This is a genomic window from Photorhabdus bodei (genome assembly GCF_003287735.1).
Classification (GTDB): Bacteria; Pseudomonadota; Gammaproteobacteria; order Enterobacterales; family Enterobacteriaceae; genus Photorhabdus; species Photorhabdus kayaii.
Genome location: NZ_NSCM01000020.1, coordinates 1 through 57,671, shown reverse-complemented (window position 1 = coordinate 57,671; position 57,671 = coordinate 1). Strand labels below are relative to the sequence as shown.

General features: G+C 39.9%; 58 protein-coding genes and 1 pseudogene (1 of these 59 running past the window's edge). 26 read left to right on the top strand and 33 right to left on the bottom strand.

Features of this window, described 5'->3' with window-relative positions; all coding sequences use genetic code 11:
- The 3 genes from pstS to ompR all read right to left on the bottom strand — a co-directional run.
- Nucleotides 1-180: the 5' portion of a phosphate ABC transporter substrate-binding protein PstS gene (gene pstS / locus CKY02_RS12940; RefSeq protein ID WP_112895593.1), read on the bottom strand. The gene continues 861 nt to the left of window position 1, outside the view; 180 of the gene's 1,041 nt are visible here — the first part of the coding sequence; the start codon lies at nt 178-180; the stop codon falls past the left edge of the window.
- Nucleotides 181-395: 215 nt separating this feature from the next.
- Entirely contained in the window at nt 396-1,727 is a 1,332-nt protein-coding gene (gene envZ / locus CKY02_RS12935) for a two-component system sensor histidine kinase EnvZ (RefSeq protein WP_112895592.1), read from the bottom strand.
- Nucleotides 1,724-2,443 carry an osmolarity response regulator transcription factor OmpR gene (gene ompR, locus CKY02_RS12930; RefSeq protein WP_011144612.1) on the bottom strand — a complete coding sequence of 240 codons (720 nt, stop codon included), beginning with the start codon at nt 2,441-2,443 and terminating at the stop codon, nt 1,724-1,726. The genes envZ and ompR overlap by 4 nt, the downstream gene beginning before the upstream one ends.
- Before the next feature lie 830 nt (nt 2,444-3,273).
- On the opposite strand from ompR, the gene CKY02_RS25205 reads away from it, so the two are divergent.
- A complete protein-coding gene (locus tag CKY02_RS25205) occupies nt 3,274-3,768 on the top strand; it encodes a transposase (protein ID WP_193493134.1) in 495 nt (164 codons plus the stop codon).
- Nucleotides 3,769-3,870: 102 nt separating this feature from the next.
- Nucleotides 3,871-4,344: a transcription elongation factor GreB gene (gene greB / locus CKY02_RS12920; RefSeq protein ID WP_112895590.1), complete on the top strand. Its 474-nt coding sequence runs from the start codon at nt 3,871-3,873 to the stop codon at nt 4,342-4,344.
- Nucleotides 4,345-4,393: 49 nt separating this feature from the next.
- On the opposite strand, the gene CKY02_RS26300 is transcribed toward greB, so the two are convergent.
- A complete protein-coding gene (locus CKY02_RS26300; RefSeq protein ID WP_275658218.1) occupies nt 4,394-4,519 on the bottom strand; it encodes a hypothetical protein in 126 nt (41 codons plus the stop codon).
- 29 nt (nt 4,520-4,548) lie between these two features.
- Between CKY02_RS26300 and CKY02_RS12915 the strand changes: the two genes are divergently transcribed.
- The 7 genes and pseudogenes from CKY02_RS12915 to CKY02_RS12890 all read left to right on the top strand — a co-directional run bounded on the left by CKY02_RS12915 (nt 4,549) and on the right by CKY02_RS12890 (nt 11,111).
- Entirely contained in the window at nt 4,549-4,785 is a 237-nt protein-coding gene (locus CKY02_RS12915) for a type II toxin-antitoxin system CcdA family antitoxin (protein WP_088374722.1), read from the top strand.
- A 2-nt stretch (nt 4,786-4,787) separates the two neighbouring features.
- A pseudogene (locus CKY02_RS12910) lies at nt 4,788-4,928 on the top strand (CcdB family protein); the annotation flags it as partial.
- Between the two features lie 616 nt (nt 4,929-5,544).
- On the top strand, nt 5,545-7,869 hold the full coding sequence (locus tag CKY02_RS12905; protein WP_112895589.1) for a Tex family protein: 2,325 nt from the start codon (nt 5,545-5,547) through the stop codon (nt 7,867-7,869).
- A gap of 219 nt (nt 7,870-8,088) precedes the next feature.
- Nucleotides 8,089-8,286 (top strand): hypothetical protein, encoded by a 198-nt coding sequence (locus CKY02_RS24620; RefSeq protein ID WP_162120524.1) that lies wholly within the window; start codon nt 8,089-8,091, stop codon nt 8,284-8,286.
- Nucleotides 8,264-8,497 carry a ferrous iron transporter A gene (gene feoA / locus CKY02_RS12900; RefSeq protein ID WP_112879608.1) on the top strand — a complete coding sequence of 78 codons (234 nt, stop codon included), beginning with the start codon at nt 8,264-8,266 and terminating at the stop codon, nt 8,495-8,497. Before CKY02_RS24620 ends, feoA begins: the two co-directional genes overlap by 23 nt.
- A 52-nt stretch (nt 8,498-8,549) precedes the next feature.
- Entirely contained in the window at nt 8,550-10,862 is a 2,313-nt protein-coding gene (gene feoB / locus CKY02_RS12895) for a Fe(2+) transporter permease subunit FeoB (protein ID WP_112895588.1), read from the top strand.
- Between the two features lie 9 nt (nt 10,863-10,871).
- Complete coding sequence (locus CKY02_RS12890; protein WP_112895587.1) at nt 10,872-11,111, top strand: FeoC-like transcriptional regulator; 240 nt, start codon at nt 10,872-10,874, stop codon at nt 11,109-11,111.
- A gap of 209 nt (nt 11,112-11,320) precedes the next feature.
- Here the strand turns inward: CKY02_RS12890 and CKY02_RS12885 are convergent, their stop codons facing one another.
- From CKY02_RS12885 to bioH, 5 genes are all read right to left on the bottom strand, one after another.
- Nucleotides 11,321-12,304 (bottom strand): putative type VI secretion system effector, encoded by a 984-nt coding sequence (locus CKY02_RS12885; RefSeq protein ID WP_112895586.1) that lies wholly within the window; start codon nt 12,302-12,304, stop codon nt 11,321-11,323.
- Nucleotides 12,301-13,059 (bottom strand): hypothetical protein, encoded by a 759-nt coding sequence (locus CKY02_RS12880; RefSeq protein ID WP_112895585.1) that lies wholly within the window; start codon nt 13,057-13,059, stop codon nt 12,301-12,303. Before CKY02_RS12880 ends, CKY02_RS12885 begins: the two co-directional genes overlap by 4 nt.
- Nucleotides 13,060-13,138: 79 nt before the next feature.
- Nucleotides 13,139-13,441, bottom strand: a complete 303-nt coding sequence (locus tag CKY02_RS12875) for a helix-turn-helix domain-containing protein (protein WP_112895584.1) — start codon at nt 13,439-13,441, stop codon at nt 13,139-13,141.
- Nucleotides 13,434-13,766 (bottom strand): type II toxin-antitoxin system RelE/ParE family toxin, encoded by a 333-nt coding sequence (locus CKY02_RS12870; RefSeq protein WP_112895583.1) that lies wholly within the window; start codon nt 13,764-13,766, stop codon nt 13,434-13,436. The genes CKY02_RS12875 and CKY02_RS12870 overlap by 8 nt, the downstream gene beginning before the upstream one ends.
- Nucleotides 13,767-14,044: 278 nt before the next feature.
- A complete protein-coding gene (bioH, locus tag CKY02_RS12865; protein WP_112895582.1) occupies nt 14,045-14,821 on the bottom strand; it encodes a pimeloyl-ACP methyl ester esterase BioH in 777 nt (258 codons plus the stop codon).
- Nucleotides 14,822-14,860: 39 nt separating this feature from the next.
- Between bioH and gntX the strand changes: the two genes are divergently transcribed.
- The 6 genes from gntX (at nt 14,861) to glpD (ending at nt 20,032) form a co-directional block, all read left to right on the top strand.
- Nucleotides 14,861-15,544 carry a DNA utilization protein GntX gene (gene gntX, locus CKY02_RS12860; protein WP_112895581.1) on the top strand — a complete coding sequence of 228 codons (684 nt, stop codon included), beginning with the start codon at nt 14,861-14,863 and terminating at the stop codon, nt 15,542-15,544.
- Between the two features lie 59 nt (nt 15,545-15,603).
- On the top strand, nt 15,604-16,179 hold the full coding sequence (gene nfuA, locus CKY02_RS12855) for a Fe-S biogenesis protein NfuA (protein ID WP_112878442.1): 576 nt from the start codon (nt 15,604-15,606) through the stop codon (nt 16,177-16,179).
- A gap of 141 nt (nt 16,180-16,320) precedes the next feature.
- Entirely contained in the window at nt 16,321-16,656 is a 336-nt protein-coding gene (gene glpE / locus CKY02_RS12850) for a thiosulfate sulfurtransferase GlpE (protein WP_112878443.1), read from the top strand.
- 8 nt (nt 16,657-16,664) lie between these two features.
- Nucleotides 16,665-17,513, top strand: coding sequence for a rhomboid family intramembrane serine protease GlpG (gene glpG / locus CKY02_RS12845; RefSeq protein ID WP_112878444.1), 849 nt, complete (start codon nt 16,665-16,667; stop codon nt 17,511-17,513).
- 17 nt (nt 17,514-17,530) lie between these two features.
- The gene (locus CKY02_RS12840) at nt 17,531-18,289 is read left to right on the top strand and encodes a DeoR/GlpR family transcriptional regulator (protein ID WP_112895580.1); all 759 of its coding nucleotides are present in this window, start codon (nt 17,531-17,533) and stop codon (nt 18,287-18,289) included.
- A 240-nt stretch (nt 18,290-18,529) separates the two neighbouring features.
- On the top strand, nt 18,530-20,032 hold the full coding sequence (glpD, locus tag CKY02_RS12835; protein WP_112895579.1) for a glycerol-3-phosphate dehydrogenase: 1,503 nt from the start codon (nt 18,530-18,532) through the stop codon (nt 20,030-20,032).
- Nucleotides 20,033-20,313: 281 nt separating this feature from the next.
- Here glpD and CKY02_RS24615 read toward each other — a convergent pair whose 3' ends face one another.
- Nucleotides 20,314-20,460 (bottom strand): hypothetical protein, encoded by a 147-nt coding sequence (locus CKY02_RS24615; RefSeq protein ID WP_162120519.1) that lies wholly within the window; start codon nt 20,458-20,460, stop codon nt 20,314-20,316.
- Between the two features lie 131 nt (nt 20,461-20,591).
- Here CKY02_RS24615 and CKY02_RS12830 point away from each other — a divergent pair, with 131 nt between their 5' ends.
- Complete coding sequence (locus tag CKY02_RS12830) at nt 20,592-21,071, top strand: Hcp family type VI secretion system effector (RefSeq protein ID WP_112895578.1); 480 nt, start codon at nt 20,592-20,594, stop codon at nt 21,069-21,071.
- Between the two features lie 243 nt (nt 21,072-21,314).
- Here CKY02_RS12830 and CKY02_RS12820 read toward each other — a convergent pair whose 3' ends face one another.
- Nucleotides 21,315-22,010: a hypothetical protein gene (locus CKY02_RS12820; protein WP_112895576.1), complete on the bottom strand. Its 696-nt coding sequence runs from the start codon at nt 22,008-22,010 to the stop codon at nt 21,315-21,317.
- Between the two features lie 618 nt (nt 22,011-22,628).
- Nucleotides 22,629-22,859 carry a hypothetical protein gene (locus tag CKY02_RS12815; protein WP_146747434.1) on the bottom strand — a complete coding sequence of 77 codons (231 nt, stop codon included), beginning with the start codon at nt 22,857-22,859 and terminating at the stop codon, nt 22,629-22,631.
- Between the two features lie 381 nt (nt 22,860-23,240).
- On the opposite strand from CKY02_RS12815, the gene CKY02_RS12810 reads away from it, so the two are divergent.
- A complete protein-coding gene (locus CKY02_RS12810) occupies nt 23,241-24,116 on the top strand; it encodes a hypothetical protein (RefSeq protein WP_228903098.1) in 876 nt (291 codons plus the stop codon).
- 4 nt (nt 24,117-24,120) lie between these two features.
- Entirely contained in the window at nt 24,121-24,759 is a 639-nt protein-coding gene (locus tag CKY02_RS12805; RefSeq protein ID WP_112895574.1) for a LysE family translocator, read from the top strand.
- Here the strand turns inward: CKY02_RS12805 and CKY02_RS24610 are convergent.
- On the bottom strand, nt 24,756-24,920 hold the full coding sequence (locus CKY02_RS24610) for a hypothetical protein (RefSeq protein WP_167405306.1): 165 nt from the start codon (nt 24,918-24,920) through the stop codon (nt 24,756-24,758). The two genes, CKY02_RS12805 and CKY02_RS24610, sit on opposite strands and share 4 nt — an antisense overlap.
- Nucleotides 24,921-24,963: 43 nt before the next feature.
- Here CKY02_RS24610 and CKY02_RS12800 point away from each other — a divergent pair, with 43 nt between their 5' ends.
- A complete protein-coding gene (locus tag CKY02_RS12800; RefSeq protein WP_112895573.1) occupies nt 24,964-26,637 on the top strand; it encodes a TauD/TfdA family dioxygenase in 1,674 nt (557 codons plus the stop codon).
- Between the two features lie 265 nt (nt 26,638-26,902).
- On the opposite strand, the gene CKY02_RS25745 is transcribed toward CKY02_RS12800, so the two are convergent.
- Nucleotides 26,903-27,754, bottom strand: coding sequence for a hypothetical protein (locus CKY02_RS25745; RefSeq protein WP_240002048.1), 852 nt, complete (start codon nt 27,752-27,754; stop codon nt 26,903-26,905).
- 101 nt (nt 27,755-27,855) lie between these two features.
- Between CKY02_RS25745 and CKY02_RS12790 the strand changes: the two genes are divergently transcribed.
- From CKY02_RS12790 to CKY02_RS24605, 3 genes are read left to right on the top strand one after another with little or no spacing between them, the layout of a single operon-like run.
- Complete coding sequence (locus CKY02_RS12790) at nt 27,856-28,128, top strand: type II toxin-antitoxin system TacA family antitoxin (protein WP_036815115.1); 273 nt, start codon at nt 27,856-27,858, stop codon at nt 28,126-28,128.
- Nucleotides 28,119-28,607 carry a GNAT family N-acetyltransferase gene (locus tag CKY02_RS12785; RefSeq protein WP_036815118.1) on the top strand — a complete coding sequence of 163 codons (489 nt, stop codon included), beginning with the start codon at nt 28,119-28,121 and terminating at the stop codon, nt 28,605-28,607. Before CKY02_RS12790 ends, CKY02_RS12785 begins: the two co-directional genes overlap by 10 nt.
- Nucleotides 28,604-28,816, top strand: a complete 213-nt coding sequence (locus CKY02_RS24605) for a hypothetical protein (RefSeq protein ID WP_162120518.1) — start codon at nt 28,604-28,606, stop codon at nt 28,814-28,816. Before CKY02_RS12785 ends, CKY02_RS24605 begins: the two co-directional genes overlap by 4 nt.
- On the opposite strand, the gene CKY02_RS12780 is transcribed toward CKY02_RS24605, so the two are convergent.
- Genes CKY02_RS12780 through CKY02_RS12755 form a run of 6 tightly spaced genes read right to left on the bottom strand, consistent with a single transcriptional unit; the run spans nt 28,813 to nt 35,177 of the window.
- Nucleotides 28,813-29,442 (bottom strand): bifunctional 4-hydroxy-2-oxoglutarate aldolase/2-dehydro-3-deoxy-phosphogluconate aldolase, encoded by a 630-nt coding sequence (locus CKY02_RS12780; protein WP_105399259.1) that lies wholly within the window; start codon nt 29,440-29,442, stop codon nt 28,813-28,815. The two genes, CKY02_RS24605 and CKY02_RS12780, sit on opposite strands and share 4 nt — an antisense overlap.
- Before the next feature lie 16 nt (nt 29,443-29,458).
- Nucleotides 29,459-30,403, bottom strand: a complete 945-nt coding sequence (locus CKY02_RS12775; RefSeq protein WP_112895572.1) for a sugar kinase — start codon at nt 30,401-30,403, stop codon at nt 29,459-29,461.
- A complete protein-coding gene (gene uxaC, locus CKY02_RS12770) occupies nt 30,400-31,824 on the bottom strand; it encodes a glucuronate isomerase (RefSeq protein WP_112895571.1) in 1,425 nt (474 codons plus the stop codon). The genes CKY02_RS12775 and uxaC overlap by 4 nt, the downstream gene beginning before the upstream one ends.
- The gene (locus CKY02_RS12765) at nt 31,821-33,302 is read right to left on the bottom strand and encodes a fructuronate reductase (RefSeq protein WP_112895570.1); all 1,482 of its coding nucleotides are present in this window, start codon (nt 33,300-33,302) and stop codon (nt 31,821-31,823) included. The genes uxaC and CKY02_RS12765 overlap by 4 nt, the downstream gene beginning before the upstream one ends.
- Before the next feature lie 39 nt (nt 33,303-33,341).
- Nucleotides 33,342-34,643 carry a TRAP transporter large permease gene (locus tag CKY02_RS12760; protein ID WP_112895569.1) on the bottom strand — a complete coding sequence of 434 codons (1,302 nt, stop codon included), beginning with the start codon at nt 34,641-34,643 and terminating at the stop codon, nt 33,342-33,344.
- Between the two features lie 27 nt (nt 34,644-34,670).
- Nucleotides 34,671-35,177 carry a TRAP transporter small permease gene (locus CKY02_RS12755; protein WP_112895568.1) on the bottom strand — a complete coding sequence of 169 codons (507 nt, stop codon included), beginning with the start codon at nt 35,175-35,177 and terminating at the stop codon, nt 34,671-34,673.
- Nucleotides 35,178-35,473: 296 nt separating this feature from the next.
- Between CKY02_RS12755 and CKY02_RS12750 the strand changes: the two genes are divergently transcribed.
- From CKY02_RS12750 to uxuA, 3 genes are all read left to right on the top strand, one after another.
- Entirely contained in the window at nt 35,474-36,454 is a 981-nt protein-coding gene (locus CKY02_RS12750) for a TRAP transporter substrate-binding protein (RefSeq protein ID WP_112895567.1), read from the top strand.
- Between the two features lie 117 nt (nt 36,455-36,571).
- Complete coding sequence (locus tag CKY02_RS12745) at nt 36,572-37,333, top strand: FCD domain-containing protein (protein ID WP_112895566.1); 762 nt, start codon at nt 36,572-36,574, stop codon at nt 37,331-37,333.
- An 84-nt stretch (nt 37,334-37,417) separates the two neighbouring features.
- The gene (uxuA, locus tag CKY02_RS12740; protein ID WP_112895565.1) at nt 37,418-38,605 is read left to right on the top strand and encodes a mannonate dehydratase; all 1,188 of its coding nucleotides are present in this window, start codon (nt 37,418-37,420) and stop codon (nt 38,603-38,605) included.
- A gap of 217 nt (nt 38,606-38,822) precedes the next feature.
- On the opposite strand, the gene CKY02_RS24600 is transcribed toward uxuA, so the two are convergent.
- From CKY02_RS24600 to CKY02_RS12690, 11 genes are all read right to left on the bottom strand, one after another.
- Complete coding sequence (locus CKY02_RS24600) at nt 38,823-38,996, bottom strand: hypothetical protein (protein WP_162120513.1); 174 nt, start codon at nt 38,994-38,996, stop codon at nt 38,823-38,825.
- Nucleotides 38,993-40,492, bottom strand: a complete 1,500-nt coding sequence (locus CKY02_RS12735; RefSeq protein ID WP_112895564.1) for an anti-phage dCTP deaminase — start codon at nt 40,490-40,492, stop codon at nt 38,993-38,995. The genes CKY02_RS24600 and CKY02_RS12735 overlap by 4 nt, the downstream gene beginning before the upstream one ends.
- A gap of 781 nt (nt 40,493-41,273) precedes the next feature.
- Nucleotides 41,274-42,863 (bottom strand): serine hydrolase domain-containing protein, encoded by a 1,590-nt coding sequence (locus tag CKY02_RS12730; protein ID WP_112895563.1) that lies wholly within the window; start codon nt 42,861-42,863, stop codon nt 41,274-41,276.
- Nucleotides 42,864-43,040: 177 nt separating this feature from the next.
- The gene (locus CKY02_RS12725; RefSeq protein WP_167405305.1) at nt 43,041-44,633 is read right to left on the bottom strand and encodes a serine hydrolase domain-containing protein; all 1,593 of its coding nucleotides are present in this window, start codon (nt 44,631-44,633) and stop codon (nt 43,041-43,043) included.
- A gap of 301 nt (nt 44,634-44,934) precedes the next feature.
- Nucleotides 44,935-46,527, bottom strand: a complete 1,593-nt coding sequence (locus CKY02_RS12720) for a serine hydrolase domain-containing protein (RefSeq protein WP_112895561.1) — start codon at nt 46,525-46,527, stop codon at nt 44,935-44,937.
- Between the two features lie 370 nt (nt 46,528-46,897).
- A complete protein-coding gene (locus CKY02_RS12715) occupies nt 46,898-48,487 on the bottom strand; it encodes a serine hydrolase domain-containing protein (RefSeq protein ID WP_112895560.1) in 1,590 nt (529 codons plus the stop codon).
- 160 nt (nt 48,488-48,647) lie between these two features.
- Entirely contained in the window at nt 48,648-50,240 is a 1,593-nt protein-coding gene (locus CKY02_RS12710; RefSeq protein ID WP_112895559.1) for a serine hydrolase domain-containing protein, read from the bottom strand.
- A gap of 387 nt (nt 50,241-50,627) precedes the next feature.
- On the bottom strand, nt 50,628-50,786 hold the full coding sequence (locus CKY02_RS12705) for a hypothetical protein (protein ID WP_193493132.1): 159 nt from the start codon (nt 50,784-50,786) through the stop codon (nt 50,628-50,630).
- Between the two features lie 8 nt (nt 50,787-50,794).
- A complete protein-coding gene (locus CKY02_RS12700; protein WP_112878469.1) occupies nt 50,795-51,895 on the bottom strand; it encodes an amidinotransferase in 1,101 nt (366 codons plus the stop codon).
- Between the two features lie 653 nt (nt 51,896-52,548).
- Complete coding sequence (locus CKY02_RS12695; protein WP_112895558.1) at nt 52,549-52,854, bottom strand: Cro/Cl family transcriptional regulator; 306 nt, start codon at nt 52,852-52,854, stop codon at nt 52,549-52,551.
- A gap of 928 nt (nt 52,855-53,782) precedes the next feature.
- Nucleotides 53,783-54,721, bottom strand: a complete 939-nt coding sequence (locus CKY02_RS12690; RefSeq protein ID WP_112895557.1) for an alpha/beta hydrolase family protein — start codon at nt 54,719-54,721, stop codon at nt 53,783-53,785.
- A gap of 153 nt (nt 54,722-54,874) precedes the next feature.
- Here CKY02_RS12690 and CKY02_RS12685 point away from each other — a divergent pair, with 153 nt between their 5' ends.
- A complete protein-coding gene (locus CKY02_RS12685) occupies nt 54,875-55,774 on the top strand; it encodes a DNA-3-methyladenine glycosylase family protein (protein ID WP_112895556.1) in 900 nt (299 codons plus the stop codon).
- Nucleotides 55,775-55,885: 111 nt separating this feature from the next.
- On the opposite strand, the gene CKY02_RS12680 is transcribed toward CKY02_RS12685, so the two are convergent.
- Nucleotides 55,886-56,470, bottom strand: a complete 585-nt coding sequence (locus CKY02_RS12680) for a hypothetical protein (protein ID WP_112895555.1) — start codon at nt 56,468-56,470, stop codon at nt 55,886-55,888.
- Nucleotides 56,451-57,551, bottom strand: a complete 1,101-nt coding sequence (locus CKY02_RS12675; protein WP_112895554.1) for a DUF6973 domain-containing protein — start codon at nt 57,549-57,551, stop codon at nt 56,451-56,453. The genes CKY02_RS12680 and CKY02_RS12675 overlap by 20 nt, the downstream gene beginning before the upstream one ends.
- Nucleotides 57,552-57,671: the final 120 nt, after the last annotated feature.

Genomic DNA, 57,671 nt, shown 5'->3' with positions numbered 1-57,671 from the left:
GCCTTGATAATTGACTTTATTACCTGTCTCTTTTTGATAAGAATCCGCCCACTTGGCATACACCGGTGCGGGAAATGTCGCACCTGCCCCGGTTAAGCTAGTGGCAGCAAATACAGACAGAGTTATCAAAGAAAACGTCGCTGCCATTATGCCGGCTATGGTGGTACGCATCAGTTTCATAATCCCTCCTAATGGGATATTGAGAATCAACAAGGAAATATATTCATCAAATCAAAAAAGGTGCAGGAGGGAAAATAGGTCAATTTAATTACAGCAAAATGTCTTAATTATGACATTTTTATGACAGCGTAATGGAAACTTAACCTGAGACTGACATAAAACTGTCATCTCCACACACCATTAAAATCAAATATTAGGAGATGATTATCAAGCCGTTAAAAATTATCTTCCACGACAGGAATACAGACACGGATAGATAATCCCCCTCTGAGGCTGGTGCCCATTTCAATTTTCCCGTCATGAGCATCAATAATTCGCTGAACAATCGCCAGACCTAACCCTGTTCCACTACTACTGCGTGCTCTTTCACCGCGAACGAATGGCTGAAATAACCGTGGCAAATCTTCCTGTTTGATGCCAGCGCCATTATCTTCTACCTGAAACCAAGCAAATTTATTTGTCTGACCACTACTCACTTTAATCCAGCCGTTACCATAGCGATTGGCATTAACCAACATATTAGCCAATGCCCGTTTAATAGAAATCGGATTGGCGTTAACAGTTATTGGGTTAAGAGACAGATGGTTTTCAATATCCTGCTCATAGCCATTTTCCGCGGAAATCACCTCTTTGAGAATAGAATTCAGCTCGCAGAATTCCATTGGCATTTCCTGCCCAGTACGGAGATAGTCAATGAATTGCTCAATAATGGCGTTACACTCTTCAATATCTTTATTGATAGATTCAGACAGATAAGCATCTTCCTTGCTCATCATTTCTGTTGCTAGTCGGATACGTGTCAGCGGCGTACGCAAATCATGGCTTACTCCGGCAATTAATATCGTACGGTCACTTTCCAATAACTTTATCCCGGAGGACATTTGGTTAAATGAGCGAATGGCTGCACGAACTTCCAGAGAACCCGCTTCCCGCACCGCTGGCATCATAATACCTTTACCTGTTTGCCTGGCGGCATACTCCATTTCCAGTAAAGGCCGGTTCTGAAAACGGATATAAAGCCAGATACAACCAAATATCAGTAATAGAATTGCCAGTGTATAGCGGAAAATAGGAGAGAATTGATTTTGTTCGATCTCAGTCAGAGGAACCCTGACCCAAATATCGGGGGCCAGATAAGAATTAAGCCAAAGTATAGGGCTATCTGTGTTTATCTCCAGACGAAGATCAGCCTTGCCACCAAGGTACTCGCCCATCTTCTCACTCAGGAAATCATAACGTTTGGCCCAACGTAAACCTTGTATCTCCGCGTCAGATTCAGAATAGAGCGTAATACCCAGCTCCTGATAAATCTCCCGGCGAACTACCGGCGATATCACCAGAAAAGAGCCATCCTCTAGCTTCAACTTTTCAGCCATTAGGGTACGAACTTCATACGCTAATACCTTATTGAACTGCTGCAAACTTGGCATGATAACGAAATTCACAACAACCAAGTAGCTGGTTACCAGACTGATAAACAGCATAGCCATAATCAGGAATAAAGTATGGGTAAACGTGCTGCGAGGGGAGAATCGCAATAATTTCATACACGAATTCCGTCTGGCACAAAGACATAGCCCAGACCCCAAATAGTCTGGATATAACGAGGATGTGTAGGATCTTCTTCAATCACACGGCGCAGACGTGAAACCAAGACATCAATCGATCGCTTCATCGTACTATATTCCCGGCCACGAGCTAAATTCATCAGTTTATTACGGGACAATGGCACGCCAGGATAAGAAACCAGTACTTTCAATACGGCAAATTCTCCACTGGTTAATTGAATATGTTCATCTCCCTGAAACATTTCCCGCGTACTCAAATTGAGGCTAAACTTACCAAAATTAATAATCGCATCATCCTCAGCCGGTAGGCCCAATAACTTATTCGCCTGACGACGTAATACCGCCCGGATACGCGCTAATAGCTCACGGGGATTAAATGGCTTCGGAATATAATCATCAGCGCCAATTTCCAGCCCAACAATACGATCTACCTCTTCTCCTCTCGCCGTCACCATAATAATCGGTACCGGATTACTTTGGTTTCTCAGCCTTTGGCAAACAGAAAGCCCATCCTCTCCTGGTAACATTAAATCCAATACGATTAAGCTAACAGATTCCCGTGTCAGTAAGCGGTCCATCTGCTCCGCATTAGCAGCACTACGTACCTGAAAACCTTGTTCTGTCAGATAACGCTCTAATAACGTTCGTAAACGCATGTCATCATCCACCACAAGGATCTTGTTATCTACTTGCATTATCAAACTCCAAAAAACACTACATGCTTTGATAAATTTATCATTTTGAAAGAGATTAACCCAAAGATAGAAACCAGATATCTGTATTTTGAGACTATTCCTAATAGGACTTATTTCCACGGTTATTAATTCGAATGATTAATTTAGTGGTTTATTACTGACAATGAGAACGCAGTAATTCACTGTCAACTATCGAATTTCTACCGTTATTTTGCCACCCACCAACCCACCAATTAGCGCCCTGGTTACCGGCAAATCGATATAAATCTATTTATTAGCTGAATTAAATTCATCAGGCAGACTAAACGAAAAATGCCCTTTGCTGCATATTATCTGCTTACCTCCGCCACGGTTTTTCCTTACTAACGAGGATCTGGATCGATAATGTTCAGTTCACCAACGTTTGAACAAAAAACTATTCGACGGTCGACTTTTCGTCACCTTTTCTTACTATAGTAAACAATTTCGCTTGTTTTTTCTTCACTTAAACCTTAACCGCCTGTTTCATCACCAGCAAGATTCACAGCATACATACTATTCAGTACACAGAACCATAAATTATATGATGAACATTATAAATATTAGAGCCAAATATCATAATGAGTAGACAGGTAAAGCAATCTTGTTACCGAAAATGCTAACTCGAAACCGTCTGTTAACCATTTATCCGATGCGCCGTAAAACCCCGTCTTTCAGAGGATGTCGCAAAAGTTAACCCTTATCAGCTAAGCTCTGGGTTAATATTCCAAACGAGACCCTCTATGACTAAATTCCTACGGCAACTGGCACCTTCCGTTCATACCGGGCGTTAGTTTGTCACCGCTCAGCACCTGCCTGTACTGAAGGGAACCCTTTCCCTCCATGACTACCTGAAACACGTCGGGGAACACACGGCATTTATTGTCTCCGATATTCTTGATGAGCAGGATTGGGCACCTTTCGAACGCGAAAAGAGCCGTGGGCATCGGGTTTACACTGGAGCAAATTGTGCCGATTGCCCGAAAAAAGAAAAATGTACGCAGGCGAAAAAGGGCAGAAAAATTAAACGTTACCCGGAAGATGAAGCGCGGGATAAACTGTGTTCACGTATGACCAAACCGGAGTCAAAGCGGATATTGAGTCAACGAAAAGTCATGGTAGAACCGGTATTTTCTGCCTTACGGGGTATCCAGGGACTGGAGCGTTTTCGGCGCAGAGGTTTATCGGCAGTCAGAATGGAATTTACCTTGCACGCTATAGCGTATAACTTATCAAGGGCAGTTGCCCTGATATTATGGGTTATTTTTAGCCTGTCATGGGTTGCCAGTCCTAATAACAGGCAATAAATCTCTGTGGGTTTATTGTTGTCAATGCTGGCCTTTTGCGACACCCTCTTTAGGGAGGGGAGAATGTCAAGAGGTTAACTACGGTATCTACATCAAAATAAAATGAAAACTAAACTGATAACCCGCGAAGGCTACAACAAATTAAAGGAAGAACTGGATTATCTCTGGCGTGAAGAGCGCCCAGAAGTGACTAAAAAAGTGACTTGGGCAGCAAGCCTCGGTGACCGGAGTGAAAACGCAGATTATCAATATAACAAGAAGAGGCTACGGGAGATTGATCGCAGAGTCCGATATCTAACCAAAAGCTTAGAGGAATTGCGGTGTGTTGATTATTCCCCTCAACAAGATGGACGAGTGTTCTTCGGTGCATGGGTAGAGATCGAAAATGATCAAGGTGAGATTAAACGCTTCCGTATTGTCGGGTACGACGAAATTTTTGGTCGCAAAGACTACATATCCATCGATTCTCCAATGGCCCGGGCTTTATTGAAAAAAGAAGTTGGAGATAGTGCAATCGTTCATACACCAACAGGAAAAGTGTTGTGGTACGTGAATGAAATCGAATATATAAAATAGTTTGTATACTCTTTCGACACGACGTCGTTAGCGCTATACCCTATGGATTTCAAGATGCATCGCGACGGCAAGGGAGTGAATCCCCGGGAGCATAGGTAACGATGTGACCGGGGTGAGTGAGTGCAGCCAACAAAGAGGCAACTTGAAGGATAACGGGTATATATACGTGTAGCATACACGCACACTCAACGCTGGAGATAAATCATGACAGCAAGACAACGCAACACACAGAGCGTCACAATGACTGTAGAACGAAGCTTACTGAGTCGGGCACGTGAAGCAGGTATTAACTTTAGTGCCACACTGACCGCCGCCTTGGATGCCGAATTACGCAATTACGAAGCGCTGAAATGGCGGGAAGATAATAGGGAAGCGTTGGAGGCGTTAAACCGTTTCCATGATGAACATGGTTGTTTTAGTGATGAACACAGGACATTTTAACAATGCAATTCACCGTTTACCGTAATACTGGGAAAAACGTTGTTTATCCCCTATTGCTGGACGTCACGAGTGACATTATCGGGCAGTTAAACCGCAGAATTGTGATCCCACTGTTGCCAGACTGCACTTATCGACGGCAGAGATCCAATTAGCATTGAAGAGACTAGAGGAATTAGACGGAATGAATAATCAGAATCCCCACTATTTCAGAGCACTTAGTTTAATTCATGACGCCATCAAAAACGCGAGAGCAAATGATTCAACTCACATGCCATGCCGCGATGGGTAAAATCGATTATGTCAGCTGAACAGGTAAGAACTCGAATTTATTCGTTAGCCCATTAAAAAATTTAAAATGGGTAGATTCACATAATTAAGTGCAACATTGTTAATCTGGAAGTAAACATGTTCGTATTCCATTAAATAAATTCTTTAGGTAATCCCTCCATTTTTAACGAAAATCAAAAGTAGATTTGTAATTCATTAGTTACCTACTTCTGGAATAATGCGATGAAACTCAAGTTTTTCCTATTCTAGCTATCCTTTTAGTTTAATTCTGATATTCAGAAACAGCTCATAGCAAATCCGGTAACACACTTATGGTTCCAACGACAACTTATCACATTTGAGTTCAATCGCGGTTGCTATAGCGTAACTCGTCAAAATAAGATTAGACGTAAACTGGAAATTATTTCTCTCAGAACGTATAAAGGGGGTTTTATGAATATTTGAAGCCTATCCACCAGAAGAAAACGCAGCATGAATGAATCTCTGAGCCAAATTATTGCAAATGAGCTACAAGCGCGGCCACAACAGGTACTTTCTGCGATTAGCCTGCTTGATGAAGGGAATACTGTCCCTTTTATCGCACGCTATCGTAAAGAAGTTACCGGAGGTCTGGATGACACCCAACTCCGTCAACTTGAAACCCGCCTTAGTTATCTGCGCGAACTGTCGGACCGCCGCCAGACCATTCTTAAATCCATTGACGAGCAAGGTAAACTAACCCCAGAACTGGCAGAAGCCATTAATGGAACTCTCAGCAAAACAGAGCTGGAAGATCTCTATCTGCCATACAAACCGAAACGCCGTACTCGTGGACAAATCGCTATTGAAGCGGGTCTTGAACCACTAGCGGACACCTTGTGGCAAGATCCACAGCAAGAACCAGAACAGGTTGCCGCTACCTTTGTTGATATCGATAAAGGTGTGGCTGATACCAAAGCGGCTCTGGATGGCGCGCGTTATATCCTAATGGAACGTTTTGCCGAAGATGCCGCGTTATTGGCGAAAGTACGTGACTATCTATGGAAGAATGCCCATTTGGTCGCTAAAGTCGTTGCAGGAAAAGAGGAGGAAGGCGCTAAATTCCGCGACTATTTTGATCATCATGAACCTATCGCACAAGTCCCTTCTCACCGCGCATTAGCTATGTTCCGTGGTCGTAATGAAGGAATACTGCAACTTTCGCTAAATGCTGATCCCCAGTTTGATGAACCACCAAAAGAGAGCTATTGCGAACAGATTATTACGCAGCATCTTAATCTGCGCCTGAATAATGCACCGGCAGATAGCTGGCGTAAAGCCGTAGTGAACTGGACCTGGCGCGTTAAGGTATTGCTGCATCTTGAAACTGAATTGATGAGTACCTTGCGAGAGAAAGCGGAAGATGAAGCCATCAAAGTATTCGCCCGCAACCTGCAAGATCTATTGATGGCCGCGCCAGCGGGTATGCGCGCAACAATGGGGCTCGATCCCGGTCTGCGTACCGGTGTCAAAGTAGCTGTTATCGATGCAACCGGCAAACTGATTGCCACAGACACGATCTATCCACACACCGGGCAAGCGGCTAAAGCTGCTGCAAGCGTGGCGGCATTGTGTCTCAAACATCAAGTGGAACTGGTCGCCATCGGTAACGGAACGGCTTCCCGTGAAACAGAACGTTTCTTCGCGGATGTGCAAAAGCAGTTCTCAGAGATAAAAGCCCAAAAAGTGATTGTCAGTGAGGCAGGGGCATCGGTTTATTCTGCCTCTGAGTTGGCGGCACTGGAATTTCCTGATCTGGACGTTTCACTACGTGGAGCAGTCTCTATCGCCCGTCGCTTGCAAGATCCACTGGCTGAATTAGTGAAAATCGATCCGAAATCCATCGGTGTCGGTCAGTATCAACATGATGTCAGCCAGAGTCAGCTTGCCAAAAAATTGGATGCCGTCGTTGAGGATTGCGTAAACGCCGTCGGCGTGGATCTCAATACCGCTTCTGTTCCACTGCTAACCAGAGTTGCCGGGTTGACCCGCATGATAGCCCAAAATATCATCAACTGGCGTGATGAGAACGGCCGTTTCAATAACCGTGCACAATTACTGAAAGTCAATCGTCTTGGGCCAAAGGCTTTTGAGCAATGTGCTGGATTCCTGCGGATTAATCACGGTGATAACCCGCTGGATGCATCGACCGTTCATCCAGAAGCTTATCCGGTAGTGGAAAAAATTCTGGCGGCCACTGAGCAGAAACTCCAAGAATTGATGGGTAACCCTGCCTCATTACGTGGATTGCAACCTCAGGATTTCACCACCGAGCGATTTGGTGTTCCAACCGTTACCGATATTTTGAAAGAGCTGGAAAAACCTGGCCGCGATCCACGACCCGAGTTTAAAACCGCGACTTTCACGGAAGGCGTGGAAACCATGAATGATCTGCATCCGGGAATGGTGCTGGAAGGTGCGGTCACTAACGTGACTAACTTTGGCGCATTTGTCGATATCGGCGTTCATCAAGATGGTTTAGTTCATATCTCTTCGCTGTCCAATCGCTTTGTAGAAGATCCTCACACCGTGGTAAAAGCGGGTGATATCGTTAAAGTAAAAGTGCTGGAAGTTGATCTGAACCGCAAGCGCATTGCTCTGACCATGCGTCTTGATGAGCAACCGGGAGAAACTCCCTCACGCCGCAATAACAGTGCACAAGCTGACCGCCGTCCTGAACGTAATGACAGGAACCGTAACACTTCCCGTTCTTCTACCTCAGCCGGAAACAGTGCTATGAGTGATGCGCTAGCTGCCGCATTTGGAAAAAAACGTTAAGATTCCCATCACGGTAAGATGCACTGCTTCGGCAGTGCACGTTTCATTGTTCCTGCCAGAAAGAATCCAAACTCACAGATTCATATCAACTCTGAGTGACTAAGTGATTAAATTAACACCAAAAATGAAAATAGGATTAACATTGAAATTAATGTTGGTTATTATTCTCATTTGCAATTATTATGAATTGGATGCAAATCATACTTCATAATAATGAGTATGACTAATTTTCGATATTATACCCTACGGATTTCAAGATGCATCGCGACGGCAAGGGAGCGAATCCCCGGGAGCATAGATAACGATGTGACCGGGGTGAGTGAGTGCAGCCAACAAAGAGGCCACTTGAAAGATAACGGGTATATCTTACTTACCACATATCCCGGAAGGTTATATGCAACTTCTTCCAGACCATAGTTACAAGATCATTGGTTTTTCTCCGAAGATCAGCCCGGCTTACCGACAGAAATTGCTGTCATTAGGTATGCTGCCCGGTTCTTCATTTCATGTTGTCCGCTTAGCGCCTTTAGGTGATCCGATACAAATTGAGACTCGCAGAGTCAGCCTGATTCTGAGAAAAAAAGACTTGGAATTTCTCACATTAGACAGCGTTCAATGCAACGCATAATCCGTTGCAAGCAACGAAACGGTTACTCTTAATTTAATCTGGCACCAAAAACATGAAAGCACTGACCATTGGCCTAATTGGCAACCCCAATGCCGGCAAAACAACATTATTTAACCAACTTACTGGCGCTCGACAACGTGTAGGCAACTGGGCTGGCGTTACAGTAGAACGAAAAGTTGGCCGTTTTACCACCGCGGAACACAAAATTGAGTTAGTTGACCTGCCGGGAACCTACTCTCTAACCACGATTTCTGAACAAACATCACTGGATGAGCAGATAGCCTGCCACTATATCCTGAGCGGTGATGCTGACATGCTGATTAACGTCGTAGATGCTTCTAACCTTGAACGAAATCTCTATCTGACGTTACAACTGTTGGAATTAGGTATTCCATGCATCGTTGCGCTTAATATGCTGGATATCGCTGACAGTCAGCATATCCAAATTAATATTGCCGAACTGGAGCAACGCCTCGGCTGTCCAGTCATTCCAATGGTTTCAACCCGAGCAACGGGACTAAATGAGCTGAAACGGGCAATTGACCGCCATAAGCAGAATTCCGGGCAGTCACTGATTCACTACCCTGATTGCCTGTTGCAAGAAATTGAGACGTTATCTGGTGCAATGTCAGACAATTTTCATGCTCAACAACGCCGCTGGCTAGCGCTTCAGATGCTTGAAGGGGATATTTACAGCCTGGAACGTTCCGGTCTTGCTACCTCAATGCTGATTGAATCCAAGGAACGCTTGCAACAACAGCAACATGAAGAGCCCGAACTGGTGATTGCCGATGCGCGCTATCAAAGCATCAATACATTGTGCATGGCCGTGATTGATACCCAAAAAGCCATGCCAAATAAGCTCACCCAAGCAATTGACAGAATTATCCTTAATCGTTGGTTAGGTGTACCTATTTTCCTGGCGGTTATGTATTTAATGTTCGTGCTGGCAATTAATATCGGTGGTGCGCTACAACCTATCTTTGACAGTGGTTCTGTCGCAGTTTTCATTCATGGGGTTCAATGGCTTGGGCATACCTTAAGTTTTCCAGAATGGCTGACGGTTTTCCTCGCGCAAGGCATCGGTGGCGGTATCAACACCGTTTTGCCGCTGGTACCACAAATCGGCATGATGTATTTATTCCTCTCTTTCCTTGAGGACTCTGGCTACATGGCCCGGGCTGCATTTGTCATGGATCGTCTGATGCAAGTTTTGGGGCTACCGGGTAAATCGTTTGTCCCGCTGATCGTTGGCTTCGGTTGCAACGTCCCATCCATTATGGGGGCGAGAACGCTAGATGCGCCGCGTGAACGCTTGATCACGATTATGATGGCCCCCTTTATGTCTTGCGGTGCACGATTAGCCATCTTTGCCGTATTTGCCGCCGCATTCTTTGGCAAAAACGGGGCAACCATTGTTTTTTCCCTTTATATATTGGGCATTGTCGTCGCTATTCTGACTGGCCTGATGTTGAAATACACCATTATGCGTGGCGAAGCTTCACCGTTTGTTATGGAACTCCCGGTTTACCATATTCCACATCTAAAAACTTTGCTTCTGCAAACCTGGCAACGCCTGAAAGGTTTTGTTATCCGTGCTGGTAAAGTGATCGTTATCGCCAGTATGTTCATCGGCGCTCTTAACAGTTTCTCATTTTCTGGTAAGGCGGTGGATAGCATCAACCAATCCGCTCTGGCTTCAGTCAGCAAGGTTATTACGCCTGTGTTACAGCCAATTGGCGTTCACTCTGATAACTGGCAAGCAACTGTTGGTTTGATAACTGGTGCTATGGCAAAAGAAGTGGTAGTTGGGACACTCAATACGCTGTATACCGCAGAAAACATTGCTAATGAACCGTTTAATGCAGATGAGTTCAACCTGTTTACTGAACTGAAAGATGCAGTTGGTGAAACTTGGGATAGTTTGAAAGATACCTTCACTCTGAGCGTGCTTGCCAACCCAATCGAAGCTAATAAAGGTGACGGTGAGATGGATAGCGGTTCTATGGGAACCATGAGCGCCAAATTTGGCTCCGCTATTTCAGCTTACAGTTATCTAATCTTTGTTCTGTTATATGTGCCTTGTGTTTCGGTGATGGGCGCGATTGCTCGTGAAACAAGCCGTGGTTGGATGACATTCTCCATTCTGTGGGGACTGAACGTGGCTTATTCAATTTCAGCTTTGTTCTACCAGATGGTGACTTTCTCACAACATCCACAAAGCGGCCTGATTACCATTCTGACCGTCGTCATATTTAACGCGCTGGTGTTCTACTTCCTGCGGCGGGCACGCAGCCGTGTGACGATGAAGTTAATCAGCAACCCGGGAAATAGCTGCCACTGCTCCAGTGGAAACTGTCACTAGGAATTGAAAATGATTAGCCTATTACAAGTAAGGGATGCCGTTGCTCTGAATGGACGGGCAGATGCCAAACTGTTGAGCCACCAGCTTTGCGCGTCCGTACAGATGATTGCCGCTATGCTTGAACAACTTACAGTGATGGGCAAATTGGAAAAAATTGATGCAACTGCTTGCCTAAGCGGCAGTTGCAAACAATGCCCCGAAACACAGAAATGTGATACGGCGGTTTATCGGATCGCTGGGGAGTGTTGAAATTGTCTAAAACGACTAATCAATGTACAGTCGCCATTTAGACTCGTAAAAATACGATAGATTACTCGAACTAACATCTGCGATAACATCAAATTATCGGCGGGATTAGTGGATTTCTATCTTTTCCAAAGTCGATAAACTCTTTCATTCTCTGAGTTTGGTCATAATACTGCCCCAAAACTTCTGCTAACTTTTTACTTTTCTTTTAATTAATAGTAATAAAAAAACTCCAGGCGATACCATTTGCAAGGAATATTTTTCCCTTCGTCACTATCAGGATCGACATATTTTCCCTGTAGTTTTAAACCCTTAAGCTTTTTCTTAGTTGAAATATTTAAATCAACCAAAGATGGTTCAGGAAACCCCAAAGCTATAAATATTCTTTCAGCTAATAGTATTGTCGGTTTTGGATCTTTTTTCTCAAGATTTTTACCTTTAAAATAGAATAAAACATCGACAAGAATAAAGATAAAAACAAGAGACAAGAAAACCACCATTGTCACTTTTTCTGCATTCCCGTAAAGCATGAAAGAAAGAGTCATTAAAAATAAAAACAATGTTAATCCATGATTAACTTTCGTACCAAACTTGATATATCCATCAAGACCACATTCACAACGAGGAGTCATTGAAATAATCCTTGTATAAGGATTAGCTAAGGCATAAACAACATAATGATTATCTTTAGGCGCTACAGCTAATTCAACATAATCACCAACTTTGGCATTGGTCATCCCTAACCAACCATGAAATGGAATACCGTTAATTTTTCCACGAACAAAATCACTAGGATCACTCATCCTTTCTCGACTTTGTGATGTCACTGCCGCTGCTGCGGCATTCCCTGCGATAGCAAGCAGTAATGCACCTACTTGAGCACGTTTTTCCTGCCGTGCAAATCCCTCCGGATCATATTCACGATCAGTAAAATAACCCCATACTTTTATTACACTAAATTCTTCCAGAGTTCCGGTCACTTTAATCAATGGTACTTTCGGGGGCAATTCTGGCGGTGGCGGCTCTTTAGCAAGTAGCGCTTCTAATTCTGGAATTTTTTTCTCTGCTTCAGCAGCTTTATTTCTTTCCTCAACACTACCATAAGAACTTAATCCCATATAAAATTTTGCATCTGATAATTCGTTTCTGATTTTTTCGAAATTAATAAACTCTTTCATCTCTCTGCGTTTAGTCATAATACTGCCCCCAAAGCTTCGCCTAACTTTTCGCTTTGTTTTTGATAAAGCTCATTACGTTTATCCTGTGTCTCAATCAATATAATTGAAACGAGATATTTATCCGGTTCTTTACCAAAAACACTATTACGGCACCAATCCTGCAAATCATTATCAATAAAAAGAGTATATAATTCATCAAGGACAAATATTATTATCATGAACTGCCAGCTAGCGAAGAATCCAATAATACGCCAAGCCGCGATCTTACCTATTTGGTCAAATGCTAATTCTATTATCTTATTACTAAACTCACGCTTAACCAACACTTCTAATAAGCCACTCATTGATTTCACAAGTAAACCCACATCCGCCGATGATTTTAGAAGAAACAACCCAAAGAAAGACCAGCGAGTATCTTCTTTTCTCCATTCTCTGACAACATCACTACCATCAATCCCTAAATTCAATACAGACGCTACCGCTCCAGCGCTGGCTCCCACAAATTTAATCGACTTAGTTACCGCTTGATTTTTTATCCCGAATTCAATAGCTGGTTTGATCACATCAGCAACCGTGCTCAGTGTGCTTAGAAACGCCGAAGTAACCTGAGCATACCCCTTAGCATCTCCTTTACTTTCTTTCAGTTGATCAGCAAACACCATCCCGTTAAAAAACAGAACCAGAATTTTTATTCGTGAAGCTCTTAAGGTTTTTTCGCCTTCGGCGCTTTGTGCGAATTTATCAAATTGCTGTTTATACCCTATGGATTTCAAGATGCATCGCGACGGCAAGGGAGCTTATCAACAATCTGTTGGTCCAAAGGGTCATAAACCATGACTAAACACATACAGTCTATTGATTTACAGGCATTTGGAAAACAAATCTCCCTCCAAGCGCGGCAGCGTAGCGGCTTAAAGTATCCAGATTGGGCACACTTTTACCATTTTCCATACGACTAATGTTTTGCTTCTGAGTGCCAATCTTCTGAGCAACATCCTGTTGAGTAAGATGTAGCGCTTTACGTGCATCTTTAAGCTGTTTCATCAACGCCTTACGGATCTGGATATCGTTATATGCTTCCAGAGTCGCGGCATCTTCTAAGAGAAGCGTTTTAGCTTCAGAAAACGGGATAATATCATAATCATTGTCAGACATTTTTAAGACTCCGTTTAACCTCTTGCATTCGTTGGTTTGCCAGATCGAGCGATTTCTTCGGCGTTTTTTGGGTTTTCTTCTGCAGTATATGAACAACATAAAATTGTTGTCCAACTGCAAAAAAGAAAAATCCCCTCGCAATACCCTCAGAAGCACTCACTCTTAACTCTTTAAGCCCGTTTCCAATGTCTCTAACTTTAGGCTCTTTTAAATCTGTTCCAGCAGCTTCTAATTCTTCTATGGCTTCAATCATTGAAACTTTGAGACCAACAGGTAGCTTAGAAAGCTCCTTGAACGCCGCTCTTATAATGTTTGCTGAAAACATAAAATTAATCCATTTAATTTACTATCTTAACATGCGCATCAAAAGTAATCAAAATAGATTACTTTCATGAGCAAAGCAAGCCATCTATTTATAGGCAACAAGCACAGATATGCTCCCAATAAAATCACTCAAAAAATTATGCGCACCAGCAGCACCAACGCCCGCTATAGCATCAATTCACCGACAAGATCGGCAGTTTTTTACTATGCAACGAAAAAATTAATTGAATCACCGCATCCACGCGGGAGAAGCTTTACTATTTTAAGAACTCATCAAACTCACAGCGCTTCTCTACTAACAAATTCAGTTAATAACTTCACAAACTCATCTGGATGAGAAATAAAAGGCGCATGAGCGGCATGACGCATTATAGCTGAAACTGAACGCGGCCATTTTTCATCAAGACTGTTGAGGATTTTTCTTGGCACCAACCCATCCAGATAACCGTAAATCCGCAGGAACGGTATAGCAAGTTCAGCCAAAGGCTCCCTTAAATCTTCGGTACGCAAAATTTCTAGTCCAACATGCAGTACTTCAACAGAAGGCATCGGCTGCGCCAGCACAACGGATTTCAGTAATCGCGCATCCTGACGGGCGCTATCTGTGCCCAACGTCTGTAAAGCCAGGAAACGCTCAACTGTGCGCTGGAAATCTTCACTAAGCTGATGTTCGAAAGCGTGCAAAACTTCCGGCTTAATCCCCGGCCAGTCACTTTCTGCGCTAAAATGCGGTGAAGAAGCCACGGTAATTAATCCGGCAACCTTATCCTGATGGTCAAGGGCAATCCGGCTGGCAACCAGACCTCCCAACGACCAACCTAGCCATAGCGCATTCTCAGGCGCATATCGCCAAACTTCATCCGCCATGTCAGCAAGATTCATCGGGCCATATTTCTGGCTACGGCCATAACCCGGTAAATCCACCAGATGCAAACGAAAATGCGAAGCACATCGCATTTCAATGGAACGCCAAACTTCCGCATTCAGCCCCCATCCGTGCAGCAACACAAGATCACGCGAATCTCCCGCAGAAGTCTGCCAAAACAGATCAGCCATTGTTATTCTCAACTTTATTTGCCATCAAGGAAGAAACCTATGCTAACAATGGTTGGGTACTGTTGGCTATGCCGTCAGCCTCTTTGGTTTCCACATCATGGAGTATGCAGTTTTTGCAACAAGCGGCTGAAACGTTTGACAAACATGTGCCCGTGCTGCGCTCTACCCTCAGAACTCCCTTCACTGCCTTGTGGACGCTGCCTCAAAAAACCGCCTCTATGGGAAAATATGATAGCGATTACCGACTACTGCCCACCACTGAGTGGCCTGATTCGTCGCTATAAATATCACGGTACCCCACAACTTGCGTCAGTTCTGGCGCGTCTGTTTCTGCTGCACTGGCAACAGGGCTATCGTGATGGACGATGGCATAAACCCAACATTCTGCTCAGTGTGCCACTGCATCGACGCCGGCGCTGGAAACGGGGATTTGATCAAAGTGTATTAATGGCAAAGCAGTTATCAGAATGGCTACAATGCGATTACCAGCAAAGCTTTCTACAGCGGACGCATGCTACACTACCACAAAGAAATTTATCGGCAGCACGGCGTAAGATTAATCTCAGGAAAGCATTTCAGCTTTGTGGCCCCGTTGCGGGACAACATGTCGCCATACTTGATGATGTGATTACCACCGGTGCGACCATGACTGAAATTTCCCGTTTGTTAATTCGTGCTGGTGCCCATTCAGTGCAGGTCTGGGCGATTTGTCGAACCTTGTAGTCAATACGAGAATGGGCGTATTATAACCAACTATAGCAGTCAACTATTGAGCAAATGATATGATTAATATTACTGAAGCAGCACAAGCTCATTTTGCCAAATTACTGGCAAACCAAGAACCGGGTACACAAATTCGTGTATTTGTCATCAATCCAGGCACACCTACCGCTGAGTGCGGCGTATCTTACTGCCCGCCTGATGCTGTTGAAGCAACAGATACTGAATTGAAATTTGATCAACTGTCAGCTTACGTTGACGAACTGAGCGCCCCTTTCCTTGAAGAAGCTGAAATTGATTTTGTCACCGATCAGTTAGGCTCTCAGCTAACATTAAAAGCGCCTAACGCCAAAATGCGTAAAGTTTCTGATGATTCCCCACTTGTCGAACGTGTGGAATACGTTTTGCAGTCACAAATTAATCCACAGTTAGCCGGTCACGGTGGCCGCGTTAGCCTGATGGAAATCACGGATGATGGTTTTGCTATCCTTCAATTCGGCGGCGGCTGCAATGGCTGCTCAATGGTTGATGTCACCCTGAAAGAAGGGATTGAAAAAGAGTTGCTGAACATGTTCCCAGAACTAAAAGGGGTAAAAGATTTGACTGAACACCAACGCGGTGAACATTCTTATTACTAATAACGTATTACTAATAACGTATTACTGATCACTTATTACTGATAACAAATTTTCCCGCTCGGATAATCGTCGGGAAAACATTATTACAATAATAATCTAACGGGATAATCTCTAAGTTTTCAAGAGCAAGTCAAAATATATATGGAACATTTTCAAACCATCAGCCCTGAGCAGGCTTATCAACACTGGCAGGATAAATCCGCCATTATGGTGGATATCCGTGATCCACAGAGTTTCCGGGCGGGTCATGCATGTAATGCTTTTCATTTAACCAACGACACATTGAATGAATTTATGTTACAGGCCAATTTCGAGCAGCCGGTTATGGTTATGTGTTATCACGGTCATAGCAGCCAGAATGCCGCTCAGTATTTATTAAACATCGGTTTTGAAGCTGTCTACAGCATTAATGGCGGTTTTGAAGCTTGGCGCAGAGACTATCCTCACGCTGTTGACTCCTTACCTAATCCGGCATAACACACCTCATGATCCGCGTAATCGCTATTTCAAACCCGCGTCTAGCGCAAGCCTTTATCGATTATATGGCAACCCATCAGGTCCATCTCACTATGCGCCCCAGTCACGATGAGCAACACGTCGAACTATGGCTGGAAGATGACACTAAACTTACTCTAGTTCAGCAAGAGCTAGAGCAATTTACCCGCGATCCGCTAAATGAACGTTATCAAGCGGCCAGTTGGCAATCTGGCGATGTGAATCATCCATTGAAGTACCACAATAATCTGAATTGGCAATATTTAAGTCGTCAGGCAGGTCCGTTAACCATCACGGTTTTGTTCCTAAATATCGTTGTTTATCTCTGGATGCAATTTGCCGGGGATGATCAGGTGATGTCTTGGCTGGCCTGGCCTGACGATAGCCAACATATGGAACTATGGCGTTGGGTCACCCACGGCTTACTGCACTTCTCACTACTGCATATCATCTTTAATCTCATGTGGTGGTGGTATCTTGGCGGGCAAACAGAAAAGCACCTCGGTACAGGAAAACTGTTTGTCATTATGATTGTTTCCGCTGTTTTCAGCGGCTGGGGACAATCATTATTCAGTGGTTCTCATTTTGGCGGCCTTTCTGGGGTTGTTTACGCTTTAATTGGTTATGTCTGGCTAACCGGTGAACGTGCTCCCGAACGTGGTATCGGTGTTCCCCGTGGTTTGATGGCTTTTTCGATCTTCTGGCTGATTGTTGGATACTTCGATGCATTTGGACTATCGATTGCCAACGCCGCCCATTTCTCCGGTTTAATTATCGGTTTACTGATGGCGTTGTGGGATAACCGTCATACATTCAAAAATAATAACCGACACTTTTAGACACTTAGAGGACTATCGTGAAGCAAACTCAACGGCATGATGCAATAGTTGAGCTGGTACGCCTTCAGGGCTACGTCAGCACTGAAGAGTTGGTTGAACACTTTAATGTCAGCCCCCAGACTATCCGCCGTGATTTGAACGACTTGGCAGATAAAAACAAAATACAGCGGCATCACGGCGGTGCCGCGTTGCCATCAAGTTCAGTTAATACTGCTTATCATGATCGCAAAATCATGTGGTCAGAAGAGAAAGCACGTATTGCACAACGCGTTGCTAGCCATATCCCGGATGGCGCAACGCTGTTTATTGATATTGGCACCACACCCGAAGCTGTCGCTCACGCACTGTTAAATCATAAAGCTCTGCGGATTGTCACTAACAACCTCAATGTCGCTACCCTGTTGATGACAAAAGAAGACTTTCGTTTAATTCTGGCGGGTGGGGAGATTCGTTCCCGTGATGGCGGGATTATCGGTGAAGCCACACTGGATTTTATTTCTCAGTTTCGGCTTGATTACGGCATTCTCGGCATCAGTGGCATTGACATGGATGGCTCATTACTGGAATTTGATTACCATGAAGTACGCATAAAGCGCGCAATTATCGAAAACTCCCGTTGTGTTATGTTAGTCACTGACCATTCTAAATTTGGCCGCAATGCTATGGTTAATCTGGGTAACATGAATCTCATTGATCATCTATTTACTGACCAACTTCCCCCGCCAAGCATTCAGAAAGTGATTGAGCAACATAACGTGCAGCTCGAACTCTGCTAAGAATTTTTTCTATATTCAGGGGATAGCACTATCCCCTATCTCCTTGCCGTTCCACAATTACACCATCTTTTAGCTTCTTCATTAATACCATGAAAATCATATGGATAAGGTAATATTTGTTATCTATATCACGTGAACATGTTTTTTCTTAGCAAATAGTTGGCTATTGATCGATTTCTGATTACAATCTTGAGCGAAAGCGAGCATTAAAGAACTATTTCGAACATTTTAGGGGGATGCATGGAGACTAAAGACTTGATTGTGATCGGCGGCGGGATCAACGGCGCCGGAATTGCGGCAGATGCTGCTGGCCGGGGGCTTTCTGTTCTGTTGCTGGAAGCACAAGACTTAGCCAAAGCCACGTCATCCTCCAGTTCAAAATTGATCCACGGTGGCTTGCGCTATCTAGAACATTATGAATTCCGTTTGGTCAGCGAAGCGCTGGCAGAACGTGAAGTTTTACTGAACCTTGCACCACACATTGCTTTTCCGATGCGTTTCCGCCTGCCGCACCAGCCACATTTGCGTCCAGCATGGATGATCCGTATTGGCCTGTTCCTCTATGACAATTTGGGCAAACGTGTCAGCCTGCCTGGCAGTAAAGGGCTAAAATTCGGTGCCAATTCTGTTCTAAAACCAGAATTGGTCCGTGGCTTCGAATATTCTGACTGCTGGGTTGATGATGCTCGTTTAGTTGTCCTTAACGCTCAAGAAGTCAAAAAACGTGGCGGGGAAGTCCGTACCCGAACAAAAGTGACCCGTGCATGGCGCGAACAAGAGGGTTGGATGGTTGAAGCCGAAGATCTGCGTACAGGTAAGACCTATACTTGGCGTGCAAAAGGTCTGGTTAATGCTACCGGCCCCTGGGTTAAAGAATTCTTTGACGATGGCCTAAAATTGAAATCACCTTATGGTATTCGCCTGATCAAAGGCAGCCATATTGTGGTGCCAAGAGTGCATGATGAGCCGCAAGCTTATATTCTGCAAAACGAAGATCATCGTATCGTATTTGTTATTCCTTGGATGGATGAATTTTCCATTATTGGAACCACCGATGTGGAATATCAAGGAGATCCAAAAGAGGCGAAGATTGACGATCAAGAGATTAATTACCTGCTGAGAGTTTATAACGACCACTTCAAGAAACAACTTAGCCGTGACGATATCGTCTGGACCTACTCTGGCGTACGTCCACTGTGCGATGATGAATCCGACTCACCTCAGGCCATTACACGCGACTATACCCTTGACATACATGATGAACAGGGCAAAGCGCCATTACTGTCTGTGTTTGGCGGTAAATTAACCACTTACCGTAAACTGGCGGAACACGCAACCGAGAAGCTCATGCAGTACTATCCCAATGCCGGAAAAGCCTGGACCAAAAATGGTCAGTTACCGGGTGGTAATCTGGAAGGGTGCGATCGCGATGGTTATGCCCGTTTATTGCGTAAACGTTACAACTGGTTGCCGGAAGGTGTTGCGGTACGTTATGCGCGTACTTACGGCAGTAACAGCGAACTGATTCTGCAAGGCGCTAATAATCTGACCGATCTAGGTGAATCCTTCGGTCACGGCCTGTATGAAGCAGAGCTTCGTTATCTGGTCGATAATGAATGGGTTGTTGAACTAGATGACGCAATCTGGCGCCGTACCAAATTGGGTATGTGGCTGAAAGAAGAACAGAAACAACGTATTGCAACATGGCTGGCGGAGAATGCTAAGCCACGTACTGAGATTTGATTTTTCTTCACAGAAAATCATTGATCTCCCAGTTTAGAAAACGTGATTACCGCGAGAATATTAAAAACTTTCTCGCGGTTTTTATTACGTTGAATTTATATCCGATTTCTTCCTTCAACGTTATATCAATCTTTCCAATTACTTATTGACACATAAATTGACCAAATATCATATATACTCAAGATACTTCAAAGTGCATGTTTGAAAAACGATTATGTTGTTGAATTTAAATGTTTTTATGTCTGACGACTCAAGCATCTTGAAGTTCATTCGGTATATACTCAGTGTAAAATACTATACCCGTCATCTTTCAAGTTGCTTCTTTGTTGGCTGCACTCACTCACCCCGGTCACATAGTTCTCTATGCTCCCGGGGATTCGCTCCCTTGCCGCCGCGATGCATCTTGAAATCCATAGGGTATATCTCATGCTCCCTTTTGGTGTAACTAACCACGAACATCTTAAGATTATTATATAAACAATACTTTTGATTCTTTTATATTATGGAGATAATATAGACACTTCTATTAACTGTTATGGGATTGATATAGGATGTTTATATGAGCTTTTCTATTTACTTAAAACTAACTGGCCGTAAACAAGGGTTAATATCATCAGGGTGCTCAACATCTGACTCTATAGGAAATAGGTATCAAATTGGACATGAAGATGAAATTCAAGTTTTATCTTTCGTTCATAGTTTAACTAGAGAACAAAATTCTGATCATCACCCAGTAGATTTCATGAAGATAATAGATAAATCATCTCCTCTACTTGGCATAGCTATTTCTAATAATGAAATCTTAAACGCTTATTTTGATTTTTACAGAATTAATTCTTTTGGTGTTATGGAAAAATTCTATACCGTCGAGTTAAGAGATGCCTCTATTGTTGATATATGTGCCAATTATCCCCACAGTATAGACAGTTCAAATACAATACCATTTGAAACTATTTCTCTAGCATATAAAAGCATAACATGGAAACATCATATAGCTGGAACTTCAGGTTACAGTATATGGGATGATAGAGTGTACTAACACTTTATTAATCAATGTAATGCCTTATTGTTGAAGTTATTCTAACTTCAACAATTTTTTCTTTACTTTTATTGTAACGAAATACGACGCTACCAGAATAATTATTCCCCCAATTATACCAAACCCTTCAGGAGTAATTACAAACCATGCTAAACAAAAAGCAAATGTTATGAAAATCCCAACAAGATCTATTACAAAAGATTTAATTAAATTCATTTTTTTCACCAATTACATCATGTTAAGTTAAAGGTAAATTAATCTTTCTATTTCATCTAAAAGTAATTTTTCATCTTCTAAGGTAATGATATTTTTTCTATAAATATTTATTAATTTCCCCATGTATGGCTCAACCAAGAAATAAAGCATTTCTAACCCTTTCTTCCTTAAGGCTAAATATGTCACAGGTGATTCTATTTTTAATTTTCGTGCAGATCTAGCTGCTTTTTCGAAAACCCCATAAATAGCAAGGGAGTTTATTGATATGTTTAAAAAGGTTGCTATTTTTGCTTTTACAGATGGAACGGCATTTATCTTAATCGATATCAAACTTGTTACTGCGGTGGCTATACTAATCTTAGTTGCTGTTTGAACTCCATATGTAGCTATTATTAAATTAAACTTCTCAGATATAATTCTTTGTGTTCTCTCAGGAATCAAATCATACATTGTATTTATGATTGTAGACACAATATCATAAATTACATCACCTTTTTTAAAAATTGCTTTAATAACTGCGTCAATCATTCTCTCGTCTTCATTAGATATCTGCTTACCATAAATATCTTTATACAAAAAAGCTTGAGAGTTTCTTAATCTGACTAAACCTAAATAAATATCCTCCATAGTTGAATATACAATTGGCGCAGATTTTCTTGATACATTCTCTATGTTTTCTGCTATAACATGATCAGCCTGTTTTTTGTATGATAGATAATCCATAATAGAACTCCTTAGCCACTAATAGAATTGTCATTGCGACATAGACATTTTCATTAATATAACTAATATGTCAATAGAAAAAGATATATAGACGTCACAGTTTCGCATAGATAGTAAGCGCAACATAATTATACTACGAGTAAATAGGCCCGTATTCCTTCAAGTCATCTATAATCTCATTGGCTTACAGTTTATTCTTATGAGTTCATCCTTCGTAAGATAGAATAACACCAGCATTATTTTTAACGTTTCTAGTAATCAATAACCACCCATTTTGCTAAGCCGTTGTCCAGATTATTGCATCAGGCAGCTTTATCTTTTTTTCATGCCAGACAATTACTGCACATTTTACTACCTAGAAAGATTCTTGTTATATTTTCTTTATCCCTATCCAGAGTCTTAACTCCCACCATAACCGTCATCCACGTTAGCTTGTACATATCCATTTAAATAATCAATATACCCGTTATCTTGCAAATTGCCTGTTTGTTGGCTGCACTCGCTCACCCCGGTCACATAGTTATCTATGCTCCCGAGAATTCACTCCCTTGCCGTCACGAAGCATCTTGAAATCCATAGGGTATATATTAGTATCGAATAGCGACTTCATAGCAATCATTACCATTCTTCGCGTAACTTACCTTGATATTCCAATCCATCCAACATTTTATCCCCCCATAAACCAAAAACGCTATTATTCTGTTCTGGAATATTAGCATCAAGATAAATATCTATCGCTCTTCGGCTCTGTGTAGCACGTGACTTATCAGGAGAACATTTCTCTAAAATTTCAAGCTTTCTAATCGTTTCTTCCAGCAAATTTATATTAATTCCTGCCATAGCAACCATACTTTATTTCCTTCTGTACCATATACCTTATCAATTTAACTATCTATTTTTAAACTAAAAAAATTATCGCGACAGTTAAAAAAACAGATTTCACCCTTAAAATCGCTATTGACTATGTAGGTAAAACATAAAAACATTCCAATTTTTCCACTTGCAACAATGCTCTAAGTATCCTATAAATAAGTTGACTATACACATATTGATCTTATTTATCTAATTCTGGTAATCAGCAAGAAAGATTACCTATAACGTTTAAAACGAATAGTAATATGATATTAAGATTAATAGGGTGTCTTGATTGGCAAAAATTACATTAAAAAATACCCTGTATTAATAGGTATCAGAAAATTATAACTAGAGAGATGTTACATGACTACGGATATGACTACTGATGAACTCCTAAAAGCAGAAGCTTCATTTATGCTAGGGACCCTGACGTTAGAATCTCACATTATCGGGATGATGAAATATGGAAATGGCATCCTTCTGCTAACCCAAGATAGTCCATTTTACCCTAGGAATTATAAATGGCCGGATCAATTACATGATACAGGAATAGTTTCAATAAGTAACAAAGAATTTTCGGTAACAAAAGTTTACACCGCGGGCCTTATTGATGGTCATTTATATATAGACCAGGAAATAACGCAACAAGCAACGTCGCCAGATAAAATCATTCCAGCACATTATATACCCGATTTACAGGAAATATCCGAAAAAGATCTTATAGGGAAAAAAATCACTCTATCCGTGAATAATGAAGCAAGATACAAAATTAGTGCCGCACACTCGATAGCCCACTTTATGTCCCTTGCTTTAAATAAAGCGACACATCATATATGGTCAAAAATATATGATACCGATGGTTTAGGAAATTATAATTTAGATAAAGCCGCCATTTACCAATCTTCTATTACAGAACTTAAATCCGTTGATATTTATCGCTTTGGTAAATCACTCAGAAAGAAAGGGTTTGATAAAAATATACTAATTGAAAATCTGGATAAAATTAATAGAGAAGTTAATAGCACACTTAATAATTGGTTATCTCAAGGTGCGGAAATAACCATTGAATATAAATCAAAAGATATTAATGATACCAGATTATGGAAATCGACTATTGACTCGAAGGTAGTCACTATCCCATGTGGAGGTACACATATCAATAATATTAATGAAGTCAAAGACGTAAATGTTGAAATAAAGATCGGTGAATCTGCTGATTTTATTCAAGTAATAACTCATTGCAGAGTATAAAACCATGAATCTCGACCTACTTTATTTTTATCTTCTTCTGGTTGTTTTATCCTATATAACACCCGGCCCAGACTGGGCTATTATCAGTAAAGGGACATTTAAATGCAGAAAAAATGGGCTAATAACGGCAATTGGTGTACAAGCAGGTCTTGTTTTTCATTTGATCCTAGGATCATTAGGCGCAACTTTAATTCTGGCAACATCAAAAACTGCATTTAATATTTTACAAACCCTAGGCGCTTTATATTTAATATATTTAGGTTATATCGGGTTAAAAGATGCTTTTAACAGTAAAAAAAACCAAACTTTTGAAAATCAAAGCACAAATATAACACAGAAAAATAGCAATCTATTTATTACCGGGCTTTTAGCTAATATCTTTAATCCCAAAGTGGCTATTTTCTTTATAAGTATTCTTCCTCAATTCATTGATCCATCACGCCCGGCTTTAAATCAAGTTATTATCCTGGGATTAATAGACATATTGATTGGTGTACTTTGGTGGGCAATATTTGTTAATGGATTATCTTATATACAATCTGTTTTGTTTAATAAAAACGCTCAATTAATTGTTGAATCTATAACCAGTTCATCATTGTTATTATTCGGTGTAGCAATGTTTGTCGGGATGATTATTAGTTAATTTTTTAAAATACCATGACGTTTCTGTATATACCCGTCATCTTTCAAGTTGCTTCTTTGTTGGCTGCACTCACTCACCCCGGTCACATAGTTATCTATGCTCCCGGGGATTCGCTCCCTTGCCGTCGCGATGCATCTTGAAATCCATAGAGTATACGCCAATATATTATTATTGACTAATACCTATTTAGTCGAGGAGAATTCAATGAAAAGCAACATATTATCTATAGTATATGATGATTCTTATATTAGCAACTCAAATCATCAGACAATTAAAAGTGCTTTTTTCAATATCATTAACTTTTTAAAATATCATGGTTTTTCTGTATATGATTCAGATTCATTCTTATCTTCTAATAAGAGAAAAAGTGATATAGATATATTCATCACAACAAATAAAGAACCTATAGAACATGATATTGAATGGCCAAAAATTTCTATTATCTTCCCATTATATAGTAGTAATAATAGAATAGAAATAACTAATAATAAAGATCTCAAAATTTCCTATCTGGAGTTTCCCGATAGGAAAGAAAACTATTTAAGTAGACTAGATGGAAATATCGCAGTGAATTTTGAAGGTGAATCCCATCTTCTTCATGGTTATTTGACAACAAAATTCACACATTATAAAGATTGGCATACTTATTTGATATTCGACAACCACGCTATAGGAGTAAAAAAGGAAGTTAATGGGCATCATATTTACTTCTTAGGAATTATAAACTCTTTTTCATCAAGATATTTTTCAGAAAATGATAATGAGAAGTTTTTGAAATCATTTTTTTCATCTGTGTGTAATCTATTAAACCATAAAATCACCTTTAATCCTGGAATAAATTTCTCGGAAGTATCATCTAAATTTCCAGAAGAGTATTTCGTTAAAGATTTAGAAAAATTAAAAGGAGATCATATACTCTATATAGACCATGACAAGCTTATTAAAGCAGGAATATATAAAAATCAATTACCCAATCCCTATGAAAATCTAAATTCGTTTTTATCAGAAAGTTATAAAAGAATAACATATTTAAATCAAGATATAATCCAGAAATTATATGAATTTAAAAACCACTCCAATCAATATGGCGTATTACTCTTAAAAGGAATTAATCCAGGAAATTACTTGCCATCAACACCATTAGATTCATTGCATTATCCTGACAAAGGAAATTTCTTTGGAGAAATGTGGCTAGCAATGATTGCTGAATTTCTTGGCTATGCTGTAAGTTATACCCAAGAGAAACAAGGCAATGTTTTTCAAAATCTTGTTCCTCATCCTAGAAAAGAAATATTACTTTCCTCTGCCAGCTCCAGGAAAGAATTAGATTTTCACACAGAAATTGCTTTTCATCCACATATGTGTGATTACGTATTACTATATTGCTTACGTCAGGATCACGATAAAACAGCCAAAACTTTTACAGCAAGTGCACGAATGATAATTCCATACCTATCACTGAATGAATATAAATTACTCTTTAAACCCCTTTTTATTACAGGAATAGATTATTCATATGGTAGCCCCAATGGAAAGAAAGGTAATGGCCCGATTACTCCTGTTTTTCATGGTGATCCGAACGACCCATATATGATATACGACCTTGACTTAATGCAAGGTATCAATTCTGAAGCTGAAATATTATTGAATAAACTAAAGAAATTAGCTAATAAAAATAAAGTCTGGGCTACTTTAGAAAAGGGGGATTTGCTCATTATTAATAATAACCGGTGTGTTCATGGACGATCAGAATTCACTCCCCGTTATGATGGTAAAGATCGATGGCTATTGCGAACCTGTGTATTAAACAACATCATTCCAGCAAGTTCTGATATATTAGAACAATCAAGGACAATTAACACAAGGTTTATTGTTTGACAGAAACATTAAAATATGCAAATCAAACGACATGCAAAATCTATTTTATCTGCCACTCGATAATAATTGAGTGGTTAATGGAAGAATTGCATACAACCAAGGATGGATATTTTATAATTATTTCTTATGATATATATCTGATTTAACATTAATAATATAATAATAAAAATCATATAAACATATTTATATGATAAGTTGAATATTCCAATCTATTTTCCTACCATAGGAAATATTTCCTTCTTAACCATATAAGAAAACACTCTTATTATATTTTTTCATCCTTACCAAATCCCTGGTAATAAGGTATCAATCCTGCGATAGAGTCCTGACAGTATATCCTTGATTGGGATGACTTGGTGTTTGCGGAAATGCCATTATCAAGCAATGGTTTTATATGGCGTTGCCTGAGATTCTTTGCTGAACGATTTAATAGAATGCTTAACACATCAATACGGATATAGTGAGATTGGCAAAGTTTCATGATAATTAGTTGCATTTCTTCCGGCTCTAATCGTCGATTTTCATAAGCCGGTTTAGCAATTTCCTCCAATTTCTTTCTTAAATCCAGAGATATGTACTCTAAGCTATCAATAAACGGTAAGCTAAATGATAAAGGGGTAAGACGCCCTAACGTATCTCGATGGGTTTGAGTTCCTGAAACTATATGAGGCAAGCTCGGCTCCTTATGAGGTAAGTCCATGTTGTTAATATTATTCACTGCCCCAGTAGAGAAAAGCTCTTCTGGATCTGGTAACGACATACCCGGTAACGTGTAAGATTTATTACGTTTTTCACCTGATGAAACTAAAAATCCTTTATGTTCAAGGCGAGGAAAAGCCAAAGTAACTTCTCGGGAATGTAACGTTGTTAGTTCACAAGCCCGCTGATGATTAATCCATCCTTCTACAGCCGCTGTGGCTAAGATCATTCGATCAAGGTTTTCTAGTTGTTCAAATTTAGCCCCAAACTTAAGTTTCAATTGCATTAAGATATTTTCAGGTATCAAACTAACAGTAGGTAACTCTAGTAAAGTTTGCTCTGGTATCTGGCGTTCGTGTAAATTAGGCCGACGCCAGTCAGCAGAAGACCAGCCACTATATTTTGGGTAACACAGCATGCTTACGTTTCATAAGATTTCAAATGGAGACGCTAAATGTATATCTATTAATTACACAACTGCTACAATGACTGTCTACCAATTTGCTACACAGGTGATTTATGAGAACACAACCTAAAGAAACACCGATCAACATCCGGGCGAAAGCCTTCCAGCGGGAGCTTATTGACCATGCAGCAAACCTGCTTTCAAAGACCCGAACTGATTTCATCTTGGATGCTGCCTGCCGCGCAGCCGAAGATGCCATACTCGATCAGCGCCACTTTTTCGTTAACGACGAAAAATACCATGCGTTCATGCAGATGCTGGAGCAACCGCTTTCTGATAATGAAGGTTTTAAAAAACTGATGGGATATAAAGCGCCGTGGGAATAAGCACACCTGAAATATTAACGGCTGAACATAATATAAATGATTTTTATTGCCAGCATGAAACATTAAACGAATGGCTTTCACGCCGGGCGTTAAAAAATAATAAGCTCGGCGCGAGCCGCACATTTGTTATTTGCAAGGAAGGCACAAAAGACGTTATCGGTTATTATTGTCTAAGCGCCGGTTCAATTAATCATATTGAATCTACACCATCGCTTAAACGCAATATGCCAGATCCTATCCCTGTAGTGCTTCTCGGCCGTCTGGCTGTCGATGTGGAATATCAGGGGAAGAAGCTCGGGGCACTGCTTCTCCAAGATGCTTGGAAGCGTGTCGCCAGCACGGCAGAACAGGTGGGCATTTCGGCTATAATCGTCCACGCACTTGATGAGAGCGCTCGAACGTTCTATACACGTCTTGGCTTCGCCCAGTCACCGTTGGAGCCATACACGCTGATGCTTCCATTAGGCAAACAGAAGTGAAAGAATTTTTACTAAACCCTTTCTTCCTTTTGGTATATACCCTATGGATTTCAAGATGCATCGCGGCGGCAAGGGAGCGAATCCCCGGGAGCATAGAGAACTCTGTTACCGGGGTGAGTGAGTGCAACCAACAAAGAGGCAACTTGAAAGATGACGGGTACATTGTCGGAATAATATTTTATCCCAATATAAGAACCACTATTCCTTAAGTATTCACTAAATCCACCGCTTCACGCGTCAGACGACCAATTTCCTGCCAATTCCGGTCATCCACCAGCGCCTTACTGACCATCCATGAGCCACCACACGCCACAATACGCGGTACAGCAAGATAATCGCGGATATTGTTTGGTCCGATTCCTCCAGTCGGCATAATTTGCAATTCAGTATAAGGCGCTAATATCGCTTTAATCATTGGCAAACCGCCGGAAGGTTCCGCCGGAAAGAATTTCAACAGTTTTAATCCCAACTCCATCGCGCCTTCAATCGCGCTTGGATTATTCACACCTGGAATAATAGGAATATTCAATTGCTGACAAGCTTTGACTGTATTTGGATTAAAACCGGGAGAAACCATAAAATCAGCGCCCGCCTGCTTTGCAGCAACTACCTGTTCACGATTCAGAACAGTACCCGCGCCAATCAGCATATCCGGCAGAGTCTCTTTCAGTAGACGAATCGCTTCCGCCGCGGCCGCAGAACGGAAAGTAATTTCCGCTACCGGCAAGCCATTATCAGCTAATGCCTTACCTAACGGTATAATGTCTTCCGCACGCTCAACAGTAATTACAGGTACAATTTTCAATTGGCGTAACTGCTCAATCATCTGTTTCATCGATTTTCCCCCGCTGTTAAAAGAAACTGTCAGTCACTGCTTGAGTTGCACTGATTGGAATAATCGCCCCTTTATGCTGAATAACGGTACCAGAAAGACGATGCCCCATAATTGCCGCTTGTTGTATCGGGCAATCCGTCAGAAATCCTGCCAGAAACCCGGCATTAAAGGCGTCTCCCGCCGCCGTGGTATCGATCACGTTAACAACCGGCACCGTTGGAATCAGCTCAATCGGAGTATCCTGTACCAAATGCTGATAATAGCAACCGGCAGCCCCCGCTTTAATCACGGCTTCTTTAACGCCTGCTTGTTTAAGGCGAATCATAGTTGCTGTAACCGATTTATCACCCCACAGCTTGCATTCATCGTCATTTGTCACCAGTGCCAGTGAAGTAAAAGAGAGTAATTTCTGATAACAGATCTGAGTTTCCTCCACACTTTCCCACAATGCCGGACGGTAATTACTGTCGAAAACGATGATTTTTCCTTGTGCCGCCAGTTCAGCCAACAAGTTCAGTAACTTTTCACGATCATCGACAGGCAAGATAGCCAAACTGATGCCGCTGAGATAAATGACATCCATCTGCTGTAACGCTTGAATAACCGAAGAGAAATCAGGATGACGCACCACATATCGGGCAGCGGAATCATTGCGCCAGTACAAAAAGGCGCGTTCTCCTTGTTCATCAAGTTGAATCAAATACAACCCCGGTTGATGAGCCGGATCACGCAAAACCAGATGGGTATGAATACCTTCGTCTTGCCAACGTGTGATCATTCCTTCACTAAGCGAATCCATCCCTAACGCAGTCACAAAATGAACGGCAATCTTCTGTCGGCTTGCACGGGCTAAATAAACCGCACTATTCAGGACATCACCACCAAAAGCCTGATACATGGTAGCGAAAGGAGCGCCATTAAGTTCAATCATACATTCACCAAGGAGTGCAATCTGCTTCATGGATTTTCTCCCGGCAAGGCAAAATAACGGCGAGCGTTATTAAAGCAAATATCCTCAACCATCTGCCCTAACATTGCTTTGTTGTTAGGAACTTCGCCCTTTTCTGCCCATTGCCCTAACAAATTACACAGAATGCGACGAAAATATTCATGCCGTGTGTATGAAAGAAAGCTACGAGAATCGGTCAACATACCAACAAATTGACTTAGCAGCCCAAGTTGGGAAAGTTGTTCAAGCTGACGCAACATGCCATTTTTCTGATCATTGAACCACCAGCCCGAACCAAACTGCACTTTACCGGCGATACCGCCACCTTGAAAGTTACCGGCCATCGTAGCAATCACTTCGTTATCTCGTGGATTGAGACAGTAAAGAATCGTTTTCGGCAACTCATCCGTCACATCCATGCTATCCAGCAGGCGAGATAACGGCCAAGCGATATTGTTATCCCCAATGGAATCAAAACCGCTATCCGCGCCAAGTAAGCGGAACATCCGGCTATTATTGTTGCGAATCGCGCCGATATGCATTTGCATCACCCAGCCACGGGCGGCATATTGCCGGCCAAGCCATACCAGAATCGCCGTGGTGTACTGCGCAATTTCAAGCTCAGAGAGCGCTCCCCCAGCCAGCCGTTTTTGCAGGATGCCATTTAATACCGTTTCATCAGGAATGGGGGCATAGCGTAGATTTTCTATGCCGTGATCAGCCGCCCGGCAGCCATGAGCAGCAAAATGCTCAAGACGACGCTCCAATGCGTTTAACACATCAGCAAAAGCAGCGATCGATACATCAGCCACGGCCTCAAGCTGTTTGATATAGTCAACGAAACCCGCCAGCTCAATTTTAAATACCCGATCAGGACGCCAGCTTGGTAATACTTCGATATCGAAACTCTCATCTGTCGCGATTTGGCAGTGATATCGCAGAGAATCTACCGGATCATCCGTAGTTCCCACCATACGCACATTCATTTGCTGCATAATGCCACGAGCTGAAAACGCCGACGTTGCCAGCTTTTCGTTGCATTGATGCCAGATTTCATCAGCGGTTTGCGGCTCGAACAATTTCCCGGTAATACCAAATGGACGACGTAATTCTAGATGTGTCCAGTGATAAAGCGGATTGCCTAAGGTCAACGGTACTGTTTTTGCCCATGCCTGATATTTTTCATAATCACGGGCTTGCTTACCTGTGATCAACGATTCATCAATACCCGCACAGCGCATAGCCCGCCATTTATAGTGATCACCCTCTAGCCAAATCTGACCAAGGTTATCAAACCGGCGATTTTCAGCAATTTCTCGTGGATTAAGATGACAGTGATAATCATAAATCGGCATATCTGCGGCATGTTCATGATATAGCTGACGGGCAGTTTCATTGTTCAGCAGAAAATCGTCACCCATAAAATTTTTCATCTCTTTTTCCTGTGAGCTAAATCGAGTGCCGCCACAGCATGACGAGCGCCGCAATCCAATAATAATTGATAAGCTTCGGTAACTGCCCGGACAAAATGCGGATTAGCTAACACTGGGTTGCCAAAAATCGCCAACAACGCGGGTACTACATCAACAGACAACTCATATTGCTGGTAAATAGATTTAAATTGGTCAACCAACGGATCGCGCACATCAATCAATTTACCTTGTTCATCTTTACCGCTGATATAACGCATCCAGCCGGCGATACCCAATGCCAAGTGACGGTAATCACTGCTATTTGCCAGATGATAAGCCACAGAATCAAACATGCGTTGTGGCAGTTTCTGGCTGCCGTCCATTGCTATCTGCCAGGTTTGGTGCTTAAGGTTAGGGTTACTAAAACGCTCAATTAGCCGGTGAGCATATTGAAAAAGATCAGTTCCTGTCGGCATTGTCAGAGTTGGCGCCTGCTCTTTCAGCATCAGATCCAAAGCGGCTTGCCGGTAATCGGGGTTCGCCATTGCGTCGGCAATATGCGTATATCCTGCCAAATAGCCTAGATAAGCTAGAAATGAGTGGCTACCGTTTAGCATCCGTAATTTCATGGCTTCAAAAGGCGCCACATCCTTAACGAATTGGGTGCCTGCCACATCCCAGTTTGGACGGCCACTGGCAAAGTTATCTTCAATCACCCACTGACGAAAAGGTTCACAGGTGACTGCGCAGGGATCATATACCCCCAACTGTTCAGCTATCTCTTCCAACGATTCTGGCGTAGCTGCAGGAACAATACGGTCAACCATTGTGCATGGAAAAGTCACATTCAGTTCAATCCATTGGGCTAACTTCTCATCACGTAAACGGGCAAAACCCACCACCGCTTCACGGGCGACTTCGCCATTTTCTCTGACATTATCGCAGGACATCACCGTCAATGGCGGCAAGTTACGTTCATAACGCAGGCGGAGCGCCTCGGCAATGTAACCAATAGCGGATGTTGGTTTGGTTGGGTTAACCAAATCCCGTTGAATTGACGCATTATTCACATCCAGCTTGCCGCTGGCTGCATCGATGCAATACCCTTTTTCGGTAATCGTCAGAGAAATAATCGCCACTTGTGGCTGCGCTATGGCTTCCAGAATACCTTTATGACCCACAAACTCAGGATGCAAAGCATCAATCATAGAGCCGATAATTTTTAGCTCCGTTTTCTCCGCCCCTTTTTCCGCAATAGTACACAGGCAATTCTGCTGTTTAAGTTGCTGAATCAACCGATGACCGGAGAACAAACTAACTTCACAAATTCCCCAATCACTGCCCGTTTTTTCCAACATATGGTGAGTAAAAACCGCCTGATGCGCCCGGTGAAAAGCGCCACATCCCAGATGAACAATACGAGTAACCAATTTTTGGCGATCATAAGAAGGGAGAGGAACATCAGAATCAATTTTGCAATTAGCAATATTACGGAGCATAAAATAGTTCCTTTCTATTGACGCAGATTACTTAAATGCTTAGTAATTCAGTAACATCTGAGGCAGCCACAAGCTCAGTTGCGGTATAAAGGTCACCAACATCAACGCGATAACCAAAGCGCAATACATGGGGACTAAGGGTTTCAATACCTTATTAATGCCGACCTCACCGATAGAACAACCCACAAACAGCGCACTTCCTACCGGCGGTGTACAGATACCAATAGCCAGGTTGAAGGTCATAATGATACCGAAATGTACCGGATCAACGCCCATATTCTGCGCTACTGGCAGGAAAATCGGCGTAAAAATCAGAATCGCCGGTGTCATATCCATAAAGGTTCCGACCAACAACAGAATGAGATTAATGACCAACAGAATAACCAGAGGGTTTTCAGAAACCGCCATGAGTGCATCAGCGATCAAATAGGGCAGATCCGCATTCGCCATTGCCCAAGACATGCCCATTGATGCACCAATCAACAACAAAACAATGGAAGTGGTCACCGCAGAATCCAAAATGATTTTGGGTAATTGGGTGATACTGACTTCACGATAAATCAATACTGCTAATACAAAGCTATATAACACGGCAATCGCCGAGGCTTCCGTGGCGGTAAAAATACCCGCAATGATCCCTCCCATAATAACCACAACCAGCATCAGAGAAGGCAATGCGCGAACCAATGTGGTGAAAAACTCGTTCCATGTAGGCTTGGGTGATACCGGATAACCACGGCGTTTGGCAATGATTGCCGCCACAATCATCAAGGATACGCCCATCAAAATGCCGGGAAGATAACCCGCCAGAAACAGTGCGGCAATTGATGTGCCACCAGAAACCAGTGAGTAAACAATCAAGGTGTTACTTGGCGGGATCAACAAACCGGCAGGACAGGAGGCAATGTTTACAGCGGCAGAATATTCCGGTTCATAACCCTCTTTTTTCTGCATTGGCGCCATCGTTCCGCCGACCGCCGCAGCCGATGCCACCGCAGAGCCCGAAATCGCGCCGAAAAACATATTCGCCATAATATTGACGTGCACCAGAGAACCGGGCAAACGGCCGCCCATGACTTTCGCCAGATTAATTAGACGGGCTGCGATTCCCCCCTGATTCATAATATTTCCCGCCAGAATAAAGAACGGGATAGCGAGCAGAGAGAAGTTATCAACACCGACTGCCATACGTTGAGCAACCACGGTAATCGCCGCTTCCATTGGCAAAGTCATCATAATTGCCAGTAATGATGATAAACCAATCGCAAAAGATACCGGTACACCCAGTGCCAGCAACACGGCAAAACTACCGAACAACGCTAAAACCACTTGCCAATCCATAAGCCCATCCTCTTCTGCCTGGTGACTTTATTGATTTTCAGAAATAACCGCGTCTTTACCTGAAAAATTTCGGATAAGAGCAACAGTGTCTACTAGCACATAGCAAATCATCAGAACACCGCTAATTGGCAGACATAAATAGACATATCCCATCTGTAGCCCTAGCGCAGGAGTAATTTGTCCGGCTTCAAGGGTTGAGATCACCAGTACCGATCCGCCATACACCAGCACGATCGAAGCAAACAGAGCGATCGCGGCCTGGATCACCAAACCCACACTATTTTTGCCTATCCCCTTAAGTTTCATCGTTAACAGGTCGATAGCTAAATGGCGATGTTGACCTGTGGTATATGCCCCGCCAATCATGGCGACCCACATAAACAGATAACGAGCGAGTTCATCCGTTACCGTACTCGGCGTACCAAACACATAGCGGGAAACCACCTGCCATGTGACACAAAACACCAAAAATACGGAAAGGCTGACAGTAAAAAATGCCAAACCTTTATTGATGCAATACACAAGGTTTTTCACGGGGCTTTGTCCTTATTGGCCTCAACGATGCCCTATTTGATCGACCAAATAGGACAAACTGTCTGACCAAAATTAGTAAAGGAAGCTTTACGTTGCTTGGATTATAAGATCCAGGTCAAAAAAACATCCAGTGAGCGGGATCACAAACTGACTGGTTCACCAGTTGTGCCGATTATTTTGTGATATTGGTCAACCAAATTGTTTTTACTTTTTGACGAAATCCGAAGTGATGCTTATGGTTTGACCGTCAGTTCAGTTGTGCCCGTAACCTATTTACAACAATTGGAGAACGAACAATGAGCAATTCTAAGCGTATTTTATCTACTGTAATCGGTGCGGTATTGGCCTTAAGCGCGTCACAAGTTACGGCAGTAACAACATTAAAACTCAGCCATAACCATAACCGCGATCATGCAGTACACAAGGCAATGACTCAGTTTGCAGATGAAGTTCGCCAAAAAACGAATGGTGATGTTCGTATTCGAATCTATCCAGACGCACAATTGGGTAACCAGCGGGAATCGATGGAACTGATGCAAAATGGTGCATTGGATTTAGTCAAATCCAATGCCGCGGAACTGGAAGCTTTTTCGCCCGCTTATTCTGCTTTTAACTTACCTTATCTGTTCCGCGATAAAGCCCATTACGAAAAAATTAAAAACGGCGAGATTGGTAAAGAGATTCTGGCATCCAGCAAAAACCGTGGCTTTATTGGCATAACCTACTATGAAGCCGGCGCACGTAGCTTCTACGCCAAAAAACCTATCCGCACGCCTGAGGATCTAAAAGGCATGAAAATTCGGGTTCAGCCTAGCCCAACCGCCATTTCAATGGTGAAAAATTTAGGCGGTAACCCAACTCCACTGGCTTACGGCGAACTGTATACTGCTCTACAACAGGGTGTGGTAGATGCCGCAGAAAATAATATTCCTTCTTTTAGCCTGAGCCGTCACAGTGAAGTTGCCAGATACTTCTCGCTGGATAACCATACTATGGTGCCAGACATCCTTGTTATTTCTACTAAATCGCTAAATAAGCTGTCAGCAGAGCAACAAAAAATTCTTATAAACGCGGCCATTAACTCTTCTCAATATATGACGAAATTATGGGAAAAATCAGAGGAGAAAGAGCGCCAGAATGCAGAGAAAATTGGCGTTAAATTCGTCGATGTGGATCAAAAATCGTTTGAAGAGGCGGTCAAACCTATGTACGACGACATTAAGAAAAGCAACCCAATGCTTTACCGTATGGTGGAGCGCATCCGCGCAGTCAGATAATCATTGGCGAAGGCCATTTGGCCTTCGCCCTTAAGCGGCATTTTTGGTTGACCAATTTCTATTTTTGACTATTATCTACACAATACCATCGATAATCACGACAACAATAGTGACACCATGAAGCATTTACTTGAGCCAAAACGTCCTTACCAAGAAGTTGGCATTTCATTAAGAGAGATGATTGCCAACCAGCAATATCGTATCGGAGATCGCTTACCGCCGGAGCGAGAACTTGCTGAATTACTACAGGTTTCCAGAACCATTGTGCGTGAAGCATTAATTATGCTCGAACTAGAAAGCCTTATTGAAGTCCGCAAAGGTTCCGGGATCTATATTATTAACCGCCCTCACCTACCCACTTCCTCTTCATGCTCAGTTAACGCAGCAGGACCTTTTGAGTTATTACAAGCTCGCCAATTACTGGAAAGTAATATTGCCGAATTTGCCGCCATGCAAGTGACACCAAATAACATTGCGAATATGCGTCGAGCCTTGCAAAAGGAATCCGAAGATTTGGCCTCCGGTGAAGATGAATCCGGCGACAGAGAATTCCATCTGGCGATTGCGGAAGCAACCCATAACAGCATGTTAGTTGAACTGCTTAAACAATCTTGGGCATGGCGGGAAAATAATCCCATGTGGCAGAAACTGCACACTCGAATTACCGATAAAGATTATCGTAAAGAATGGCTGCATGACCATCAGATCATTTTATCCGCCATGATCAAGAAAGATCCGGCGGCGGCCAAACAAGCAATGTGGCAACATTTGGAGAATGTGAAATTACGTTTACTGGAATTGTCTGATATAGACGATCCCTATTTCGACGGTTATCTCTTTAATTCATATCCCTATGAAATAGCAAAGAGGCGTAATTAATTTAACGAAATAATTAATAATTTTTTATATCCAATTATTCTGGTGGATTTTTTTCATTCTGAATTTATGCAAAGGTAGATAACAATGGAACAAACCTGGCGTTGGTTCGGCCCAAATGACCCTGTTTCTTTAGATGATATCCGTCAGGCTGGTGCAGCTGGCATCGTTACCGCATTACACCATATTCCTAACGGACACGTTTGGAACAAAGACGAAATCCTGGCCCGTAAAACCCTCATCGAAAATAAGGGGCTTATCTGGTCAGTTGTTGAAAGTGTGCCTGTCCATGAAGAGATTAAAACTCAGACCGGTCGCTATCAGCAATGGATTAATAACTACAAAACTTCACTGAAAAATTTGGCGGAATGTGGCATCGATACCGTCTGCTATAACTTTATGCCTGTGCTGGACTGGACACGCACCGATCTGGAATACTCACTCCCTGATGGTTCTAAAGCCCTACGTTTTGATCAAATTGCCTTTGCCACATTTGAAATTTATATCCTCAAACGTCCAGATGCAGAAGCTGATTACACCATCGAAGAACAAGCTCAGGCAAAAGTCTATTACGACAACATGTCTGCTGCTGATATTAAGAAACTCACCACTAATATTATTGCCGGTCTGCCGGGGGCCGAAGAGGGCTATACGTTAGCAGAATTTCAGGCGCAATTAGATCGCTACAAAGATATTACCCGCGATAAACTGCGTGAACATTTGGCTTATTTCCTGCACCAGATTGTTCCTGTATGTGAAGAATATGGTTTACATCTGGCAATTCACCCGGATGATCCGCCGCGTCCTATTCTGGGCTTACCACGTATTATTTCCACTATTGAAGATATTGAATGGCTGACCACCATTGAACCAAGCCCGGCTAACGGTATTACCATGTGTACCGGCTCCTATGGCGTTCGTGGTGATAATGATTTGGTCGAGATGATTAAACGCTATGGCAATCGAATCTATTTTACTCACCTGCGCTCTACCCAACGGGAAGAAAACAGCAAAACTTTCCATGAAGCCGCTCATCTGGCAGGTGATGTGGATATGTATAATGTAGTGATGGAAATTCTGCGTGAAGAATATCGTCGTAAGAAGGCTGGAGATAACCGTTTGATACCTATGCGCCCTGATCATGGTCATCAAATAATTGATGACCTAAAAAAACAGACTAATCCCGGTTATTCCTGCATTGGCCGATTAAAAGGTCTGGCAGAAATTCGCGGTCTGGAATTAGGTTTAAGGCGAGCGTTTTTTGAAAATAAGTAATGAACTTAAGTTATTCACTATATTTACTAGTAACCCTAAAAAGGGTTACTTTATTTAGATGAAACCGCGTTAAAGCAATTAACTACAACTTTATGTACAGGCTCATTTTAAGCTAAAATTTTAATTTATTATTTTAGTTGATTTATTAATATATAAATTTAGGGTAAAAACAGAAAATTATTATCGATATTTCTATTTTTCAATAAATAATAATAGGTTATGCCAAGTTATTTTCAGCCTCACCTGTCGTATAGTCCTTAGGATTTAAACTACGAGATACCTGTAGTAGGTTACGGGGAGTTCTCAATCCTACCTTCTTCCAATCTGGCCATTGCTCAACTACTTTACTCATCTCAGCTATATAAGCCAAAAATTCTTCTTTCTCAGTCATTTTTTTAACTCCTTTATTAATCTATTTACGTTAATTACCGATCTTGTCTCTCTTTCTATATAAGATAATGGTAGCATCTGCATTCTAAGTCTGCCATCTTTTCTATGCCATTTAACAGCTTTACCACTCTTATCTTTTCTTCTTACTTTATATCCTATCCCTAGATTTGTTGAGAACAAGTTAAAGAAACAACGAGGCCCAACTCCCACAAACGGCTCAAAAATCACTTTATTATCAAAAATCTCTTCTTCAGGTATTGAAATAGAATCAGGATGAAAATCAAAAGCTTTGCTTTTAGGATAAGGTTCGATATAGACAACTCGCGTTATACCACTGGCAACGATATGTTTTGCACAATTATGACAAGGGAATGTAGTACAATACAATATCCCATTATGAGTACTAATGTTACTTCTTGCACATGCCAAGATTGCCTCCATTTCAGCATGCACAACCCTGCCATATTCGGTAATATCCTTTATTTTACTTTTTAGGAGATATTCCTTAAATACTTCCTTTTGTTCATCTACAATACCTTTAAGTACATCTTCAATAATTAACCTTTTCTGTTTCGCATTTGAATCCTCACCTATCTTATAATCTCTACCATTTTCAGCATCTTCAATTGCATCTCCTACATAATCAGGCCAATATAATCCTCCGCCAAATCGTGGTACATCATTAGCTCCAGTTGAGATTATATTCTTGTCTTTGGTTAATACAGCACCAACCTGACGGGAAAGATCCCCTGATCGCAGAGAAGCAGAAAAAGCCATAAACATAGCATATTCATCAAAGGTTGGTGTGACATATGGATTACCAAAAATAAGATCTAATATTCTCCATATATTATTGTCGGTCCTATTTTTATTTCCATCATAATTTATAAAGAAATCTGATAACTCATAAGTATCTCTGGTATGCTGCCTCCATTTATTCTCCTCATTGGAATCACGATCGATCAATTTTTTAGCCTTTACCTCATCAATACATTTATCAACAATAAGATTTCTTAATCTTTGTGATTCACCAGTATATACACCTATCAGGAAAAAGCCATTTGCATAAATATCCCTTAATGCATTGACCTCATCCGGGTGTTTAAGAGAATTTATAATATATGCTTTCCTGACCGATGGTGTTGGTAAAGTGTTTTTCTTTCTTCTTCCTTTATTTATCTTTGCTGCCGCAGCCAATGCTAATATAGAACTATCCTGACTAGACTCTCTTAAATAATTACCCTCCGACATTAAGCAACTTATCCTTTCATAATTATCCCTTGTTGACGGAATATCTCTTAATACCGAAATGATTTCAGAAGATATTCTTATCTCCTGTACATCATACCTGAACGCATTAAGTTTCTGTGTTATAGAATCTCTAATTATTTCCAAATCTGTTCCTACAGCGCCAACTAACCCAATAACGACCTCAGAATCAAAATCACAAGATATCTGATCATTCTCAGATGGATATGTTTTATTTATATTAACCATGTTAAATATTTCTGCCTATTATCGTTTTACTCTATTTAAATAAGATTTCATAATTATGCTCCACTTCCAACCAACCCTTGTGTACCAAGACATACAGCCTTTTCATCTAAGCAATACGTAAAATCAATGAGATAGGCTACAGAACCAACATTGTTCAAAAAGAAAACAAAAGGCACAAGTGTATCGGTATTATGGAAAGCTATTTAAAATATCCGTTAATTACATTTATAAAAAATGGACAATAACATTCAAACAAATATAATTTCGTAGCTAAATATAGACTTTTTATTTACTATACCCTGTACATTATGATTTAAACTATTCCTCTAACACCAGATTATGAAATATGAATTAATATCACATAATTTACCCTTTTTCATAAATTTACCTCCCTTATATACCCTATGGATTTCAAGATGAATCGCGGCGGCAAGGGAGCGAATCCCCGGGAGCATAGATAACTATGTGACCGGGGTGAGTGAGTGCAGCCAACAAAGAGGCAACTTGAAAGATGACGGGTATATTATAATAAAGATTAAATTGTATCTCTAATTAGAGGAAAGGAGTATCCTTAACATATCAAGGGCGATGAGAATATAAACCAAAAACAATCCATGAAGCAATTAAAATATCAAAATCATATCGAACAGGCAAAACATCGTCATAATAGTTCTGCCTGAAAATAAATAGATTAGATAGAAAATATCTTTATGATCTCAATCTAATTTTCTTATCCTTCCAGAAAAACACGGTTCTTAATTCATATTTACAACCCTATCAATTAAACCAAGACGAATTCTATCTTCCAACAACGTGAATCATTGACATAAAGGCGAAGTTTATTCGTATCAGGATTTAATTCAAAATCAATAATAAGCTGAGTACTAGGAGATAAATAACTATTCTCGTAAACCCACCTTAAAGCCTCTTTTTTTCCAGGCAAGACCACTGCATCAATATAGAGTTCATCACCGGATAATTCAATATTTAGCATTGATTCTGTTTCGTGATTATAATAGCGACCTGATAACCGATGAATATCAATGTCACCTTTATCAGTCATCTTTTTCAAATAAGAAATATTGCCATTTTCATCAATCTGTTCTAGTGAGATAACACTGTCATTTTCAATGATCGGTCTGAACCGGATTTCTCCACCCTTCTCTTGGAATGTTCCATCGGCGTTAAAGATAATCGGATTACCTTCCTCGAATAAATTACCTAATAAATAGCAATTTTCCTTGGTAATAATATAGGGATAGGGATCAACCCCCTTGAACATACCGGTAATATCAATATTACTGGTTAGGCAATGTTCCGGCTCAGTCATATCAGTGTTAAATAATACATTAAGACATTGATTAGTAAATTCAACGGTATTAATACCTGTTGCAGCAGTAATCACAATACCTAATTTAGCATCAGGTAAAACACAAGCCTCAGCTTTAAAACCACCATAGGAACCATCGTGCCGTATTATCTTTTGCCCTTCACGTTGGCTGATCATCAAACCGTAAGCATAATTGTTACGATTGCCATTGGTTAAATTTGGCATACGAGATAAATGAGGCAACATATCCCGAACAATCGATGGTGAATAAAATGCTTTCATCCAGCGGCATAAATCACTCACTGTAGAACGCAGCCCCGCACTCCCTATAGTTGAATCGTTGTGATCCGATCTTATCCATTGATTTGAATCTTCGTTATAGGCATAGCCTATCGCCCGGTCAGAGATAATCTCAGTAACATCATCATAGAAGGAGGTATTACTCATCTTTAATGGAATAAAAATATTCTCTTTCGCATATTCTCTTAACGATTCTCCCGAAACCACTTTGATAATTTCTGCCAACAAATTATAGCCCGTATTGCTATAGCGAAAATATTCCCCGGGCGTGAAATTAAGCTTTTGTTGCCGTTGAATCAGTTTTCTTAATAAATCTATGCTGCGGTGGTCAAAATCTGAATTTTTACCGGCAAAGCCATAAGGGACATATTTATCCCGTAATCCACTGGTATGATGAATAAGATGTTCAATAGTAATATCAGAGAAATATGCCGGGAAATAATCCACATATTTTCCAACTTTATCCTTGACGTTGATCTTTCCTTCTTTTTCCAGCAAAGCAATACAAAAAGCCGTGAATTGTTTCGAAACACTCGCCATATAGAATTTCGTATTTGGGGTTATAGCAACAGCATGTTCAATGCTAGCTTGCCCGATATAGCGCTTATAAATGGTTTCATCTCCGTGGGTAACAGCAACGGCGAGAGCGCCACCTTTTTTCTTATTTTCAATATCAATTAAATTATCTATTTTATTAAGAAGAGATTTAATATTATCTCTAGATATCGTTGATTCCATCATGAACTTCCTTATTTAAGGTTATAAGACAGAGCATATATACGATCTGATATACCCGTTATCTTTCAAGTTGCCTCTTTGTTGGCTGCACTCGGTCACATCGTTACCTATGCTCCCGGGGATTCACTCCCTTGCCGTCTCGATGCATCTTGAAATCCATAGGGTATATCACTTTATAAATTAAACTGCGACAAATCCTATCTTCCAACAACGTGAATTACTGATATAGAGATGAGATTTATTGGCATCAGTATCTAATTCAAAATCAATAATCAGCTCAGTACTGGGAGAGAAATAACTATTCCCGTAAATCCGCCGCAAGACTTCCTTTTTACCAATATAAACTACCCCATCAATATAAATCCCATCGCCAGAAGCGGAAACAGTAATCGTTACTTCTGTTTCATGACTATAATATCGCCCTGCCAATCGCTGAATATCGATACCTCCGTCATCAACCCTCTTTTTAAGATAAAAGACATTGCCATTTTCATTAATCTGTTCCAGTGCAGTAACACTGTCATTTTCAATAATCGGTCTGAACCGGATTTTACCCCCTTTCTCTTGGAATGTACCGTCAGAGTTAAAAATAATCGGGTTACCTTTTTCGAATAAATTACCTAAAAAATAAGTCTCTTCCTTAGTAATAATATAAGGATAAGGCTCTTCCCCTCGGAAAATACCGGTGATATCGATATCACTGGTTAGACGATACGGTTCTTCTGGCTTAATATCAGTGTCAAACAAGATATCAATATTCTGTTCCACCCATTTAGAAACATCAACACCTATTGCAGCGGTAATCGCGATACCTAATTTAGCATCCGGTAAAATACAAACATGAGATTTGAAGCCAGCATAAGAACCACCGTGTTCTATTATCGTTTGCCCTTCGCGTTGGCTGATAATCAAACCGTACGCATAATTATTGCGATTACCGTTGGTTAAATCTGGTGTGCGGGATAATTGAGGCAACAGATCCTGAACAATCGATGGTGAATAAAAGGCTCTGATCCAACGACACAAATCATTTACCGTAGAATGAAGCCCTGAACCACCGACCACTGTATCGTTGAGATCATCTCTTATCCACCGGCATGAATCCTCGTTATAAGTGTAGCCCATTGCCCGATCAACGATAATTTCAGCGACATCATCATAGAAAAAGGTATCTTTCATCTTTAATGGGGCAAAAACATTTTCTTCTGCATATTCTCTTAACGATTTACCTGAAACCACTCTGACTATTTCCGCCAGCAAGTTATAGCCCGTATTACTATACAGATGATATTCCCCAGGAGTAAAGTTAAGCGCTTGTTGCCGTTGAGTCAATTTTCTGACTAAATCAATATGGCGGTGATCAAAGTCCGAATTTTTACCTGCCAGCTCATAAAGTAAAAACTCATCTCGTAACCCGCTGGTATGGTGAATAAGATGTTCAATAGTAATATCAGAGAATTCCGCAGGGAAATAATTCAAATATTGCCCAACTTTATCCTTGACGCAAAGCTTCCCTGCTTTTTCTAGCAAAGTAATACAAAAAGCTACGAATTGTTTTGAAACACTCGCCAAATAGAACTTAGTATTAGGTTTTGCAGCCACAACATGTTCAATGCTGGCTTTCCCGATATGACGCTGATAAATGATTTTATTGCCGAGGATAACCGCAACGGCGAGAGCACCACCCTTCTTTTTATTTTCAATATTAACCAGTTCGTCTATTTTCTTGAGAAATAACTTAATCTTATCTGTAGATATAGTAGATTTCATCATGAAACTCCTTATTTAAGGTTACAAAATAAAATATATACGGCCTGATATCAATACATATACAAACAGTACTGTAGGACGTAAATAAGAAATATCCAAGTGATAATGGTTATCATTTAATGTATGAATGGCAATATAAAGTAACTACGGAAGCTGATGTTAAAAAAAACAGACAGAACATAAATATAATATTTCTGCCTGGAATAAAGTGCATCTAATAGAAAATATCTCTAGCTCCTCAATAGTATTAACTCCATTCTGCTATAACCATATCGCTCCTAATTCTAATTTATCACTTTATAAATTAAACTGTGACGAATTCTATCTTCCAACAACGTGAATTACTGATATAGAGATGTGGTTTATTGCTATTAGGATCTAATTCAAAATCAATAATCAGTTCAGTACTGGGAGAGAAATAACTATTCCCGTAAATCCGCCGCAAGACTTCCTTTTTACCAATATAAACTACCCCATCAATATAAATCCCATCGCCAGAAGCGGAAACAGTAATCGTTGTTTCTGTTTCATGACTATAATATCGCCCTGCCAATCGCTGAATATCGATAGCTCCGTCATCAACCCTCTTTTTAAGATAAAAAACATTGCCATTTTCATTAATCTGTTCCAGTGCAGTAACACGGTCATTTTCAATAATGGGTCTGAACCGGATTTTACCCCCTTTCTCTTGGAATGTACCGTCAGAGTTAAAAATAATCGGGTTACCTTTTTCGAATAAATTACCTAACAAATAAGTCTCTTCCTTGGTAATAATATAAGGATAAGGCTCTTCCCCTCGGAAAATACCGGTGATATCGATATCACTGGTTAGGCAATACGGTTCTTCTGGCCTAATATCGGTGTCAAACAAGATATCAATATTCTGTTCCACCCATTTAGAAACATCAACACCTATTGCAGCGGTAATCGCGATACCTAATTTAGCATCCGGTAAAATATAAACGTGAGATTTGAAGCCAGCATAAGAACCACCATGTTGTATTATCGTTTGCCCTTCGCGTTGACTGATAATCAAACCGTACGCATAATTGTTGCGATTGCCATTGGTTAAATCTGGTGTACGGGATAATTGAGGCAACAGATCCTGAACAATCGATGGTGAATAAAATGCTCTCATCCAACGACACAAATCATTCACGGTGGAGTGAACCCCACCACCACCCACAGCAGAATTATTGATATCGTTTCTTACCCACTGGTGCAGCTTCTTATTATAAGCATAACCCATAGCCCGATCAGGAATAATCTCGGTTATATCATCATAGAAAAAGGTATCTTCCATCTTTAATGGAACGAAAATATTTTCTTCCGCATATTTCCTCAACGATTTACCTGAAATTACGCTAACTATTTCCGCCAATAAACTATAGCCCGTATTGCTATAGAGATAATACTCCCCAGACGTGAAATTAAGTGCCTGTTGCCGTTGGACCAGTTTTCTCACCAAATCAATATGACGGTGATCAAAGTCTGAATTTTTACCTGCTAGGTGATAAAGTAAAAATTTATCCCGTAACCCGCTGGTATGGTGAATAAGATGTTCAATGGTAATGTCAGAAAATTCTGCGGGGAAATAATCCAAATATTGTCCGACTTTATCCTTGACCCTGATCTTTCCTTCTTTCTCCAATAAGGCTATGCAAAAAGCCGTGAATTGTTTTGAAACACTCGCTAAATAGAATTTAGTATTAGGTTTTACAGCTACAGCATGTTCAATGCTAGCTTGCCCAATATGACGCTGATAAATGGTTTTATCGCCGTGGGTAACCGCAACGGCAAGAGCCCCTCCCTTTTTTTTATTTTCAATATTAACCAGTTCATCTATTTTATTGATAAATAATTTAATATTATCTGTAGATATTGTTAGTTCCACCATTAATTTCCTAATATTTAAAATTATACAAGTAGGGCACATATATACGATCTGGTGATACAACATATGCGGGCAGAACTATAAGGCATAAACAAGAAACATCCAAGTGATAATGATTATCATTTAATGTATGAATGACAATATAAAGTAGCTGTGGGTGAAAATCAAAATTAGCTAATTTTTACAAATAGTTATTTGATTTCATAAATCATTTTCGATCTAATGTCTATAAAAAATAGGCAGAACATAAATATAACCGTTCTGCCTAGGATGAAGTGCATCTAATATAAAATATCTCCAGACTATCACAATAGTATCAATCCTATCCTACTAACGAAATACTGTCCTAAATTTGTATTCACTAACCTGTCAATTAAACCGAAACAAATTCCAAATTCAAGCAGCGCGAATTACTGACATAGAGACGACATTTATTTGAATCTGGATCAAACTCAAAATCAACAATAAGATCAGTTCCTGGGGATAAATAACTATTCCCATAAATATGCCGCAAAGCCTCTTTTTTTACCGGATGGATAATCGCATCAATATAAACATTTTCATCAGCCGATATAATATTAATTACCGCCTCTGTTTCGTAACTATAATAACACCCTGACAATAGTTTAATATCGATGCTCTCTTCATCATTCATTTTTTTAAAATAAAAAACATTACCATTTTCATCAATCCGTTCCAGTGCGATAACATTGTCATTTTCAATGATAGATCTGAACCGGGTTCTACCTCCTTGCTCTTGGAATGTACCGTCAGGATTAAAAGTAATCGGGTTACCTTTTTCGAATAAATTACCTAAAAAGTAAACATCTTCTTTGGTAATAACATAAGGATAAGACTCTATCCCTCGGAAAATACCGGTGATATCAATATTATCGGTTAGGTAATGCGGCTTTTCTGGCCCAACATCGGTATTAAGCAATATATCAATATACTGATCCACCCATTTAGCAACATTAACACCTATTGCAGCGGTTATCACGATACCTAATTTAGCATCCGGTAAAATACAAATATTATTTCTGAAGCCAGCATAAGCACCACTGTGTTGTATTATCGTTTGCCCTTCGCGTTGACTGATAATCAAACCGTAAGCATAATTGTTACGATTTCCATTGGTCAAATCTGGCGTACGGAATAATTGAGGCAATAGATCCTGAACAATAGATGGCGAATAAAACGCTCTCATCCAACGGCACAAATCATTCACGGTGGAATGAACCCCAGCACTACCCACCACAGAATTGTTGATATCGCTTCTTATCCACCGTTGCGAACTCTCATTATAAGTATAACCCATCGCCCTGTCAGGGATAATCTCGGTTATATCATCGCAGATAAAGGTATCTTTCATCTTTAATGGGGCGAAAACATTTTCTTCTACATATTTTTTCAACGGCTGGCCTGAAACTACGCTGATGATTTCCCCCAGCAAATAATAGCCCGTGTTGTTATAAAGATAATATTCCCCAGTCGGGAGATTCAATGCCTGTTGTCGTTGAATCAGTTTCCTTACTAAACCAGCATGGCAGTAGTCAAGATCTGAATTTTTACCTGCCAGACCATAGAGTAAAAACATATCCCGTAACCCACTGGTATGATGAATAAGATTTTCAATGGCAATATCAGAGAAATGCACGGGTAAATAATCCAAATATTGTTTGATTTTATCCTTAACGTTGAGCTTTCCTTCTTTCTCCAGCAAAGCTATACAAAAAGCCGTGAATTGTTTTGAAACACTCGCTAAATAGAATTTAGTATTAGGTTTTATAGCCACAGCATGTTCAATGCTCGCTTTCCCGATATGACGCTGATAAATGGTTTTATTACCGTGGGTAACCGCAACGGCGAGAGCGCCACCCTTTTTTTTATCCTCAATATTAACTAATTCATCTATTTTTTTGATAAATAATTTAATATTATCTGTGGATATTGTCAGTTTCATGATTAATCTCCTAATATTTATAAAAAACAGACAGAACATAAATATAATAGTTCTGCCTGGAACAAAGTGTATCTAATGGAAAATATCTTTAGGCCCTCATAATATTAATTCCACCCTACTCACGAAATGCTGTTATAAACTTATATTTACTAACCTGTAATTAAATTTCAACGAATTCCACATTCAAGCAACGTGAATTACCGATATAAAGACGAAATTTATTCGTGTCAGGATCAAATTCAAAATCAACAACAAATTCAGTACTGGGAGAGAAATAGCTATTCCCATAAATACGTCGCAAAACCTCTTTTTTTACCGGATGGATAATCCCATCAATATAAATATCATCACCAGACACTATAATATTAATTACCGCCTCTGTTTCGTGACTATAATATCGCCCTGACAATAACTGAATATCAACACTATCTTCATTGTTCATCTTTTTCAAATAAAAAATGTTACCAATTTCATCAATATGTTCCAGCGCGATAACACTGTCATTTCCAATGACAGGTCTGAACTGGATTTTACTTCCTTGTTCTTGGAATGTACCGTCAGAGTTAAAAATAATCGGGTTACCTTTTGTAAATAAATTACCTAAAAAATAAAAATCTTCTTTAGTAATAATATAAGGGTAAGGCTCTATCCCTCGGAAAATACCGGTGATATCAATATCACTGGTTAAGCAATGTGGTTTTTCTGGCTCAGCATCGGCATTAAATAATATATCAATATACTTATCCGTCCATTTACCAACATCAACATCGGTTGCAGCAGTCATCGCGATACCTAATTTAGCATCTGGTAAAATACAAATATTAGCCCTGAAGCCAGCATAGGTACCACTATGTTGTATTATCCTTTGCCCTGCACGTTGGTCGATAATCAAACCGTAAGCATAGTTGTTACGATTGCCATTGGTTAAATCTGGTGTACGGGATAATTGAGGCAGTAAATCCTGAACAATAGATGGTGAATAAAACGCTTTAGCCCAACGACATAAATCATTCACGGTGGAGTGAACCGCTGCACTACCCGTCACAGAATTATTGATATCGCTTCTTATCCACTGTTGCGAATTCTCATTATAAGTGTAACCCATCGCCCGATTAGAGATAATCTCGGTTATATCATCACAGATAATGGTATCTTTCATCTCTAATGGAGCGAAAATATTTTCTTCTGAATATTTTTTTAACGACTTACCTGAAACCACTCTGATGATTTCCCCCAGCAAATAATAGCCCGTGTTGCTATAAATATTATATTCCCCAATGGGAGCATTTAGTGTCTGTTGTCGTTGGATCAGTTTTTTCACTAAATCAGCATTGCAGTAGTCAAAACTTGAGTTTTTACCTGCCAGACTATAAAGTAAAAATACATCCCGTAACCCGCTGGTGTGATGAATAAGATGCTCAATGGTAATATCAGAGAAATGCTCGGGTAAATAATCCAAATATTGCCTGACTTTATCTTTGACATTGAGCTTTTCTTCTTTCTCCAGCAAGGCTATGCAAAAAGCCGTGAATTGTTTTGAAGCACTCGCCAAATAGAATTTAGTATTAGGCTGTATAGCCACAGCATGTTCAATGCTCGCCTGCCCGATATGACGCTGATAAATTATCTTATCATCGTGGATAATAGCAACTGCGAGAGCCCCACCTTTTTTTTCATTTTCAATATTAACCAGTTCATCTATTTTTTTGATAAATAAATTAATATTATCTTTAGATATCATCGATTTCATCATGAATTTCCTTATATAAGATTATAAAACAAGACATATATATGCAGTCTGATAGCAATAAATATGTTGTAAGTACTGTAAGACGGAAATAACCAACATCCAAGTAATAATGATTATCATTTAATATATAAAGAGAAACAGAAAGTAACTGCGGTTACTCATCAGAACAGATGAATTCGTACTAACAATGACTCACTACCAGCAATTATTTCAGAACTCATACTTAAATTCAGAATTAAACAGCCTGTTACTATTCATAATCATAGCAATGATGGGGAGAAGAAAGAAATACAAGCAAAACGCATGCACACTGTGATTAATCTTAACTGTGTGCATGCGGGTATTCATCTCTAACATTTACATCCGTCATATATAAATGTAGAGGCATATTTAGCTATAGTCAAATATTGGGGAAGCTTTCAATATCACAATCACTTTTACAATAGTGAAATTATCCCAATACACAACTAGCGTAATAGTGGCTACCGTATGCAAGATACTTAATGCAAACATTGCTGCATCCCAAAGGGAATATCTCCAGATAGCCATCATTATTCCTAGTCAAGATAAGACTGTAAAGTTCCGCGCCGTCTTACATCCACTGTTGCACAATGGAAGGAACCGCCGAACGTATTAAAATTCCTGAAATTACATGGAATAGGCGTAAAGCCCCAGCGTTTCATCGCTGCGATCATTGGTTCATCCTGCTTTTCAACAATCACTCGCTGTTCATCCAACATCAGAATATTCATGTTGATCCATTTACTGGTGGTATACAGAGGATGGTCATCAGGAATAACCGGTTTCGGTGCATGTAATACATCCCAGTTCCTAAACAATTCAGGAATTTTTAATACTTTTTCTGGGTGAATTAACAGTTTTCCTGGCGCCATAGGAACAAAGGTGGCATCAATGTGCATAGGGCTATCATCGTTAAATTCAAAAACATGAATACGATATTCATCACCTATATGACGACGAAGCCATTCAATACCAAATTCGTTTGTGACATGGCTCTTTTGAGCAATGATGTCTCGCCCACATCGAATAAAATCCGCAGCATCAAAAGTTGGTTCAAACTCAGTTATAGCAAGGGGAACACGCTCCTTGCTATTAGGCTGATGCCATTCGAAATTATATTGTTCCTCGGTCAACTGTGGCTTTGGCCCAGCGCTCCATTTTGCACCTTTCTTAAAGTAATCTTTAAGTAAAGTCTTATATGCCGCTGTCTCAAAATAACGGGAACGCCATGCTAGCGGGCATTCAATAATATCATTTCCAATAACTAACAGCACATCGCGAGGCATTGCACAATAAAACCCTGTACTACTCCAGCCTGGTGCACCAAATACCTGAGATTGGTCTTGCGGATCCGGACGACGTACTGTCACACCTTCACCTTCAAGAATATGGACAAACTCTTCTAATTCTCTAGATGCTGCATCAATTTGCTCTTGCGGAAATGACCGACCTGCATACCGATGAAAATTAGCAATCTGATTTGGTGGTAGTATTGGCTCTATCGCCATATGCCAACCGGGAAATCTGGCGCCATCAACGACACCGACAATAACCTCCTCAAGTGGATCCCATTCATTAAAAGAACAAACTGGGGAAGTATTCTTACTATTACAATCTGTTACATTTGAATCAAGCATGTCGTCTCCTGATATTTTAATATTATGTCGCTTTAAAACTATAACAATTGTATTAATCGCGACCCTATTTTCATCAAAATAAACCTCTTAGAAAAAATTCAATTTCAATATATCATCATACATAATATTATGGATTTACATTTCTTTCTGTTTAAAAAGTCAAATTAACTATGATTTTTTTAGATCTGCCAAATCCAACAAAAAAATCATAATATTAGCTATTTAAAACAGTAAAAAACTGTTAAAAAATTTATTTTTTCATCATAAAACTTTCAATTGAGGGAATAATATAAAAAACAACTTTATAGTTTCACTGTGATTTTATCACTCTAAAATAATAATATAAATTTGTCTTCTAGCAATAATATATGGACATTTAAATTTGTAAAGAAATTAAATTTAAGCATTGTAAAATAGAGTTAATGTGATTGTTTGCCATATAATTATTACCGTTAAAATATTACCCTAAATAAACCAAAATTTATTTATAAAATATAGATTCTTTAATTTCACAATAATTCATTCAAATAGGAACAGGAAGAACGTAAATATTCACGTTCTTCCTACGGTTAGGTGCATTTGATAATTGATTATATCTCTCAAACTAAATCCAATTATTCTACGCACTCATTTAGAAATTTAACAAATACTTCTTAAATTTCAACACCTACTATATATTTTATCTTAGTAAGATTACTTTTTGCGATTTTTACTTTCACTTCTAATTTTTCATGAAGAACACGTAAAAGAGAAAGATAGAGCAGCACAATCTTGTCTTTATCTTTATCACCATCAACTAGTAATAGATGAAAATCATCAACTACGCCTAAAATATTTAGACTAACGATAACTGAGCTGGGTGACAGAATATCAATATTGACCTTCTCTACTTTACCCACTTTAAGCTCATCATCGACAATCAGCTCTTCATTTAATAAAATATCTTTCTTAATTATCATGACATAAACTCCAAAATTTAATCTAACCAATTGATAAATAACTTATATCGCTCAAAAATACATACAATAAGCTATTTATCTTGCCCACACAAAACGGTAACCATTTTCACTAGAAAACAAGGTGTTTATCAGGAATTTATCCAGCATTTAGATAATATCTACAGCATTTTTGGTGCCATATTGATGCTTTATCTAATACATATAACTATAGATGCCATTAATGTATTGTCAATAAAATAAAAAAATAAATTTAATTAATTTAAAATCAATATTTTATTACCCAATAGAAAATAAAAAAGATATTACATCCTATAATGAGCAGGATATTTCAGTAATTTTTTCAATCGAATATAATGACAGAGATAAATAATAATGAGAAATAAACAGCTATTTCTCTCTACTCTACAAAAGCTAAAGTCGAGAACATCATTTCATAAACAACAAATAATTCATAACGTTTTAATACTATATTTTATAGAAATAACGAGCGGTATATTAATCAAGTGATGATTTATAGCAAATATTATAATTACATCCCATTCACCCATTATAATAACAAGAATATAAAATAAATCTCAAGCAATTATATTATTAAATTTATTACAAATCACTGATCATCAATTTGTTATTTATATATATTTTATTAACAAATGAGATATAGAATTAACAACAATCACTACGAAAAAATAATATCCAAAAAACGTGGTGTCAATTTTGACTATGCCACGTTTTATTTCCAAATTTAATATCACTTCCCAATATGAAAAAATCGACGAATTAATACTATACCCTATGGATTTCAAGATGCATCGCGGCGGCAAGGGAGCGAATCCCCGGGAGCATAGATAACTATGTGACCGGGGTGAGTGAGTGCAGCCAACAAAGAGGCAACTTGAAAGATGACGGGTATATTTTAGATAACAGACGGTTATTCATAATCCCTAGATAACCAATTCTTTATATCTTCAACTATAGGAGTAATCTGCAAAACACCTTCACTATTCCTAAATCCATGACTCAGACCTGGGTATTGATAAAAGGTAATATTATCTTTCTTTAATTGCTCTTCCATTTTCATCGCTGAGCCAGGGCTGACGGAATTATCATTTAGTGTTTGAATAATCAAGATAGGTCTTTTAGTTTGATTTAACACTTTATATTGATCAATACCAAGTGAGATTCTCCACCAATTAGCACCATGATTACTCATCTCTATATGACCCATATTATTCCCGGTAGCTATTTTTTGCTGAAAATCCCTAAATCCTTTAATTGCTTCATCGATATGCTCTGGTGGCACCTCACTCCTCATACTATGAATAACATCATCAGCGAAATACCGACCTCCACCATTCAGTGACACGGTTCTATCAATATAATTGACTTGTGATGTCATTAAATTAGCAACCACTGCTCCTTCACTTCCACCCAAAATAACAATCTTTTTATATTTATTCTGATGTTTCAGATAATCAATGATCTGAATATAATCCTTAACTCGCTGCTCTGGCGTATCCAATCGAATATAAGCCTGAGGACAATCTGAACGCTCAACAACATCAGACCAAGGGAGTGATGCATTAATGCCATATTTTTCCACAGTCAGAATATCACTATCGGGATAAATATCACTGAATGTATCATTCACAAACTTATTATTAGCGATACTATTACAATCAGAGCCCTGTATCAGCACCAATAGATTCTTACCACCTCTTTGCTTAAGATAGTAAGTTATTTCACTACCATCATGACGGAAAAACTGTTTATGCATATTTGTATTTGAGTAAGCAAAACCTATACAACATGAAAAAAGCAGAACAGATGTCAGAATTTTCTGTTGTAAATTAAAACAATATGCTTTCATTAATCTCTCCTTTAATTAACATATACAAAGACCACAAATTGACGATATTGTTCCCGTCAGAAAAATTTTAAAAATTTGAAAACAAATTTCAGAGTTTTTTATCAAGAATGCTAACTATGATCACTAAAATACCCATACCTTGGGAGAGAAGAAATGAAAACCACTTTATCTGCCAAAATCGCATTACCCGATAATTATCATACCCACGATTTTTTCGCTTTTCATCAAAGGGATAAACAAAATATCGCCGAAATTGTGGAACAGAATAAAGTTCGAAAAGGGACGATGTGGGATGACAAACCTGCGGAATTAACCATAGCTATTAATGCAAAAACCGCACATATACAACTTAAAGTTGATGGTGATACAACAAGCCCTGATGAGCGCTTATCTGCTTTAGCATCGCATATGCTAGGGCTTCTACAGCCGGTTCATCTATTTGAATGTTTATATAAAGAACACCCGATTATCGGTTCACTTATTGCCAGACAATCAGGTCTAAGAATTTATCAATCGGCCACACCGTTTGAAGCATTAAGTTGGGCGGTTATCGGTCAGCAGATCAGCGTCAGTGCAGCCATCTCTATTCGCAGGAGATTTATTCAGGCAATGGGCGTTCAGCACTCCGCCGGGCTATGGTGCTTTCCAACCGCCAGACAAATCATCAACCATCCAGAAGATGAATTACGCCAATGCGGATTTTCTGTCAGTAAAGCCAAAGCATTACTCCGCTTAAGCCAATTAATTGAATCTGGTGAATTAACATTGGCAATCTCTGATGATGAGCAAGATATTCAGCAACTAACAGATAATTTACTCGCTATAAAAGGCATTGGTATGTGGACAATTAACTATTCCCTGTTACGGGGATTCAACTACTTAAATGGCTCATTACATGGCGATGTCGCCGTAAGACGTAATATGCAAAGACTGTTTAATCAAAATGAAAAAGTTTCCAGAGAACAGGCAGAAAAATGGTTGGCAGACTTCACTCCCTGGAAAGCCCTATTAGCCGCACATTTATGGCGACAAGAATCAAGTGCAGGGTATTGATGTTATTTTTAATTCTCGTTTCTTTTGCTGGTATGGTGTATTGTTGCTATTATTTAGTAAACCCGGCAAATATCACCGGGTATTATGATGCGTTTTTTTAACATCAAGGCATCATGATGGTTTTCGGAATGATGAGGGGTTCCTCTGAACCTGCTGCTCATTAGCGGAAGAAAATAAATAGTAAATTTTGTCCTCTACTGATGGGTCTCCTTTCATTTTTATGACAATTTTGGGAGCCTCTCTGGGAACACGATAATAAGCTATAAGCCCTTTTTCCTGATTTTCATAATCAAAATCGAGAACCAAGATTTTTTTACCCCCTGAATCCGGATAATAATAATACTCTTCGAAATAAACCACTTGCCCATCCTTAACAAAGATAATCTTGGAAAAGATATCCGTCCTTTCCTTTAACTCAGCACCAATGACAGACTTAATTTCGTCAAGATCCCAACCACTATCAATAACATACAAAGTGTCCCATTTAAACGGCGTGATTTTGCTGATGTTAACCACGCAGTCTGTGTTTTGCTGGCAATGTTTATCAGCATAATCAAACATACCCTTAACAATGCTAAACTGTCGGTTACTATTGAACACAAAAAAAACTATCAGCAATGTACATGAAAAAAAAATGATTTTATTTTTTCTGCTGTTCCAATTGCATCGCCAATAGTTACTCAGGTGAAAAGCCATCTTCATTTCCTCTTTCAAATACCGAGTTCATATAAGAAAACTGCTCATCGGTGATTTTTTCTTTGACAATCTCAAACCCCATCGCATTTTTCTTGGCAACATACAGTCCCTCTTTATGAAAGCGATTCAACACTGCCTTGGCCTGCGCTTTCATTGACGAGTTCCCGCTCTGTAGGCCAATCCTACGCCCTATCTGGTTATTGAGTAAATCAATTGTCTGATCAGCGTCCTTAAGGGCAGCAAACTGCCGGATGTTAAGATCTATTTTAGGATTACTTTCATGAGCATTGCCTGCATGGAGTGCGACTTCCTCACCATACCGAGCAGCAATGGTAGCTTGCCATAGTGTATGCCGGAAAGCATTGACCTGGGAGCCTTCCTTATATTTATTATCCAGTAATGTACCATTGGGGTTCGTTTTACTATTCCCCTGGGTTGAAAAACGTACCGCATTAGTCGTGATATTGGTAGCACCTCTTTCGTAGAGCCCAATATCATAGGCTGCAATAGGGTGCCGCATCGCAAATAAGATTTCCTTCATTTTCTGAGGCAAGTTATTGCTCTCACCAGTATAAGCACCATACCAGTCTTCAGAATAGCTAGCATCTTCTCCTGTTCCATACCCATATTTTTTATCAAAATCAGCTAAGTATGTAGTTAATTTTTTTATTTTCCCTACCTCATTATTAATATTACCATTTGCTTTTATTAATTCATTTAAAACAAAAAGATTTCTTTCTGTCAGCGGCATATTATCATGTAGCTCTTTTATAGCTTTATTATAATTTACTTCTCCTATAGATCCTTTAAGGTTATTATAAAATTTATCATATTTTGAATCTCTTGCATCCCTTCCATAAACAAATACTTGTAAAACAGCTTGAATTTTAACTGGTAGTAATCTAAATGAATTTATCTTCTGCTCTAAAAAGAATCGATCATCAAAAAATTCTCTCAGAGTATTTACATTTGAATTAACTCTTCCTTCAAACTTAGATACATAACTCATTACAACAGGTAATGTTGAATTAAAAACGTATCTATTAGCCATAATTGGTCTGGTGATATTTGGATCCGTCATTCCGCACCGTATTTCTGATTTAAAAATAGTGTGATCTTACACAGGTTTTTTGTATTGATGATATCAGTGGGGTTGACGGTAATCGCCAATTTTGATCTATTACTTTTATTTACCGGAAAG

Excerpts from the sequence above, each read along its gene's own strand:
- CKY02_RS12720 (WP_112895561.1), bottom strand. The coding sequence starts at position 46,527 with ATGGTGGAACTAACAATATCTACAGATAATATTAAATTATTTATCAAT.
- CKY02_RS12750 (WP_112895567.1), top strand. The coding sequence starts at position 35,474 with ATGAGCAATTCTAAGCGTATTTTATCTACTGTAATCGGTGCGGTATTG.
- feoB (WP_112895588.1), top strand. The coding sequence starts at position 8,550 with ATGAAAGCACTGACCATTGGCCTAATTGGCAACCCCAATGCCGGCAAA.
- CKY02_RS12680 (WP_112895555.1), bottom strand. The coding sequence starts at position 56,470 with ATGGCTTTTCACCTGAGTAACTATTGGCGATGCAATTGGAACAGCAGA.
- CKY02_RS12725 (WP_167405305.1), bottom strand. The coding sequence starts at position 44,633 with ATGATGAAATCTACTATATCTACAGATAAGATTAAGTTATTTCTCAAG.
- CKY02_RS12710 (WP_112895559.1), bottom strand. The coding sequence starts at position 50,240 with ATGATGAAATCGATGATATCTAAAGATAATATTAATTTATTTATCAAA.
- CKY02_RS12685 (WP_112895556.1), top strand. The coding sequence starts at position 54,875 with ATGAAAACCACTTTATCTGCCAAAATCGCATTACCCGATAATTATCAT.
- envZ (WP_112895592.1), bottom strand. The coding sequence starts at position 1,727 with ATGAAATTATTGCGATTCTCCCCTCGCAGCACGTTTACCCATACTTTA.
- CKY02_RS12870 (WP_112895583.1), bottom strand. The coding sequence starts at position 13,766 with ATGTTTTCAGCAAACATTATAAGAGCGGCGTTCAAGGAGCTTTCTAAG.
- CKY02_RS24620 (WP_162120524.1), top strand. The coding sequence starts at position 8,089 with ATGACTAATTTTCGATATTATACCCTACGGATTTCAAGATGCATCGCG.
- CKY02_RS12705 (WP_193493132.1), bottom strand. The coding sequence starts at position 50,786 with ATGGCTATCTGGAGATATTCCCTTTGGGATGCAGCAATGTTTGCATTA.
- ompR (WP_011144612.1), bottom strand. The coding sequence starts at position 2,443 with ATGCAAGTAGATAACAAGATCCTTGTGGTGGATGATGACATGCGTTTA.
- glpE (WP_112878443.1), top strand. The coding sequence starts at position 16,321 with ATGGAACATTTTCAAACCATCAGCCCTGAGCAGGCTTATCAACACTGG.
- CKY02_RS12745 (WP_112895566.1), top strand. The coding sequence starts at position 36,572 with ATGAAGCATTTACTTGAGCCAAAACGTCCTTACCAAGAAGTTGGCATT.
- gntX (WP_112895581.1), top strand. The coding sequence starts at position 14,861 with ATGCTAACAATGGTTGGGTACTGTTGGCTATGCCGTCAGCCTCTTTGG.
- feoA (WP_112879608.1), top strand. The coding sequence starts at position 8,264 with ATGCAACTTCTTCCAGACCATAGTTACAAGATCATTGGTTTTTCTCCG.
- CKY02_RS12775 (WP_112895572.1), bottom strand. The coding sequence starts at position 30,403 with ATGAAGCAGATTGCACTCCTTGGTGAATGTATGATTGAACTTAATGGC.
- CKY02_RS12675 (WP_112895554.1), bottom strand. The coding sequence starts at position 57,551 with ATGACGGATCCAAATATCACCAGACCAATTATGGCTAATAGATACGTT.
- CKY02_RS12760 (WP_112895569.1), bottom strand. The coding sequence starts at position 34,643 with ATGGATTGGCAAGTGGTTTTAGCGTTGTTCGGTAGTTTTGCCGTGTTG.
- CKY02_RS12715 (WP_112895560.1), bottom strand. The coding sequence starts at position 48,487 with ATGAAACTGACAATATCCACAGATAATATTAAATTATTTATCAAAAAA.
- CKY02_RS12830 (WP_112895578.1), top strand. The coding sequence starts at position 20,592 with ATGAGCTTTTCTATTTACTTAAAACTAACTGGCCGTAAACAAGGGTTA.
- CKY02_RS12800 (WP_112895573.1), top strand. The coding sequence starts at position 24,964 with ATGAAAAGCAACATATTATCTATAGTATATGATGATTCTTATATTAGC.
- bioH (WP_112895582.1), bottom strand. The coding sequence starts at position 14,821 with ATGGCTGATCTGTTTTGGCAGACTTCTGCGGGAGATTCGCGTGATCTT.
- CKY02_RS12890 (WP_112895587.1), top strand. The coding sequence starts at position 10,872 with ATGATTAGCCTATTACAAGTAAGGGATGCCGTTGCTCTGAATGGACGG.
- CKY02_RS12765 (WP_112895570.1), bottom strand. The coding sequence starts at position 33,302 with ATGCTCCGTAATATTGCTAATTGCAAAATTGATTCTGATGTTCCTCTC.
- CKY02_RS12875 (WP_112895584.1), bottom strand. The coding sequence starts at position 13,441 with ATGTCTGACAATGATTATGATATTATCCCGTTTTCTGAAGCTAAAACG.
- CKY02_RS12690 (WP_112895557.1), bottom strand. The coding sequence starts at position 54,721 with ATGAAAGCATATTGTTTTAATTTACAACAGAAAATTCTGACATCTGTT.
- CKY02_RS25745 (WP_240002048.1), bottom strand. The coding sequence starts at position 27,754 with ATGCTGTGTTACCCAAAATATAGTGGCTGGTCTTCTGCTGACTGGCGT.
- CKY02_RS12730 (WP_112895563.1), bottom strand. The coding sequence starts at position 42,863 with ATGATGGAATCAACGATATCTAGAGATAATATTAAATCTCTTCTTAAT.
- CKY02_RS26300 (WP_275658218.1), bottom strand. The coding sequence starts at position 4,519 with ATGCTACACGTATATATACCCGTTATCCTTCAAGTTGCCTCTTTGTTG.
- CKY02_RS24615 (WP_162120519.1), bottom strand. The coding sequence starts at position 20,460 with ATGAGATATACCCTATGGATTTCAAGATGCATCGCGGCGGCAAGGGAG.
- glpG (WP_112878444.1), top strand. The coding sequence starts at position 16,665 with ATGATCCGCGTAATCGCTATTTCAAACCCGCGTCTAGCGCAAGCCTTT.
- CKY02_RS12790 (WP_036815115.1), top strand. The coding sequence starts at position 27,856 with ATGAGAACACAACCTAAAGAAACACCGATCAACATCCGGGCGAAAGCC.
- CKY02_RS12820 (WP_112895576.1), bottom strand. The coding sequence starts at position 22,010 with ATGGATTATCTATCATACAAAAAACAGGCTGATCATGTTATAGCAGAA.
- CKY02_RS24600 (WP_162120513.1), bottom strand. The coding sequence starts at position 38,996 with ATGACTGAGAAAGAAGAATTTTTGGCTTATATAGCTGAGATGAGTAAA.
- CKY02_RS12815 (WP_146747434.1), bottom strand. The coding sequence starts at position 22,859 with ATGGTTGCTATGGCAGGAATTAATATAAATTTGCTGGAAGAAACGATT.
- CKY02_RS12905 (WP_112895589.1), top strand. The coding sequence starts at position 5,545 with ATGAATGAATCTCTGAGCCAAATTATTGCAAATGAGCTACAAGCGCGG.
- CKY02_RS12805 (WP_112895574.1), top strand. The coding sequence starts at position 24,121 with ATGAATCTCGACCTACTTTATTTTTATCTTCTTCTGGTTGTTTTATCC.
- CKY02_RS12885 (WP_112895586.1), bottom strand. The coding sequence starts at position 12,304 with ATGACTAAACGCAGAGAGATGAAAGAGTTTATTAATTTCGAAAAAATC.
- uxaC (WP_112895571.1), bottom strand. The coding sequence starts at position 31,824 with ATGAAAAATTTTATGGGTGACGATTTTCTGCTGAACAATGAAACTGCC.
- CKY02_RS12780 (WP_105399259.1), bottom strand. The coding sequence starts at position 29,442 with ATGAAACAGATGATTGAGCAGTTACGCCAATTGAAAATTGTACCTGTA.
- CKY02_RS12810 (WP_228903098.1), top strand. The coding sequence starts at position 23,241 with ATGACTACTGATGAACTCCTAAAAGCAGAAGCTTCATTTATGCTAGGG.
- uxuA (WP_112895565.1), top strand. The coding sequence starts at position 37,418 with ATGGAACAAACCTGGCGTTGGTTCGGCCCAAATGACCCTGTTTCTTTA.
- nfuA (WP_112878442.1), top strand. The coding sequence starts at position 15,604 with ATGATTAATATTACTGAAGCAGCACAAGCTCATTTTGCCAAATTACTG.
- glpD (WP_112895579.1), top strand. The coding sequence starts at position 18,530 with ATGGAGACTAAAGACTTGATTGTGATCGGCGGCGGGATCAACGGCGCC.
- CKY02_RS12700 (WP_112878469.1), bottom strand. The coding sequence starts at position 51,895 with ATGCTTGATTCAAATGTAACAGATTGTAATAGTAAGAATACTTCCCCA.
- CKY02_RS12695 (WP_112895558.1), bottom strand. The coding sequence starts at position 52,854 with ATGATAATTAAGAAAGATATTTTATTAAATGAAGAGCTGATTGTCGAT.
- CKY02_RS12915 (WP_088374722.1), top strand. The coding sequence starts at position 4,549 with ATGACAGCAAGACAACGCAACACACAGAGCGTCACAATGACTGTAGAA.
- greB (WP_112895590.1), top strand. The coding sequence starts at position 3,871 with ATGAAAACTAAACTGATAACCCGCGAAGGCTACAACAAATTAAAGGAA.
- CKY02_RS12735 (WP_112895564.1), bottom strand. The coding sequence starts at position 40,492 with ATGGTTAATATAAATAAAACATATCCATCTGAGAATGATCAGATATCT.